Consider the following 54,448-nt stretch of genomic DNA (forward strand, 5'->3'; position numbering starts at 1 on the left):
GTGGGCGACGATGGCGTCGCTCGGGAAGCGGCCGGCGACGTCGCGCTCGGCGAGGGCGGCGAACGCGCCGAGCGTGCGCAGCCCGAGCCGTTTGAGCAGGTCGACGAGCTCACCGCGGTCGTCGCCGGGCTGGTTCAGCTCGGTGATCGAGAGCGGCGCGAGGAACTCCGCCGCCCGCCCCCGCGGGACGAGCGCCGACCGGCGGGCGGCGAGCGTGGCGGCGAACAGCCCGTCGGCCACCCCGACCTGGCATTCGACCCCGGCCCGCGCGGCGACCTCGTCGATGAGCAGCTCGGCGAGGGCGGCCTCCCCGCCGAAGTACCCGGCGGCACCGTCGACGGGCACGGCAACCAGCCCGGGCCGCACGACCTCGACCCCGACGGCCTGCGCTTCCACCGCGGCGGCCACGGGTTCGAACAGCCGGGCATCGCGATCGGGATCGTGCTGGTGCACGACGAGGGCCGGACACCGAGACTGGGCGTCCCGCCGCCGCATCCCCCGTCCGACGCCCTGCTGCCGCGCGGAGGCGGAGCAGGCAACGACGCGGTTCCCGGAGAAAACGGCGGCGGGCGAGCCGGGCGAAGTCCCGGCGGCGGCCCCGGCGGCGACGACGGGCCAGTCCGGGCACCACAGCACGAGCAACCGTGGCGCATCACTCATCCGGCGGACGGCTCCCGCCGCCGAGGCGAAAGCGACGCGGCCGCAACGCGCGGGGAGACGCCCACCGGCGCGACCCACCCCGGCCGACCCCCATCGCACTCATCCCCCACCCGACCGGCGAGCGCTCCGCCCCACTCGCGCCCCAGCCGATCGCCGCCCGCAGCGAGGGCTGCTTCGCGTGCGCCAACAGGCATCACCCGTGCGCCCTGGGGCATCACCCGTGTCCAGAGAGGCATCACGTGTGATTGCCGGGGCATCACCCCGATGCCCTCCCAGACACGCGTGTCGCCCCTCCAATCACACGTGATGCCCTCCCAAGCACGCGTGATTTTCCAGCGGCGGCCGAGCGTCCGGCCGAAATCCGCACTCATCCCCGGCCCCGGCCGGCCCGGAACCCCAGCCACGCCGCCGAACTCACCCGGCCACCCCGGCCAGCCGTCGTCCCTGCCCGCTGCTCCGGCCTCCCGCGACCGCCCCCTCCGGACCGGGCAGCTGCAACCCCACCGCCGACGGCCGCGCCGCCGCGCCGCGGCCTCGGCTCGTCGCCAGCACGTCGCGGGCCTGCAGGTGACCGTGGCCGTCCTGGGTCAGGCCGTGCCAGCGGCGGCGTGACACGCTCAGCTCCAGGTCCGCCCCCGGCCACGGGCCCGCCGTCAGCAGGACCGTTCCGCGGTTGCGGACCCGCCCCGCCAGCCTGCGGGCCGTCTGCGAGGGCACCGGCACCGGGCCGAGGACCACCAGGTCGAAGCCGTCCACCAGGGCCGACAGCACCGCCACCAGCTCCGCGCCCGGCTCCGGCACCAGCGCGACGCGCTCCAGGTCGACACCGAGTTCCGCCGCGGCCGCCAGGCCGAGCTCCGGCAGGCCGGTCACCGCGGCCCAGGACCCCTCACGGGTCGCCGCCGCCACAAGGGCCAGCACCAGCGACGTCGCTCCGCGCACCGCGATCGTGCTGCCGCGCCGCAACCCGCCGCCGGGGAGCAGGCCGGCCAGCTCGGGCAGCACCGTCAGCAGCTGCCCGTCTTCCGGCGCCCGCAGCTGCGCCGCCGTGCGGACCCCGGGGATGGCCGAAAGCGCCTCCGGCACCGCCACCGCCGCTCACCTCCAGCACCACGTACTCGTACCGGAGACGCCTACCAGGCGAACCCAGAACACTTATCGAACACTTGTTCGCATAGTGCGAGACGCGGCGGCCCGCTGTCAAGCCGGGCGCCACATCCGGGGGAGAACGCCACTGACGTACCGCACGTCGCCCGTGCGCAGGTCGTCGTCGCCCAGTGACGCGAGCCCGTGGGCGGCGAGCAGCTCGCGGACGGTGTTCCCGGTCAGCACCCAGCCCCGACCGGCCAGGTAGGGCTCCGCTTCGTGGCGTTCACCGAAATAGCGCAGCTTCGCCATGTCGGTGTCGAAGCTCTCCTCGCGCCAGCGCCCGGAGATCCGGTCCAGGCCCGCCTTCGTCCTCTCCTCGTCGCCCGGCCGCGGGGTGGGCCGGCTCTCGGTGGCCAGCCTGCTGCCCGGCGCGCTGAGCCCGGTGATCGTGTCGAGCAACCGGTCCTGCGCGTCCGGCGGCAGGTAGCCCAGCAGGCCCTCGGCGCTCCACGCGGTCGGCTGCCGCGGGTCGAAGCCGGCGCCGGCCAGCGCGGCGGGCCAGTCCTCCCGCAGGTCGGCCGCCACCACCCGCCGGTCGGCGGCCGGCTCGGCGCCCAGCCCGGCCAGGGTGCGGGTCTTGAACTCGAGCACCTCCGGCCGGTCGAGCTCGTACACGACGGCCCCGGCCGGCCACGGCAGCCGGTACGCTCGGGAGTCCAGTCCCGCGCCCAGGATCACGGCCTGCCGGAGCGCCGACTCGCGGAAGAACCCGTCGTAGAACCGGGTCCGCACCTTGGCCACGTCGATCCACACCTGCTCGACGAGCTCGCCGGGCGCCGCTTCGCCGCTCGCCAGCCGGGTGAGCAGGTCGACGCCGACGGCCCGGACGAGCGGCTCGGCGAAGCGGTCGTCGATGCGCGCGGGATCCGAGCGGCCCGCCATCGCCCGCGCCGCCGCGGCCATCGTCGCGGTCGCGCCAACACTGGACGCGAGGTCCCACGTGTCGCCGTCCTGCCGGGAAGTCATGCGTTCCCCCCTCGTTCCGAGCCGAGCAGCCGGCTCACGATCCACGCGTGCGTGCCGAGCTGCCGCCCGCGGGCGAACCCGAAGTCTTCGAACAGTTCCACGGTGCCGGTGAACAGGAACCGGCCCGGCGCGGCCCGGCCGTCGGTCACTTCGGAGACGGCTTCGACGAGCCCGCCGCCGGCCTGCGCGATCAGGTCGAGCGCGCCGGCGAGCGCCGCGCGGGCGACACCGTGGCCGCGGTGCTTCTTGTCGACGAAGACGCAGGTGATCCGCCAGTCCGGCCGCGGCGGCGAGTCCTTGTCGTAGGCCCGCCGGTGCTTGATGCCGGGCAGCTCTTCGGGGCTGCCGTACTGGCACCACCCCTGCACGAGGCCATCCCCGTCGAACACGAGCGCGGCGTGCGCCCCACCGGTCCGGACGCGCTCTTCCTTGATCGTGCGGCGCTCCGGCCCGCGCCGGCCGCGTTCCGGGTGGAAGCCCAGGCACCAGCAGCCGCCGAAGATGCCGTTGTTGCGCTCGACGAGTTCCGCGAACGCCGCCCACGTCGAAGCGTCGAGCGGCCGGACAGTGTGCGCCATTTCCGCGATTCTGCCCGACCGCGCTGCGGAACGCCTTCGTGGCGGCGGGCCGCACCGGCTCCGGTGCGGCCCGCCGGGCCGGGCGCGAGCCGGAGCGCCACGGCGCCCACTTCAACACCCTGGCGACGACGACGCCGCGCCCGACCTCGCCTCGCCGCCGGTTCCGGGCGCGCGCCGACCCCACGACCGCACTCCTACCGGCAGGGAACCGCCGGCCCGCAACATCATCGCGACGCTCGGCCCGTCCGCAGGTCTTTCAGCGAAGGCGGGCCGCACCGGCTCCGGCGCGGCCCGCCGCCAGGAATTCAGCCCGCGAACGGGCTGGCGTCGATCGTGCAGGTCTGGCCCGCCGCCGGGAAGGTCCCCGAGATCAGGTACTCCCGCTTGACCTTCTCCGTGCACGTGCTCGGCACGTACATCGACGAGTGCCCGTAGCCCTCGGTCACGAACACGCGCGCCCGCGCCAGTTCCGCCGCGCCGTCGCGGGCGCCGTGGAGCGGGGTCGACGGGTCGTAGCGGTTGTTCAGCACGAGGATCTCCGCCGACGTCGGGCGGTTCCACGGCCCGGTGTAGCGGTCGGTGTCCTTCGCCTGCCAGAACGCGCAGCTCATCATGTCCAGCACCGCGATCCGCCCGAAGTACGGCACGCGCTGGTCCTCCGACTCCGCGTACCGGCTGTAGACCGCCGGGTCGGTGGGCACGTCGCTGTCGGAGCACTGGATGGCGTTGAACGCTTCGGTCCGGTTCGAAACGTACTGCTCCCCCTTGACTGCCGCCGAACGCAGGGACGGCGTGGCCGGCGCGTCGTAAAGACGCTGCAGCAGCGTGGCGATGTCCGCCCAGCCGCGCGAGTCGGACAGGTCCGCCGCCGCGTTGATGATGCCCGAATACGTCCACGTTTCGCCGTCGCTGACGATCGGGGCCTGCTTCGCGCGGGCGGTCAGCGCGGCCCACTTCGCCTTCGGGTCACCCGAAGAGAACGCGCACTTCGGCCCCGCTTCCGTGCACAGCCGCAGGAACTGCTCGAAGGTCTGCGCGATCCCGGTCGCGACGTCCTGGCGGGTGTCCAGCGGGACGCTCTTGCCGTTGCCGTTCTGCCCGGTCGAGTTGCCTGCGAAGTCCATGGTGCCGTCGAACACCATCGCCCGGATCCGGTTCGGGAACAGGTTCGCGTAGGTCGCCCCGAGCTGTGTCCCGTAGGAAATGCCGTGGTAGTTCAGCTTCGGGTCGCCGACCGCGCGGCGCAGCAGTTCCAGGTCACGCGCGGTGTTGGCCGTCGAGACGTGCTCGAGGATCGGGCCCGCCTTCGCCGAGCAGCGGTCGGCGAGCTCCTTCGACTTGGCGTAGAAGGCCGCGTTGCCACTGGCATCGCCCGGCATCTCGGGGAACGACCCGAAGAACGCCTGCTGCTCGGCCAGGGTGTCGAAGCAGCGGACCGCCGTGCTGTTGGCGATCCCCCGCGGGTCCCACGAGACCAGGTCGAACCGCGCGCGCAGCTCGTCGGAGAACAGCCACGGCCACTTGCCGCGCTCGCGCAGCCGCTGCAGGCCGGACGCGCCGGGGCCGCCGAAGTTGACGAACAGCGAGCCGATCCGGTGCTTCGGGTCGGTCGCGGGCAGCTTGATGAGCGCGAGGTCGATCTTCGCACCCGACGGCCGGTCGTAGTCCAGCGGCACGGATGCCTTGGCGCACTGGAACCCGTCGGCGCAGTCGGCCCAGCTCAGCTGCGGCGTCGGAACGCTGTCCACCGAAGCCGACGCGACCGCCGGTCCCGCCACGACGGCCATCGAGACACCGAGCGCGACGACCACGCCGCGCACGACGGCTCCCCCAGAAAAACGACGCACGAAAAGTTCCTCTCGAAGAAGGGAAACGATCACCACCACAGACGGCCGAGTGGGTGGCGAGGTTGGCTCCGGCCGCCGAAAAAGATCACTGCGGCTTTTCGGGGGTTCCGGGTGGCGGAGCCCCCGGCCCGGGGCGGAGCCCCGGAATGACACTGGCGCTCGACGACCTCGCTTAGCTATAGTACTAGGCAACTAGTTAAATGGAGTTGCCGATGATCGAGTTCCACCTGGACACCAGGTCCGGCTTGTCGCCGTACCAGCAGCTGGTCCAGCAGGTGCGGCACGCGCTGCGCCTCGGCCTGCTGTCCGAGGGAGACCAGCTCCCGAAGGTCAAGGACGTGGTCGCGAGCCTCGCGATCAACCCGAACACCGTGTTGAAGGCCTACCGCGAGCTGGAGCACGACGGCCTGGTCTCGGCCCGTCCCGGCGTCGGCACGTTCGTGACGGCGACCTTGAACGGCGGCGCTTCGTTCGCCGCGATGGGGCCGTTGCGGCAGGACCTCCGCCGCTGGCTGGGCAAGGCCCGCAAGGCCGGTCTCGACGAGGAGAGCATCGAGGCCCTGCTGATGTCCACGTTTCGCGACTCCGCAAGAGAGGGAATAGCGTGACCGTCCTGAAAGCCCAGGGCCTGGGCAAGAAGTACAAGCGCAAGCAAGCGCTCTCCGGCTGCACGCTGGAGATCGAAGCCGGCCACGTCACCGGGCTGGTCGGCCCGAACGGGGCGGGCAAGTCGACGCTGCTGAACATCGCGGCCGGCATGCTGGAGCCGACCACCGGCACGATCGAGGTGTGCGGCGGGTCGCCGGGCAGCGGCCCGGAGCAGCTGGCCAAGGTCGGTTACGTCGCACAGAACACGCCGGTCTACAGTGGACTGTCCATCGAGGACCACCTGCGGCTCGGCGCCCACCTCAACCCGGGCTGGGACGCCTCGCTGGCCGAAAAGCGGATCGAACGGCTCGGGCTGGACCCGAAGCAGGCCGCGGGCAAGCTCTCCGGCGGCCAGCGCGCGCAGCTGGCGCTCACGATCGGCATCGCCAAGCGGCCCGAGCTGCTGCTGCTCGACGAGCCGGTCGCGGCGCTGGACCCGCTGGCCCGCCGGGAGTTCCTGCAGGACCTGATGGAAGCCGTCGCCGAGCACGGGCTGTCGGTCGTGATGTCCTCACACCTGGTCAACGACCTCGAGCGGGTCTGCGACCACCTCGTCGTCCTGGTGGCTTCGCAGGTCCGGGTGATCGGCGAGGTGGAGACGCTGCTCGCCACCCACCACCGGCTGTCCGGGCCGCGCCGCGACCTCGACACGCTCCCGGCGGACCAGCACGTCGTCTCGGCGACGCACACCGACCGCCAGACCACCGTGCTCGTCCGCACCGAAGCGCCGATCCTCGATCCCGCGTGGACGGTCGGGCGGATCGGGCTGGAGGACCTCGTCCTCGAGTACATGAGCAACCCCACCGCCGCCCGCCCCGCCCTGGAGGTCCTCCGATGACCTGGCTGACCTGGCGCCAGTTCCGCACCCCGGCGTTGTCGATGCTCGCCGGCCTGGCCGCGATCGCCGTCGTGCTCGCGATCACCGGGCCGGAACTGGTCGGGCGCACGGACTTCTCCGATCAGGACGCCCTCTTCGGCGGCACCATCCTGGTGCTGTACCTGCTGCCCGCGGTGATCGGCGTGTTCTGGGGCGTCCCGATGATCACCCGCGAGCTGGAGAGCGGCACGCACAGCCTGGTGTGGAACCAGACCGTCACGCGGAAGCGGTGGCTCACCACCAAGCTCGGGTTCGGCCTCCTCGCCGCGATGCTCGCCGCCGCGGTGCTGAGCACGGCGGTCTCCTGGTGGGCCAGCCCGATCGACGCGCTCTCCGCGGTCCAGACCGACCGTGGGATGCTCGCCCGCATCGCGCCGGTGGTGTTCGGCGCGCGTGGGATCGCCCCGATCGGCTACGCCGCTTTCGCGCTCGTCCTCGGCGTCGCGGTGGGCATGGTGCTGCGGCGGACGGTGGCCGCGATGGCCGTCACCGTCGTCGCGCTCGCCGCGGTGCTGCTCGCGGTCCCGCTGCTGGTGCGCCCGTACTTGGTGCCGCCGCAGACCGAGACCGTCGCGATCACGCCCGAGAACATCACGAACATCACCGGCAACGACAAGCAGGGGATCACCGAGATCGGCGTGCGGAAGCCGGCCGGGGCGTGGGAGCTGGCGAACGAAACCCTCGACCCGTCCGGGAACGTGGTCACCTCGATGCCGGACTTCCTGCAGGCCTGCTCGCCGCGGCCGGGGGCCGCTCCGCCGGAGCGCGGTGACATCCAGGCGTGCGTGGCCCGCCTGGGCGAACACGGCTACCACCAGCGCGTGACCTACCAGCCGGGCTCGCGGTTCTGGCCGCTGCAGTGGCTCGAACTCGCGCTCTACCTCGCGCTGACCGCCCTGCTCACCTGGTTCTGCTTCCGCCGTCTCCGCCACCTGTCCTGACGATTCCGACTGGGGGAATCATGCGCACGCTCGCGGTGGCCACCGCACTCACCGTTGCTCTGTCGGCGCCCGCTTCGGCGGCCACGACGCCGTACCTGCCCCGTCCGACCGGCCACTCGCCCGTCGGCGTCACCACACTGTCCCTTGTGGACAACTCGCGGCCCGATCCGTGGGTGACCACCGTGCCCTACCGGGAGCTGATGGTCTCCGTCTTCTACCCGGCGGCCTCGGGAGAAGGCCCGAAGAAGCAGTACATGACCCCGCTCGAGTCACAGCACAACCTCGAACGGCAGAACATCCCCGGCCTGCCGCTGGACGTTTTCAGCACGGTCCGGACGAACGCCGTCGTCGACGCGAAACCCGCCGGGCGGTGGCACAGCCTGCCGCTGGTCGTGCTGTCCCCGGGCTGGACCCAGCCGCGGGCCACGCTCACCGCGCTGGCCGAGGACCTCGCCAGCCGCGGGTACGCCGTGGCGGCGATCGACCACACCTATGAAAACCGCGCCACGACCTTCCCCGACGGCCACGTCACCGGCTGCGCCGCCTGCGAGGTCGACGACCAGCCCGGCTTCTGGGAGAAGTTCGCGCAGGTCCGCACCCGCGACACGTCGTTCGTGCTCGACTCCCTGCTGGCTTCGAAGTGGGGCGCGCTGATCGACCCGCAGCGGATCGGCATGACCGGCCACTCCGCGGGCGGCGCGATCACCACCCAGGCGATGCTGGCCGACCCGCGGATCCGTGCCGGGGCCGACCTCGACGGCAGCGTCCACGTCCCGCTCCCGGCGTCCGGGCTGTCCCGGCCGTTCATGTTCGTGGGCAGCATGGACAACTACACGCCGGGCGCGCCGGGGCCGTACGACGACTGGGAAACCGACTGGACGCACCTGACCGGCTGGAAGCGCTGGATCATGGTGTCGGGCACGGTCCACGCGTCGTTCACCGACCTCGGCGTGCTCGCCGCGCAGCTCGGCGTCGACATCGGCGACTCGATCGACCCCTACCGCGCGCTCACCGTCACGCGGAACTACGTAAGCGCTTTCTTCGACCGGCACCTGCGCTGCCGCCCGCAGCCGCTGCTGGCCGCGCCCTCGCCCGCTTACCCGGAAGTGACGTTCATCGGATGAGAATCACGAGCATCGTGCTCACCACTGCCCTCACGCTCGCGCTGACGTCACCGGCCGCGTCGGCGGCCCCGGCGCTCACGCTGGCCAGACCGACCGGCGACCGGCCGGTGGGTACGACGTCGCCACCGGACCTCCCGGTGTCCCTGTTCTACCCGACGGTTTCCGCGGACGGCCCGAAGTCGCGCTTCATGACCGAAGCCGAAGCGAAAACCGTCCTCGACTCCGGCGGCATCACCGGCGTGGCGCCGTCGGTGCTGGCCGGCATCCGCACGGATTCGGTGCTCGACGCCCCGCCGGCCGGGCACCACCTGCCGCTGGTCGTCCTCGACCCGGGGGCCCGGCGGCCGCGCGGCGAACTCACGTCGCTGGCGGAGGACCTGGCGAGCCACGGCACGCTCGTCGCCGTGGCCCCCGGGGCCGGCGAAGACAAGGCCGTGCTGGACAAGCTGCTCCGGTCGAAGTGGGCGGCGCTGGTCGATCCCGCCCGGATCGGCCTGGCCGGGGCCGCCGGGGTGCCGGCCGCGCTGGCGGCCGACCCGCGGCTCGAGGCCGGGACGACCATCGACGGCCCGGCGGACGACCCGCTGCCCGCCGCGCTCGACCGGCCGGTCCTGTTCCTGGGCCGGGCGACCGCCCCGGGCAACGACACCTGGAAGCAGCTCACGGGCTGGAAGCGCCAGTTCACCGTGGCCGGAACGGTGCACGCGTCGTTCACCGACATCGGCCTCGTGGGCGAGCAGCTGGGCCTCCGCTTCGGCGCGACCACCCCGGCCGTGCGCGGGCAGGCGATCACCGCCGCGTACGTCCGGGCGTTCTTCGACCAGCACCTGCGCGGACGGCCGCAGCCCCTGCTGGACCAGCCGTCCGCCCGGTACCCGGAGGTGGCCTTGACCCGCACGTCGACGCCGTACCTGCCCGCCCCGACCGGCGCCCGGCCGGTGGGCAGCACCGCGGTGTACCTGAAGGACACTTCGCGCCCGGATCCGTGGGTGCCGTCGGTCCCCTACCGGGAGCTGATGGTCACGCTCTTCTACCCGGCCGCGTCGGCGAAGGGGCCGAAGACGCAGTACCTGACGCCGGCGGAGTCGGCGGCGTTGCTGGAGGGCAGCGGCCTCGACGTGCCACCCGGCACGCTCGCCGAGACCGTGACCAACTCCGTCGACGGCGCCCGCCCGGCGGGCCGCGGCCTGCCGCTGATCGTGCTCTCGCCCGGCTACACCAAGCCCCGCGCCACGCTGAGCGCGCTGGCCGAGGACCTGGCGAGCCACGGGTACGCCGTCGCGCTGGTCGGCCACACCTACGAAAACACCGGCCAGAGCTTCCCGGACGGCCGCTTCGCCGGGTGCGCCTCCTGCGAAGTCCCGCACGACGACGCTTTCTGGGAGAAACTGGAACGGGGCCGGGCCACCGACGTGTCGTTCGTGCTGGACTCGCTGCCCCGGTCCCGGGCGGGCCTGATCGACCCGGAGCGGATCGGCATGGCCGGCCACTCCATCGGCGGCGCGAGCACCCTGCCGTCGATGGTCGCCGACCGCAGGCTCAAGGCCGGGATGAACATCGACGGCACGACCCACGTCCCGCTGACCGGGCTGGCCCGGCCGTTCATGTTCCTCGGCCACCAGCTCGGGGCCACCGCCTGCGTGCCGGGCGACCCGACGTGGGAGCGGGACTGGCCGCAGCTCACCGGCTGGAAGCGCTGGGCCGACGTGCGGGGCGCGCAGCACGCGTCCTTCACCGACGTGGGCCTGTTCGGCGACGAATTCGGCGTCGACTACGGCGCGAAGACGACCGCGCTGCGGACGCAGGAGATCACGCGGACGTACGTGAACGCGTTCTTCGACCGGCACCTGCGGGGTGAGCCGCGGCCGGTGCTCGACCGGCCGGGGTATCCGGAAGTCTCCTTCTGCCACTGAGCAACCGGGGAAGCGGCGCACTGGGGGTGCGCCGCTTCCCCGGTTTCCGAGGTCGGTGGTCGACCGCGGCCGGTCACCAGGTCGGGCGCGCCGTGACCCCACCGTCGACGACGAGGTCGTGACCGGTGATCCAGGACGCCAGCGGCGAAGCGAGGAAGACGCACGCGTTCCCGACGTCACCGGGCGTGCCCAGCCGCCCCAGGGGAGCCGCCCGCCGCCACCGCTCGACGCCGTCCGGCCACTCCCGCTCCAGCCCGGGCCGCGCGATCAGCCCCGGCGACACCGTGTTGACCCGGATGCCCCGTGGCCCGTACTCCAGCGCGGCACCCCGGGCGTGCATGACGAGCGCGGCCTTGGCGGAGCTGTAGTGCACGTGCCCGGCCGCCGGCTGCCGGGCCTCGATCGAGGCGATGTGCGTGACGCTCCCGCCGTCGCCCATCAGCCGCACCGCGGCCTGCGTACAGGAGAACGCGCTCGTCAGGGTGGCGTCGAGCATGGCCCGCCAGTCCCCCGCACCGAGCTCGTCGAGGGCGGCGACGGGCTGGATCCCGGCGTTGTTGACGAGCGCGTCGAGCCGCCCGCCCCAGTCCGCGACGGCGCCGAGCAGGGCGTGACAGGCCTGGTCGTCGGTGAGCTCGGCGGCAAAGGCCCGAGCCCGGCCACCGGCCCGTTCGATGGCGGCGACCACGTCGTCACCGGCACCGGGACGGCGGTGGTGCACCGCGACGGCCGCGCCGGCTTCGGCGAACCGGAGCGCGATCCCGCGGCCGAGCACCCCGGAGGCCCCGGTGACGCAGGCGGTCGTACCGGACAGGTCGGGCAGAGGAGTCACCACACCGAGCGTAGCTGGCGACCCCGGATCCGTCGTAAGTTGAGGCATGGCCAAAACCCGGAAGTTCGCCGAGCTGCTGCAGAACCAGATCCGCCACGAGTTCACGGCAGCCCAGCAGTACACAGCCCTGGCGGTCTGGTTCGACGCCCGCGACCTCCCCAGGCTGGCCAAGCGCTTCTACCGCCAGTCGATCGAGGAGCGCAACCACGCACTGGCGATGGTCCGCTACCTGCTCGACCGGAACGAGCCGGTGTCCATCCCCGGCACCGGCGAGGTGCGCAACGACTTCTCGAGCGCGCACGAAGCCATCGAGCTGGCCTTGGCCCAGGAACGAGCGGTGACGGCCGACATCGAGGCAATGGCCAAGGCCGCCCGCCTGGAGGAGGACTACCTGGGCGAGCAGTTCGTGCACTGGTTCCTGAAGGAACAGGTGGAGGAGGTGTCCCGGATGTCGACGCTCCTGACGGTGGTCGAGCGAGCGGGAGGCAACCTGTTCGAGGTGGAGAACCACCTGTTCCGAGAGCAAGGAACGGAAACAGAGGACGCCCCCGACATGCCCCCGGTAGCCGGAGGAAAACTCTGACGAGCAAACCCCGCTCGGCAGACCACCAAAGCTTGCTTGCCCGACAGCCTCCGGCAGACCACCAAAGCTTGCTGAACACCCGAGAAAAAGCCCGGGTGACAACGAAACCCGACCACAACGGAACCCAGACCCCCCGCAACCCCGATCCGAAGCCCCAACACGGCCGGCCGTAGTCACAATGCCGGCTTCGGGGTTGCAATCCAGGGCAAGACATCGTCAACCACCCCCGCTAGAATGAAACACGTTCTACTTCCAGACAGCGGGGGACGAGCATGCCCGAGTACCCGATCATCAACGGCATCCCACCAGCCCGAGCCCGTCTGGGAGCCCGAATCCGCGACCTGATCGAAGCCTCGATCTGCATCCAGGAAGACAAAGCGGACCTGACCAAAGCCGCCGACCAGATCGAAGCGATCACCAAAGCTCTCCAAGCAGCAGGCGGAGCAAGCCCCCTCCTCCTGGCCGCCCTGGAGGACGGCGGCCACCTGAGCATCAACAACCCGCTGGAAGGACCGGCAAACCCCCTCGCCCCACCCTTGTCCTGGAAGAACATAGGCCCGGAGAAGGTGGAAGCCGAAGTCCTCCTCGGCCCAGCCCACGAAGGCCCACCAGGCCGGGTGCACGGGGGCTGGGTGGCAGCAGTACTGGACCACGTACTGGGCCGGGCAACAGCGGCAGCAGGCTACCCGGGCATGACGGCCTCCCTGGCCGTCGACTACCACCGAGGAACCCCGTACGCGGTCCCGCTGACCGCGGAAGGCCGCCTGGTCACCCGAGACGGCCGCAAGCTCCACGCCACGGCCGAACTCAAGGCGGGCGAAACCGTCTGTGCGTCGGCGAAAGCGATCCTCATCCACTTCGCCCCGGACCGCTTCCCGAGCACGTCCACACCGGACTAGGACGACAGCAGCGCGGGCCGGCCCGTGTTCAGGTGAGGTGCAGCGGCAGGGCGGTGAGCCCGTTGATCGCGGGCGAGACGATGTGGGTCAGTTCTTCCGGTTCGACGGCGAGGCGCAGGTTCGGGTACCGGGTGAAGAGCCGTTCCAGCCCGATGGTGATCTCCTGCCGGGCCAGTGGCGCGCCGAGGCAGAAGTGCGAACCGGCGCCGAAGCCGATGTGGCCGCGGTCGTCGCTGCTGACGTCGAAGCGTGCGTCGGCGGTGTCGCTGTTGCGCTGGGCGCCCGCGATCATGGTGGCGATCGGTTCGCCCGCGGGGACGACCGTGCCGCAGATGTCGGTGTCGCGCAGGGCGTAGCGCATGTAGACGCATTTGAGCGGCACGTTCCAGCGCAACCCGGCATCCACTGTGGACGACCACGGTCGCCGGCCGTCGCGCAGGAGCGCGAGCTGGTCGGGGTGGGTGAGGAGGGCGACCACCGTGTTCATGATGGCGTTGACGGTGGTTTCGTGCCCCGCGGCGAGGATGATGTGCAGGGTGCCGAGCAGTTCCTCCTCGGTGAGCCGGTCGCCGTCCAGTTCGTGGATGTCGATGAGGGTACTGGTGAGGCGGTCGTCGGGGTGGCGGCGTTTGTCCTCGATGTGCCGGACGAGGGTGGCTTCGAGGGCGGTTGCGGCCCGGCTCCGTTCTTCGGGGGTGGCGACGGCGTCGAACATCGTGGCGTACTCGTCACGCAGCTCGTCCTGCTCGTCCGGGTCGGTGATCCCGAAGAATTCGCAGATCGTGCGCATCGGCAAGGGATAGGCGTAGGCGGTCTTCAGATCGACCGGACCGTCGCCGGAAAGGCCGTCGAGCAGTTCGTCGGCGATCGCGGTCAACCGCGGGACGACGGCGGTGATCCGTTTGTGGGTGAAGGCGTGGCTGACCAGCCTGCGCAGCCGCAGGTGGTCGGCACCGTCGGCGTTGAACATGCTCTTCTCGGTGATCAACGTGAGGAACGGCCAGGAACCGGGGATCTCGCCGCGCTGCAGAGCCGCCCAGTTCGCCGGGTCCTTGCCGATGTCCGGGTTCGCCTCCAAGATCGCCCTGCTCGCCTCGGCCGACGTGGTGATCCAGGTCCGGACACCGCCGAACAGAACCACGGGCACGACCTGGCCGTACCGCCGCAGTTCCGCAGCCTCGACGTACGTCTCCGACGCGGGATCGCATTCGTGGACGGGATTGTCGAGAGACAGCCTGCGTCCGGTGAGCGGCATGTGATCTCCAGAAGTGCCGTTTGCCCTCGAATGGCGACAAGGCTTCTCCCCTTGCCACCGGAAGGCAAGGAGAGAAGCGGATTTTCGGCCTTTTGGAAAGGTGGTGGCTGGCGTCTGCAGTAAGGCGGTGTGCGCGAAAGGCCGCGCGTTGTTTCACCCTTGTTTCGCACCCGTGACCGCCCGGCCCTGCACTGACGAAATCACCTGCCGGACAAAGGGATGTCTCGTAACCCCGACGGGCTGCTGACCGGGCCTGTGGTTGATCATGTTGGTGTGGTGCGGGTGATCACAGCGTCGCGCGGCGGCCAGGAGGCCGGCGGCGCCGCGGACGCCGGTGAGGTCGAGGCCGGTCAGGTGCAGGCCGGTGGCGGTGGCGTGGACGTGCGGGTCGACGAACGCGGGCGCGACGAAGGCGCCGTCGAGCCGGATCTCGCGGGCGCCGGGGTGCAGGGCGCGGGCCGGGGCGTCCTGCCCGACCCAGATGACGGTGCCGCCGGTGACCGCCATCGCGGTCGCGTCCGGCCCGGCCGGGGCGTGGATGCGCCCGCCGAGCAGGAGCGTGGTGCTGTCGTCCGTCACGAGGTCGAGTGCGACCTTTCCGGTGCGGGCGCCCGCAGGCGGTCGGCATGATCGGGACGTGACCGGGCTGGTGGTTCGCGCTAAGGTCCGGACATGAATGGGGGAAGATCTATTGCGTTGACGACTGTCGCGGCCGTGGCCGCGCTCGGGGTCGTGGTCAGCTGGCTGATGAAGTGGGACATGCCGCTGCCGCCGTTCGTGGCGAATGCGGGTCCGGCGGGCTGGAGCGGGCACACGCTGACGGCCGAGTTCGTGCCGCTGGCCGGAATTCTGATCGCGCTGTTCACGCTTCGCTGGTGGGCGTGGACGCTGCTGGCCGGAGTGGTGGTTTCGCTGCCGATGGCGGTGTTCGCGCTGGTGCCGTCCCTGTCCGTGCACGTCTCGGTGGAGATCGCCGCGCACGCCGGTCCGGCGATGGTGCTGATCGCCGTGCTGGGCGCGGCACAGGCGTTGTTCCGGCAGGGCGCGCGTGCCGCCGGGATCCTGGTGGCGGGCCTGGCCGTCGGCGTGCAGGTGTTCGCGGCGGCGCTGATCGGGAGTCCGTGGCTCGGCTCGTTCGAGAGCAAGACGTCCTGGCAGCTCGCGTTCACCGTCGTCGGGCTCGGCGGTGCTGTGCTCGCCGTCCTGACCGTCCGGCTGCGGAGCGACTGGACTCCGCCGGAGCGGATGCGGCCCAGGCTGGCTGTGGCGGCGGTCGGGGCCGTGCTGCTCCCGATGGCCGCTTACTCCGTCGACAACACGTTGATCGCGGACCTGCTGGGGGTGTCGCCCGGTTCGCTGGCCCGGCACCCCGACGTGCTGCCCGCGATCGTCGGCCTCGGCATCCTGGTGGGCGCCGTGCTCCTGGCCGCGCTCGCCGGGGCGCGGGTGTTCTTCGGCGTCGCGGTGATGGGGCTGGTCCAGCTCAGCGCGAACGCGCCGCTGATGCTGGCGCTCTACGCGGCCGCGTTCGACCCGGTGTCGCGGTGGATCGCGGCCGCGCTGGGGGTGGCGGCCGGGTGTGTGGCGGCGGTGTCGCGCCGGCGGACGCCGATCGCCGCCGGGCTCGGGGTGCTGGCGGGGCTGGTGCTGCTCATCACCGCGTTCGCCACCGGCGGGACCCCGGAGAAACTGATCGACCAGCGGCTTTCGGTGGTGGGTTCGGTGCTGCTGGCGCTGCTCGCGGCCACGATCACGCTGATGGTCGCGGCCGTGGCGCCGGTCCCGGCGGAGCGCGACGCGCTGGCGGTCGCGGCCGGGCCGCTCACGTCGGTGCTCGTGCTCGGCGGCAGCGGCGTCCTGGTCGTCACGGCCCCCTACGACCCCGCCAACCACGGGTACCTGGATCCGGCGCACCACCTCGGCGTGTCTGCGGGGTTGCTGCTCGTGGCGGCGGTGCTCATCGCCGGTGCGGCGGGCGTGCGGTTCCTGCGGACCCGCCCCCAGCCCGTTCTCGGCTGACACGTCGCGTCAAGGCCGTCCCGGGAAACTCCGGGGCGGCCCTTTTTCATGTCGTGACGCACCTCCGCAGACAGGAAGATTTGCGTTCAGCAGGCGATATGGCAGCGTATTTTACGCGTTCCCGACGACTGAGGGATGTCTCGTAGTCCGGTGTTGGGCTCGTCGTGCCGGTAATTGATCATATTGGCGTGGTGCAGGTGATCACATTGCTGTCCCTGGCACCGGTCCGCAAACGCCGGGTCGATGCGGTGGCGATCGTGGACGGCACCCTGGTACCCACGCGAGATCACCGGCTGGCGACCCCGTTTGAAGAACTACCGATACTCGACCAACCTGCAGGTCGCGATCGACGCCGAGACGAGACTGGTGATCGCCACCGGTGACCCGCAACCGGGTAGCCGCAACGACTGCACCGTCTACCGCGACTCCGGCATCGCCGAGACACTCACCAGTCGGCCGGTCATGGCCGATGGTGGCTACCAAGGCAATCCCGGGGTTGTCATGCCGTACCGCAAACCCCGCGACGGCGCCGAGTTGCCGGCCTGGAAGGAAGACCTCAACGCGACTCACCGCACGATCCGCGCTCGGGTCGAGCACGTCCTGTCCCGGACGAAGAACTTCAAGATTCTCCGCGACTACCGCCGGACGGCAAACACACTCGCTGACACGGTGTCCGGCATTGCGCACATGCACAACATTCTCCTCACCGGCTGACCGCAACACCAGCCCCACCAACCACACCGCGAGTTACGAGACAGGCCTTAGGAGACGACCGAAGTGTGCCGAGGCGCCTCCGAGCTCGACGTCGCCATCAGCACCGCGCAGATCGGCACCGCCATCGCCAGCGCGGCCAGCACGAACACCGGGAACAGGAACGAGAACACCTCGGTACCGGACGGGTCCGGCGCACCCGGGTCCAAGTGCAGGCGCACCGCCGCCATCCCCGTGTAGTGCATCCCGGTGACCGCCGCGCCCATCACCAGCCCCGCCGCCAGCCGCGGCAGCAGCTTGTCCAGCCCCACGGTGAACCACAGCGCCGCCGTGGCCGCGACGACGGCGATGACCACCGAGAGCACCACCGTCGTCGGGTCGTAGCCGATCGTGCCCTTGACCTGCACCGCCCACATCCCCGTGTAGTGCATGACGGCCACCGCGAGCCCGGTCAGCAGCCCGCCGAGCAGCAGCCGCTTCCACGCGAACCGGTTGCGGACGCCGAACACCAGCAGCCCGCAGAACACCGCGGCCACCGAGAGGATCGCCGACAGCGCCGTGCGCAGGATGTCGTAGCGCACCGGCAGCCCGGGGGTGGAAAACCCGAGCATCGCGATGAAGTGCATGACCCAGATGCCGACACCGCCGATGGACACCGCCGCGAGCACCAGCCAGGTCAGCCGGGCGCGCGGGCTGTCGGTGGACCGCGCCTGCAGCGTGCACGCGAGGCCGAGGGCGCAGCCCACCACCGAGGTGAGGTAGGCGAGCACGACGAGCCAGTTGCCCATCGCGAAGTCTTCGTGGTCCATGGGCATTTTTCCGGGCTCCTTCAGGCTTTCCTTGATCGGGGGGCGTGGTGCTCGGCGAGCGCGTGCTCGGCCGCGGCGATGAGCGTCCGCTTCGTCGACTCCGGCGACCGCGCGTCGCAGGTGACGACCTCCACCGCGGCCGGGATCTTGAGGGCCTCGCGCACCTGCTCCGGCCCGTGCTGGCGGGTGTCCTGGAACTGGTTGATGGCCACCAGGAACGGCAGGCCGCGCGACTCGAAGAAGTCGATCGAGGCGAAGGAGTCCGCCAGCCGGCGCGTGTCCACCAGGACGATCGCCGCCACCGCGCCGCAGACGAGGTCGTCCCACATGAACCAGAACCGGTGCTGGCCGGGCGTGCCGAACACGTAGAGGATGAGGTCCTCGGCGAGGGTGAGCCTGCCGAAGTCCATCGCCACCGTGGTGGCGAACTTCCCCGGTACCGCTTCGGTCTTGTCGACGCCGACCGCCGCCGACGTCATGAGGGCTTCGGTCCGCAGCGGGTCGATTTCCGAGACGGCACCGACGAACGTCGTCTTGCCGGCCCCGAACCCCCCGGCGACGACGATCTTCGCCGAGGTGATCCTTTTGTCAGAGCGCACGTAGTCCACTGAGGACCCTTTCGAGCAGGTCGTTCCGTTCGTCCCAGGAGGCGTCCGCGGTGAGCGTGTCGCGGATCGACACCTGGCCGGCGATGAGCAGGTCGCCGATGAGCACCCTCGCCACGCCGAGCGGCACGCCCAGGTGGGCGGCGACCTCGGCGACCGACCGCTGGTGCAGGCACAGCTGCGTCACCACGGCCAGGGGGTTGGTCGGGCTGAAGGGCGCGGTCCGGCCCTCCGCCGTCGTCTCCACGAGGGCTTCCACCGCGAGGTCGACCGTCGGCCGGGTGCGACCGGCGGTCCAGGCGTAGGGGCGGGCCAGCGACGCCGCGTGCCGCCCGCCCTCGCGTCGCCGGCCTTCGGTCACCGGGCCGCCCCCGGCGCGGCCGCGGGCCGAGCCGGTGTCTCGACCACCTTCCCGACCCGGTCCACCAGCAGCGTCATCTCGTAGCCGACGAGCCCGATGTCGCAGCCGGGGTTGGCCAGCACCACCAGGTTCGAGCCGTCGCCGACGTTCATCAGCAGCAGGAAGCCCTGCTCCATCTCGATCACCGACTGCACCACCCGCCCCGCGGTGAACAGGTCGGCCGTGCCGAGCGCGAGGCTGGAGAGGCCGGAGGCGATGGCGGAGAGCTGGTCGGCGCGGTCGCGCGGCAGGGTCTCGTTGGCCGCCACGAGCAGCCCGTCCGCCGAGACCAGTGCGGCGTGCGCGACGCCGGGCACCTCCTGGGTGAACGCCGACACCAGCCAGTTCCGGGACCGCTCGGCCACTTCCGCTCCGTCCTGCCGGGTGCTCATCGCTGCTCCGCATCGGGCTCGCCGGCGACCCGGTGCCGGGCCGCGCGCATGCCGCTGTAGTGCCGGGAAAGGTTGTTCCGCACCGCGGCCGGGTCGCGGAAGGAGTTGTCCGCCTGCTGCGGCGGGCGCGGGGCGACCGAGCCGGGCGCGAGCTGCGCGCCCGGCGTCCTGGCCGGCAGGCCCGAGTCGGTGAACTCGACGTCGTCGAGGGTGCCGACCGCGGCTTCCGCGGCCTGGCGGACCTGGTCGGCCGGCGTCGCCCACCCGGCCGGCCGCGGCGGGCTCACCGGCCCTGACGGCCCTGCCGAGGCCGCCGGGGGTGGCGGGTTCGCCGGGGCTTCGGCGAACCAGTGGGACAGCATCTGGTCGAAGATCGGCGTCGGCGGGTCCGGCACCGGCTCCTCGGCAGGCCACCGGGGTTCGAGCTCGTGGCGGGCCGCGCCGTTCGCCGAGCCGTTGGTGCTGCCGTTGGTGCCGTTGACCGACGGGGGCAGCGCGGGCGGGACGGCCCGGGCCGGCAGGTCGACCAGGATCAGCACGCCGGGAACGTGCACGCTGGCGGTGATGCCGGCGCTCGCCGTCCGCGTGGTCGTCGGCCGCAGCCGGACGGTGATCCCGTGCGACGCGGCCAGCCTGCTCACCACGAACAGGCCCATCCGGCGGGTGGTCTCCGGGCTGACCGCGGCCCCCGCGGCCAGCCGGGCGTTGGCCGCTTCGAGGTCTTCGCGGGTCATGCCGAGCCCGACGTCGACCACCTCGATCAGCAGGCCGCCGTCGAAGCCGCGGTCGGCGGTGAGCACCACCTGCTCCTCCGGCGGCGACGACCGGATGGCGTTCTCCAGCAGCTCGGCGAGGATGTGCACGACGTCCGCCGCGGCTTCGGACTGCACCGACCCGCGCGGCGCGTTGCCGAGCGAGACGCGCTGGTAGTCCTTGACCTCCGACGTCGCCGCGCGCAGCAGCTCGACCGTCGCGACCGGCCCGACGTCGCGGCGCACCGGCCGGCCACCCGCGAGGACCTGCAGGTTCTCGCCGTTGCGCCGCAGCCGGGTGGCGATGTGGTCGATCTGGAACAGCTCGGCCAGCCGCTGCGGGTCCTGCTCGTCGGCTTCGAGGTCCTCGATCACCGACAGCTGCAGCTCCACCAGCGACTGGCTGCGCCGCGACAGCGTCATGAACATCTCGCTGACCTGGATCCGCATCTCGGCCTGCTCGCCGACGGCCAGCCGCACCGCCTGCCGGTGCATGTCGTCGAAGGCCCGCGCGAGCTGCCCGATCTCCTCCTCGGAGTCGACCGGGATCGGCGCGACCGCCCGCCAGTCGATCTCTTCGCCCTCGCGGATGCGTTCGATGGTGCCGGGCAGGCGGCGCTGCGCGGTGTCGAGCGCGGCGGCGTGCAGGCGGCGGATCGGGGCGACCACCGACCGGGCCACGGCGAGGGCGATGGCGAGGGCGCCGAGGAGCGAGGCGATCACCAGCGCGGTGTCGCGCAACGCGCCGGACCGGGCGGTGTTGGTCTGGGCGCCGACGGCGTCCGAAAGCGTTTTCACCTGTTCGGCGAGGATGGTGCCGAGCATCGCGCGCTTCGCCTCGACACCCCCGGCACCGGTGCTGGTCGCCGCGGCGAACCGGGCGGCCGCGGCGCCGGCGGGCAGCGCGCGCCGGATCTGTCCGGTGAGTACGGTTTCCTCGGCCGCGGCGCGTTCGGCGGCGGCCACCGAAGTGCCTTCGAGCCGCCCGGCCAATGCCTGCTGGTCGGCCAAACCGGTCCTCAGCTGCACCAATGATTCGGCGACGGCGGCCAACGCGCCGAGATCACCATTCCCGGCCTGCTCGACGATCCCGGCGATCACTTCGCTCAGCGCCACCGTGAAGTCGTGGTAAGCCGCGGTTTTCACGGCCGCCGAACCGGTCTGCTGCCGCAGGTCGGCCAATTTACCGAGCTGATCTTCCAATGATCGCGACAGCTCCGGGTTGAGCTGGGAAAATGCGGCGTCGTGCCGGACGGTGGCGGCTTTTTCGTCGACCGCGGCGGTCTGGGCGGCGGCGCCGTCGTGGATCATCTCCTCGTCGGCGAGGCCGGCGAGTTCGGAAATCCCTTGCACGACCGGCATTTGGTCGCGCACGGCGCTGAGCCCGCCAGCCCTGGCCAGCTCGGCCTGCACCCGCCCGCCGGCCAGCAGCAGGGCGACGAGCACGGGGAGCAGTAGCACTACGGAGATCTTGGTTCGCAACCGCCAGCTGCCGGGATTCCAGGAGGTGACGGAACGACGCGACGAGGGTTCGTCTTCTTTCATCGGTGGCGTGGCTCGATTCGTACCGGTGGCCCGAGAACGATTTCCGGTTCCTTTTCCGCGGAATTCAGCCAACGACGTAACCCTGGTAGCCACAGGGTTGTCAAGGAATGCCGGTCGTTTCCCCCGTACGCACCAATCACACAGCGTGAACTGCCACTACGCGACGTTTTACCCTTGCGGAGAGTGAAGTCGGCTCGCCAGACCGTGCGGAATTCCGGTTCGGGTGCGTGAATTTCCGGCGACCGCGTGACCCCCGCCGGGGGTCCCGGCGGTGCCCGCTACCCTCGGCCGGGAAAGGGGCGGCCATCGATGTTGAAGATCCACTTCACGGAAGCGGACCTGGCGAAGGTGACCATCGCCGAGGACGCGGATCCGATGTGGGAGCTGCTGATGAGCAGCTACCGCATCCGGCGCCCGGAGGGCGAGCCTTTCTACGGCCGCTGGCGGCGCGGATCGCGCTCGGCGGTCCCCCAGTCCGGCCGGCTGCTGATGTCCGCGGTGCCGCCGTACGGGTACTGCCCGGACTTCCTCACCCCGGCGGGCGCCCGCACGATCGGCGACGGAATCGCGGCGGTGCTCGAGACGCCGGAGAGCACGCTGGCCACCGACGTCGGCGAGCTGGCGGCCCAGGGCACCCACGTCCCGGCGTGGCTGCGCCGGGTGGGCGACGGCGAGCACCGCGAGCTGCGCCGGCTGGGCGCGGCCCTGCACGACTACTACCGCCAGTGCGTGGCCCCGGACTGGGCGACGGTCCGCCGCGCGGTGGCCCGCGACCGCCACCGGCTCCAGGCCAACCTGGACCGCGGCGGGCCGCAGCTGCTGCTGTCGACGTTGCACCCGGAGGTGACGTGGGCCCCGCCGGTGCTGCGCGTGCGCTTCCCGATCGACCAGGAACTGCACCTCGACGGCCGCGGCCTGAGACTGATCCCGGCGTTCTTCGCCCACGGCATGCCGACGACGTACAAGGACCCGATCCTCCCGCCGGCGTTGGTGTATTCGATCAGCCACCCGAGGTTCGACAGCGACGCGGAGCCGGGCCCCTCACTGGCGGCCCTGCTCGGTCACACGAGGGCCCGGGTGCTGGTGACGATCGCGACGACCCGCTGCAACACAACGGAACTGGCGGACCTGACGGGCATCTCCCCGGCGACGGCCAGCCAGCACGCGTCGGTGCTGCGGGCGAGCGGGCTGATCAGCAGCAACCGGTCGGGGAAGTCGCAGATCCACGAGATCACACCGCTCGGGCTGGGGATAATCCGGGCGAGCTGACGGGCTGCGTTGCGGCGGCTGGTTGGCCGGAGTCACCGCCGAGCGGCCGGCGACCAGCCGCACTGCCCTACCAGGTCACTTGCCCGCTGCCCTCGGCCGCGCCGCGGTGGCTGCGGCGCAAGCTGGTGGGACTCGCAAGGCACCGACCCGACCGCACCGCCCCAGCCGCGCCCCCGCCTGCTCCTCGGCCCATCCCCCGCAGCCCCTGCCCACCCGGCCGGACTCGTGTTAGCCTGTCGCCGTGCTGCGCCCCCTGCCGTTCCTGCGGCTCGTAACCCGGCGCGCCGGCTGAACCCAGGTTGCCGGCGCGCTGCGTTGGTGACCGCTCTTTTCCGGGACCTGGCCCCGATCTCGTTCCTTCCACTGATGGAGATCCGCCATGTCCACGTCCTTCGCCGTTCCCGCGCCCCGCTCCGCCATGCTGCTGCGCCGGCGCATCGCCACCTACTTCGTCGGGGGTGCCGAGCAGGTCCCCGCGCTGGTCAGCGCGCTCGAAGGCCGGCTCGTCCACGAACTTTCCGTCGACATCAAAGACGGTGTCCGCGAAAGCAGCATGGTCTGCGCCGTCCTGCTCTCCGGTGATGAGACCGGCCCCCTCCTCGACAGCCTGCGTGCGCTGCCGTCGGTCGTCTCGGCCGAGCTCGCCTGAGGCGTTTGCCCGCACCGGGGCCGGGTAGCCCGGCCCCATGACGGACCTCGAAACCCGGCGGAGCACCGCCCGGGTCGCCGCCCTCCTCTTCGGGATCGCGTTCCTGGTCGTCGGTGTGGCCGGGTTCGTGCCCGGGATCACCGCGGACTACGACGCGCTGACCTTCGCCGGACACGAATCGGGTGCGCAGCTCTTCGGCGTCTTCACCGTTTCGGTGCTGCACAACCTGGTCCACCTGCTGTTCGGCGTGCTCGGCGTCCTGGCCGCCCGCGCCAACGGCAGTTCGCGGGCCTTCCTGATGATCGGCGGCGGGATCTACGTGCTGCTGTGGGTGCTCGGCCTCGCCGTGGACCACGACAGCCCGGCCAACATCCTCCCGATGGACAACGCCGACGACTGGCTGCACCTCGGCCTCGGCGTCGCCATGATCGCCGCCGGGATCGCGACGGCCGCGGCCGACCGGGCCCGCGGCCAGTACCCCGAGCCGGAGAAGCAGGGCCGCTAGGGCTTCCTGCCGACACCGGTGGCGAGTTCGTGCCGCCGGTGCCGGTCCGGCGCCAGCGGGGCCGTGTCCGCGCCGGCGCCCGTCCGGAGCCCCGCGAAGAACTCCTTCAACGTCGACGCCGCGTCCCGCTGCGGCCGCCAGTCCAATTCGGACTCCGCGCGGCTCGTGTCCATTGTGGGCAGCCGCATCACGGCGTCGAACAGGCCGGGGGTCGCCGGGATCGCGTGCAGCCGCCAGGCCGCGTCCACCGCCGCGCGGACCACGGCCACCGGGAGCGGGATCGGGCGGGCGCCCAGCAGGTCCGCCGCGAACCGCGGGTCCACCACCGGGCCGGTCGCGATGTTGAACGCCCCGCGCACCGGCCGCGTCACCGCGCGGCGGACGGCGTCGGCCAGGTCGTCCGTGTGCACGATCTGGAACCGCAGCCCCGGGATGTCCGGCAGCACCGGGAGCAACCCCGGCCGCACCAGCGAACCCGGCACGAACGGCCCGGCGAACAGCCGGCGCTGTTCGGTCGCGGCACTGCGCTGGAACACGAACCCCGGCCGCATCCGGACGACGGCGAGGTCCGGGTGCCGGGCCTCGAACGCGTCCAGGTACCGCTCCAGGTAAGCCTTTTCCCGCGTGTACGCCGCCTCGGGCCAGCCGTGCGTCGGCCAGTCCTCGGTCACCGGCTCCTCGTCCTCACGCGGCGAGTACGCCCCGATCGAAGACGTGTAGACGAGCTTGGGCACGCCCGCCGTGGCCGCCGCCTCGAACACCCGCATCGAACCGAGGACGTTCGCCCGCCAGGTCCGTTCGGGCCGCCGGGCCGGCTGGAACAGCCACGCCAGGTGCACCACGGCGTCGGCGCCCCGGAAGAGCGGCACGAGGTCGTCGCGTTCGACGTCGGCCGCGACGACGCCGTCCGCGGGCCGCCGCGCCAGCTGGACGATGGTCTCGACCTGGGGATCCGCGCCGAGCGCGCGGACCACCCCGGTCCCGATGTTGCCGGTCGCGCCGGTCACCACGATGCGCATCCGGGCCGGTTACCCGGGGGCCGGGCCGGCAACCCTGCTATCTTCGACGGAGAAGATCCACACGGAGGAGACCAGTCGTGGCAGGTGACGTCGACATCTCCGGGTAGCCCCGGAGTCCGCAGGCCCCCGGCCGTGCCGGTGCGGGCCGCCGTCGACGTCCCCTTTCCGCTCTTCCCTTTCCCGAGGTCTTCGCCATGCCCGAAATCGTGCTGTCCGGCCTGTCCTTCTCCTGGCCCGACGACACCCCCGTGTTCGACCACCTGTCCGCCACCTTCGCGAGCGGCCGCACCGGCCTCGTCGCCCCCAACGGCTCCGGCAAGACGACGCTGCTGAAGCTCGTCGCCGGCGCGCTGAAGCCCTCCGCCGGCAGTGTCACCGCCGACGGCGTGCTCGGCTACCTGCCGCAGGACCTGCCGCTGAGCGGGGAGCCGTCCGTCGCCGAAATCCTCGGGGTGGCCCCGGTGCTGCACGCGATCGCCGCCGTCGAGTCCGGGGACGCCGGCGAGGAGCACTTCACCACCATCGGCACCGACTGGGACATCGAGGAGCGCACCCGCGCCCAGCTCGACCGGCTCGGTCTCGACGGCATCGCGCTCGACCGCACGCTGAGCACCCTCAGCGGCGGCCAGATCGTTTCCCTCGGGCTCGCCGCGCAGCTGCTGAAACGCCCGGACGTGCTGCTGCTCGACGAACCCACCAACAACCTGGACGCCGAAGCGCGCCACAGGCTCCACGCCGTGCTCGACGACTGGTCCGGCTGTCTGCTGGTGGTCAGCCACGACCGCGCGCTGCTCGACCGGATGGACCGGATCGCCGAGCTCCACGGCGGGGAGATCCGCTTCCACGGCGGCAACTTCTCCGCCTACGAAGAAGCCGTCCGGGCCGCGCGCGAGGTCGCCGAGAAGAACGTCCGCAGTGCCGAACAGGAGGTCAAGCGCGAGAAGCGGGAGCTGCAGCAGGCCCGCGAGCGCGCCGCCCGCCGCGCGAGCACCGCGTCACGCAACCTCGGCAACGCGGGGCTGCCCAAGATCTTCGCCGGCACGATGAAGCGCAACGCGCAGGAGTCGGCGGCCAAAGCCGACAGCACCCACGCCGCCCGCGTCGGCGCCGCGAAGGCCAAGCTCGACCAGGCGGGACGCGAGCTGCGCACCGAGGAGAAGATCAGCCTGCAGCTGCCGCAGACGGAGGTGCCTGCCGGCCGGACCCTCTTCCTCGGCGAGGGCCTCCGGGTGCGCGGCCTCTTCGGCGACGGCGCCGACCTGGCCATCCGGGGGCCCGAGCGGATCGCGCTGACCGGCCCCAACGGCGCCGGGAAGTCGACGCTGCTGCGACTGGTGCAGGGCGACCTCGAGCCCGAGGCCGGCACGCTCACCCGCGCCGACGGCCGGATCGCCTTCCTGTCGCAACGCCTCGACCTGCTCGACGACGACCGCAGCGTCGCCGAGAACCTGGCGGCGGCCGCCCCGGCGCTGCCGGCCGCGCAGCGGATGAACCTGCTGGCCCGCTTCCTCTTCCGCGGGTCACGGGTGCACCGGCCGGTCGGTGTCCTGTCCGGCGGGGAACGGCTGCGCGCCACGCTCGCCTGCGTCCTGTTCGCCGAACCGGCGCCGCAGCTGCTGTTGCTGGACGAGCCGACGAACAACCTGGACCTGGTGAGCACCGGGCAGCTGGAGAGCGCGCTGACCGCGTTCCGCGGCGCGTTCGTGGTGGTGAGCCACGACGAGCGCTTCCTGGCCGAGATCGGGATCGACCGGTGGCTGCGGCTGGAGGACGGCCGGCTGCGCTGACGCTACATGCGGGAGGCGTCCACGACCGCCTTGGCGAACGGCCGGGGCGCCTCCTGCGGGACGTTGTGCCCGATGCCGTCGAACACGCGGTGTTCGTACTTGCCGGTGAACTTCGCGCGGTACGCCGCCCCGTCCTTCGCCGCGCCGTCGAAGTCGCTGCCGATCGTGATCGACGGGACGCCGATCGTCGCGCCCGCGGCCAGCTTCTGCTCGTAGGGCTCGTACTGCGGCTCGCCGGGGGCGAGGCTCAGGCGCCAGCGGTAGTTGTGGATCACGATCGCCACGTGGTCGGGGTTGTCGAACGCCGCCGCGCTGCGGTCGTAGGTGGCGTCGTCGAAGTTCCAGGCTGGGGACGCCGTCTTCCAGATCAGCTTGTTGAAGTCGTGGCGGTTGGCCGTGTAGCCGGCCCGGCCGCGCTCGGTCGCGAAGTAGTACTGGTACCACCAGCCGAGTTCGGCCGCCGGGGCCAGCGGTTTCCGGTTCGCCGCGAGGTTCGTGACGATGTACCCGCTCACCGCGACGATCGACGTGCAGCGTTCCGGCCACAGCGCGGCGATGACGTCGACGGTCCGGCCGCCCCAGTCGTAGCCGCCGAAGACGGCCTTGTCGATCTTGAGCGCGTCCAGCAGGGCGATCACGTCGAGCGCCACGGCCGTCTGCTGGCCGTTGCGGACCGTCGCGGCGGACTTGAACACCGTCGGGCCGTAGCCGCGCAGGTAGGGAACGATCACGCGGTGGCCGGCGGCGGCCAGGATCGGGGCGACGTCGACGTAGCTGTACGGGTCGTACGGCCAGCCGTGCAGCAGGACCACCGGCTGCCCGCCGGCCGGCCCGAACTCGTGGTAGGCCATGGTGAGCACCCCGGCGTCGGCCTGCTTCACCGGGCCGAGCGAGGTGTGCTCGCCGGACCCCGCCCGCAGGTCGGGCGCCGCGGCGGGCGTGGCGGTGCCCTGCGAACAGGCCGCCAGTGACGTCGCCGCCAGCCCGGCCGCGAACGCCTGCCCGAACCTTCTCCTGCTGATCATCTGCTGCTCCTGCGCGAAAAGACCGTGGGACTTTCACGACGTTAGGAGCGGTTCGGTGACCTTCGCGCCCGTCGGGTGACGCAGCCGGTGTACGTCACCCTTCGAGCGCCTTCAGCTTCCCGGCGAGGTCGGCTCGGGAACTGACGCCCAGCTTGGGGAAGATCCGATGCAGGTGGGTGCCGACGGTGCGGTGCGAGAGGTAGAGCCGCTGCCCGATCTCCCGGTTCGTGAGCCCTTCCGCGGCGAGCTGGGCGATGCTCAGCTCGTGCGGGGTCAGCTTGTCCCGGGCGTCCGGGTCGCGGTTCGGGCTCGACTCGCCCGCGCTGCGCAGCTCGCGCCGGGCGCGGTCGGCCCAGGCGGTGATGCCGAGCGCGTCGAACGTCTTGCGGGCGGTCCGCAGGTGCGTCCGCGACTCGACGACCCGCCGCTGCCGCCGCAGCCACTCGCCGAACGCCAGGTGGACGCGGCCGCGTTCGGCGGGCCAGCCCGCCAGGTCGGCGTCGAGCGCCTCGGCGAACCGCTCGTCGCCCGGGTCGAGCACGGCCCGCGCGTACCGGAGGCCGATGTGCAGGGCGGGTGACGGCGTGTCGAGGCGCTCGAGTCCGGCCACGACGTCGCGCAGCTCGCCGGTCCGCCCGGCCCGGACGGCGGCCTCGGTGAGTTCGGCGACGCAGTACGTGCGCAGGGCCAGCTGGTAGGCGGGGTCGCCAGGGTCGAGCAGCCGGCGCAGGTCGGCGAAGGCGTCTTCGAACCGGCCCTCGCCGAGGTGGATCAGCCCGCGCGTGAGCTGGACGGTGGCGAGCACGGGCCGGGCGCCGGCCGCGAGCCCGGCGCGTTCGGCCTCGTCGGCGAGGGTTTTCGCCTGCTTGTGCTCACCGCGCAGGGCGGCGATCTCGGCCTGGACGGCGGTGGCGAGCCCGGCCATGAACGGCTGGCCGGTCTCCCGCGCGAGCCGGGCGGCCTCCGCCGCGGCGGGGACGGCCCCGGCCAGGTCGCCGAGCCGGACGCGGCTCCACGCCTGCACGGCCAGCGCCCGCGGCAGCAGCCCGAGCCTGCCCTGCGCGCGCAGGCCGGGTGCCGCGGCGGCGGAGAACCGGGCGGCGAGGTCGAAGGCGCCGACCTGCAGCGCGGCGCTGCCCAGGTACCGGTCGACCTCGGGGTCGGCGCCGGTTCTGGCGACCAGCGTCCGCAGGTGGGTCAGGACGGCTTCGCCGCGTTCGAAGGGGGCGACGTACGCGGTGACGGCGACGATCCGCGGGTCGTCACCGGGAACGGGCAGCCGGTCGGCGACGTCCAGGAGGGCCCGTCTCGCTTCCGGGCCGGGTTCGCTCCAGAAGCAGCGCATGGCGGCGCTCCAGAGGATCCTCAGGGCGGCGTCGTGCTGCCCGTCGGCGGCGACGGAGGCGGCGGTCCTGGCGAGTTCGGCGACGCGGGCGGGGTCTTCGCGGACGCCGTCTTCGAACTCGCTGAGCACCCGCCCGGCCGTGGCCCGCCTCCGGGGATCGGCCGGATCGGCGGCGTGGACCAGGCGTTCGGCGGTCTCCCGCCGCCCGGACTCGACGGCCAGTTCGGCGGCCAGCAGCAGCCGGTCGGTCCGGTGGTCCGCGTGCGCACTGAGCCGGGCCGCCTGTTCGAGAGCGGCGATGGCGGCGGCGGCCCCACCCCGGAACCGCGCCCGCTCGGCGGCCCGTTCGAGCTCGGCGGCCACGGTCTCATCGGGCCCGGCGGTGGCGGCGGCCCGGTGCCAGGCACGCCGATCCGGCTGGCCGCCGAGGGCTTCGACGAGGGCGAGGTGCGCGTTCCGGCGGTCGAGCGGGGTGGCGGCGGCGGGGATGGCGGACCGCATGAGCGGGTGCCGGAAGGTGACGGCCCCGGCGGAGAGCTCGATCAGCCGGGCTTCGACGGCGGGGGCGAGGACGGCGGGGTCGGCGCACATCGGCGGGGGCGGTCGAAGCACCGCCTGTCCGGCTCCAGGCGAGGTCCGGCTGGGCTGTGCCGCCGCACCGGCCTCGGACCGGGAGCTCGGCTCGCCCGCCTCCACCGCGCCCGCGCCGAGCAGCGCCCCGGAACCAGCTCCCAGCAGCGAGCTCGGCTCGCCGGCGCCGAGCAGCGCCTCCGCACCACCCCCGGACAGCGAAGCCAGTCCGCCCCCGCCGAGCAGCTTGCCCGTCGCCGCCAGGGTCTCCGTCAACGATGTCGTCTCGTTCAGCGCCGCCACCAGCAACGCCGTCCGCGTCGCCTCCGGCAACCCCGCCACCCGGGCCGTGAACGTGCGCTCCAGCCTCTCCGTCAGCGGCAGCACCGGGTCCACCCCGTCGAACTCCGCCACCGCCGAGGGCAGCTCCGTCAACGCCAGCGGCAGCCCCGCCGCCTCGGCCAGCAGCCTCGTCCGGACCGCTGGTGCCAGCCGGGGTGCCACCGCGTCCAGCAGCTCCGCCGCCGTGTCGGGCGCGAGGCGGTCCAGGGGCATCGGTACCAGCCCCGCTTCGAGCAGCGGGCACTCGAAGCCGTCCCGCAGCGTCGCCACCAGCACGATCGGCTCGGTCTCGATCCGCCGGGCCACGAACGCCAGTGCGTCCGCGCTCGCCCGGTCCAGCCAGTGCACGTCCTCGGCCACCAGCACCAGCGGCTTCGCCGCCGCCTCCTCGGCCAGCAGCGTCAGGGCCGCCAGCCCGACCAGGTACGCGCTCGGCTCGGCCCCCGCGGCCAGCCCCAGCGCGGTGCGGAGGGCGTCGCGCTGCGGCTCGGGCAGCTGCGCCACCCCGGCGCGGACCGGGTACAGCAGCTGGTGCAACCCCGCCCAGGGCAGGTTCCGCTCGGCCTCCGCCCCGGTCGTCCGGAGCACCCGCAGCCCGGCGACCGACGCCGCCGCGGCCGCGGCCGTCACCAGCGCGGACTTCCCGATGCCCGCCTCGCCGCGGATGAGGACGCCGCTGCGGTCCTGCGGGCCGTCGACGAGCTCGCGCAGCTCCTTCAGCTCGGAGTCCCGCCCGCTCAGCGCCATGGAAACGACCTTACCCAACCGATGTTTCCGCAGCTCACGGCCGAGTGACGTACGCCGGCAGCGTCATCCGACGGGCGCCGCGTCCCGGGCTCCGCCCCTAGCGTTCCCCCGCAATGTCCAGCGACCGGAGAGACCGATGAAACGCCTCCTTCTCGCCGCCGCCGTGCCGCTCCTGCTGACCACCGTCACGCAGCCGGCCGCCTCGGCAGCAACCCCGGCCCCGTGCGCCGCCGTCGCGGTGCCCGCCCCGCCGGGCGCCAAGATCGAATCCGTGCAGGCCGCACCACGGACGTCGTACTGCGAGCTCACCGTCACGCTCACCCACACCGGCACCGACCACGTCAAGGTCGCCGTGGCCCTGCCGGACACCGGGTGGAACGGCAGGCTGCAGGCCCTCGGCGGCAGCGCCTACGCCGCCGGGAACTTCGACGGGCTCCCGCAGGCGGCCAAGGACGGCTACGCCGCCGTGACCACCGATGCGGGCGTCTCCCTGGACGGCCTCGACACGTCCTGGGCCGTCAAGGACGGTCAGGTCGACCAGACGCTCCTGACCAACTTCGCCACCCGATCGGTGCACGAAGCCGCCTTGGTCGGCAAGGCCGTCACGCAGCGGCACTACCAGCGGCCGATCTCGTACTCCTACTGGACCGGCTGCTCGACCGGCGGCCGCCAGGGCTACTCCGAAGCCCAGAAGTACCCGGAGGACTTCGACGGCATCCTGGCCAACGCGCCCGCCGTCGACTGGACGCGGTTCGCGGTCGCGACCCTCTGGCCGCAGATCGTCATGAACCAAAGTCACGACTTCCCCAGCTCCTGCGTGCTTTCGGCGTTCCGGACGGCCGCGGTCCAGGCGTGCGACGCGCAGGACGGCGTGACCGACGGCATCGTCGACCGGCCGGACGAGTGCGGCTACGACCCGCGCCGCCTGGTCGGGACGAAGGTGGTCTGCGACGGCCACGAGGTCACCGTCACGGCCGCGGACGCCGAGGTCGTGCGCAAGATCTGGGCCGGCCCGGCCGACGAGCACGGCCGCAGGCTCTGGGCCGGGCTGCCGAAGGGCGCCGACTTCACGTGGCTGGCCGGCACCCAGCCCGGCCCCGACGGGACGCTGACCGCGCCGGGCTTCCCGGTCGCCGTCAAGTGGGTGCAGTCGTTCCTGGAGAAGCAGCCGGGGTTCGACACCTCGAAGCTGACGTACGCCCAGTTCGCGGCCCTGTTCCGCCAGTCGGTGCGCGAGTACGACGACGTCATCGGCACGTCCGACCCGGACCTGTCGGCGTTCCGGCGCGCGGGCGGCAAGCTGATCACGTTCGTCGGCGCGAACGACCAGCTGATCCCGCCGAGCGGCACGCTGTCCTACCGCGATCGGGTGGAACGCACGATGGGTGGCGCGCAGCGGGTGAACGGCTTCTACCGGCTGTTCCTCGCGCCGGGCGTCGAGCACTGCTTCGGCGGTGGCGGCCCGGAGCCGACGAACGCGCTCGGCCAGCTGGTCGACTGGGTCGAGCACGGAAAGGCGCCGGCCACGCTGACGGCGGCGGCCGCGGACGGCCGGACCCGCGACCTGTGCCCGCTGCCGCGGGTTTCCCGCTACACCGGCGGTGACCCGGCCACGGCGTCGAGCTACCGCTGCCGCTGAGACCCCGGTCCGCGAGCGCCACCTCCCCCGGCGCTCGCGGACTGGACTTGCAGGTCCAAAATCGGCTCGGCACGCTCGGCTCATGGCACTCGATCAGTACTACCTCCTCGGCCGGTCCGGACTGCGCGTCAGCCGGATCGCCCTCGGCACCATGAACTTCGGCACCGGCGGTTTCCACGCCGCCTACGGCAGGACCGAAGCCGAAGTCCGCCCGATCTTCCGCGCGTACCTCGACGCGGGCGGCAACTTCGTCGACACCGCGGACTTCTACACCGCGGGCGAAAGCGAGACGATCCTCGGCAAGCTCATCGCCGAGGCCGGGGTCCGCGACCGGGTGGTGCTCACCACCAAGTTCACCAACAGCGTCGACCCGGCCGACCCCAACGCCGGCGGCAACGGGCGCAAGCACATGATCCGCGCGCTCGACGCCTCGCTGCGCCGGCTGGGCACCGACCACGTCGACGTCTTCCTGCTGCACACCTGGGACCGGATCACCCCGGTGGAGGAGGTCGTGCGCACGTTCGACGACCTCGTCCGCGCGGGCAAGATCCGCTACCCCGGCCTGTCGGACGTCCCGAGCTGGTACGCGGCGCGGGCGCAGACGCTCGCGGAGGCGCACGCGCTGGCGCCGATGGTGAACCTGCAGCTGCCGTATTCGCTGGTGCAGCGGGAAATCGAGACCGAGCACGTCCCGATGGGACAGACACTCGGCCTCGGCGTCACGGCGTGGAGCCCCCTGGCGGGCGGCTTCCTGACCGGCAAGTACCGCGACGGCGGCGCAGGCCGCCTCAGCGACGCCCCGACCTGGACCGAGCGCGACCGGCAGCTGCTCGAACCCCTCCAGGCGGTGGCCGACCAGCTGGGCGTGACGATGGCCCAGGTGGCGATCAACTGGGTCGCCACCCAGCCGGGCATCGCGGCGGCGATCGTCGGCGCGAGCAGCGCGGACCAGCTCGGCACGAGCATGGCCGCGCTCGACTTCGAGATCCCGGCCGAGCTGCGTGCGCAGCTCGACGAGGCGAGCGCGGTCCCGCCGACGTCGGTGTACCGGATGTTCACCCCGGCCTACCAGAACTGGATCGTCAGCCCGGAGCTGAAGATCGGCGACAAGCCGGCGGGGTACGCGCCACCCGTCCGGAACTGGTAGTCAGCCGGACACCACCGCGCCGCCCTGGATGACGTGGTGGAACTTCTCCGGCTCGGCCAGGACGCCGATGTCGGCCAGCGGATCGCCGGGCACCACCAGCAGGTCCGCGTGCGCGCCCACCGCCAGTGTCCCGATCTCGCCGGTGAGGTTCAGCAGCTCCGCCGCCGTCGAGGTGGCCGAGCGGAGGACTTCCAGCGGGGACTGGGCCTCGGCGCGCAGGCGGAACTCGTGGTTCTGGTGGCGGTGCATGCCGCCGAGCAGGTCCGTGCCGTAGACCAGCTTGACGCCGCCGCGGGCCGCCCGGTCCAGTGCCGCCAGGCCCGCGCCGAGGACGTCGTCCACCTTGCGCCAGCTCGATTCCGGGAGCCCGTGCTCGCGGCCTTCCTCCTTCAGGGCCCAGTACGTCACCAGCGTCGGGACCAGGAACGCGTCGTGCTCCAGGAAGAGCGAAACGCTGCGGTCGTCGAGGAGGTTGCCGTGCTCGATCGAGCGGACGCCGAGCTCCAGCGCGCGGTTCACCGCGCGGGCGGTGTAGGCGTGCGCGGCCACGTACCGGTTGGCCGCCTCGGCTTCCTCGACGATCGCGCGCAGTTCGCCGGCCGAGTACTGCGTCGAGTCGATGCGGTCGGTCGGGGACGCGACGCCACCCGAGGCCATCACCTTGATGTGGTGGGCACCCTTGCGCAGCTCGTCGCGGGCCGCGGCGCGGACCGCGTCCTCGCCGTCGGCCACCCGGCCGAGGCCCGCGCAGCACGGGTGGTCGTCCCGCACCTGGGTGCCGCGGGTGCGGCTGTCGCCGTGGCCGCCGGTCTGGCTCAGCGCGCGCCCGCAGAACAGCAGCCGCGGGCCGCGGAACAGCCCTTCCGCCTGGGCGTCGGCGAGTCCGAAGTCGGCGCCCGAGGCGTCGCGGACCGTGGTGAACCCGCGGTCGAGCATCCGGCTCATGGTGCGGGCGGCGTGCGCGGCCACGTAGGACGGCGACGTCGACGACAGCGAACCCAGGTCGGCGGTCGACGCCGTGACGTGCACGTGCGCGTCGACCAGCCCGGGCAGCACGACCGCGCCCCGCAGGTCCAGCGACCGCACGTCGGCCGCGGCCAGGCCGGGCCCCACCTCGGCGATCCGGCCGTCGGCGCACCGGAGGTCGCCCTCGGTGTATTCGCCGGTGAGCGGGTCGAGCAGGCGGGCGTTGCGCAGCAGCAGGTTCACTGTTCCTCCTTGAGCGCCGGCACGGCCAGCGGGGCGAGCGATTCGGCCACCTCGACGGAATCCTCGTCGTAGGCGCCCTCCGCGTCGAGGATGTTGAGGACGCCGAGCGTCCGGCCGCCGTCGACCACCGGCACGTTGATGATCGAGCCGCAGCCGAGGGATTCGATCAGCCGGTGGTCGGCGAAGATCTCCCGCACCGCCGCCCTGTCCGGCCCGAAGTACGGCTCCTGCGCGGTGATGCACTGCTCGAGCCAGCCGGCCGCGACCTCGACCGTCTTCTCCCCGCCGACCGGGTATTCGGCCGGGTGGCTGCTGTGCACGCGGCGCAGCGCCCGGCGTTCCGGGATCCAGGCGAGCACGGTGAACAGCCGCACGCCGAGCTCGGCGCGCACCTGTTCCTCCACAGTGGACAGACTCACTTCGTCATCTCCTTCGCGGCGGCCTTCGGCCCGCCGTGTTCGGTCAGTTCCTCCAGCGAGCGGCCCGCGGTCGACAGGCCGAAGACGAGCACGCAGAGCACCCCGGCGGCCAGCACCGCCGTCGTCAGCCCGAAGACGCCGGCGAAGCCGAGACTCGCCGCGGACAGGCCGATGATCGTCGGCGCGAGGATGCTGCCGACCCGGCCGAACGCGCTGGACAGGCCGGTGCCGCTGGCCCGGATCCAGGTCGGGAACACCTCGGGCGTGTACGAGTACACCCCGGCGTAGGTGCCGTTGAGGAAGAAGGACAGCACCGCCCCGGCGAGCGTGATCGACCACGGCGCGCTCGTCTGGCTCAGCCAGAACGCGCTCACCGCCGAGCCGGCCAGGTAGAGGGCGATGGTGTGCTTGCGGTCGAGCCGTTCGGACAGCCACGCGGCCGAGAAGTACCCGGGGACCTGGGCCAGGTAGATGATGATCGAGAACTCGAAGCTCTTCGTCACCGTGATGCCGCGCTCCACCAGCAGCGTCGGGATCCAGGAGAAGAAGCCGTAGTAGGAGAAGGTGATCACGAACCAGACGGTCCAGATCACCGCGGTCCGGCGGCGCATCGCGGGGCTCCACAGGAACTTCAGCGCGCTGAGGAGGTTCACCTTCGGCGTCTCGGTGGCGGGCTGGGCGCCGGACGGCGGGACCGGCGGCAGGGTGGTGCCGGTGGCCTTCTCGACGTCCCGCTCGATCTTGGCCACGACGTGCTCGGCCTCGGCGGCCCGCCCGTTGGCGAGCAGGAACCGCGGCGACTCGGGCAGCGACCGGCGCCACCACAGCAGCATCACGATCGGCAGCGCGGTGACCAGCTGCGCGACCCGCCAGCCCTGGTCGAACGACGGCACGACGAACCGCCCGATCAGCGCGGCCGCGACGAAGCCGAAGGAGAAGAACCCGGCGAGCGCACCGACGAACCAGCCCCGCCGCTTGGCCGGGACGAACTCGGAGAGGAAGGGCGCGATGATCGCGCTCTCGGCGCCCGCGCCCGCCCCGGCGAGCACGCGGGCGCCGAGGAAGACCTCGTAGTTCGGCGAGAAGGACGCGACGACGGAGAACAGCGCGTAGAAGGCCAGCGCGTACATCATGACCTTCTTGCGGCCGATGCGGTCGCCGAGCAGGCCGGCCGCGATGGCGCCGAAGAGGAAGCCGAACGGCGTCGCGGAGCCGATCAGGCCGAGCTGGCCGTTGTCGAGGTGCCACGCGGCCTTGGCGCTGGGCAGCAGGAAGGCGACGACCGCCGAGTCCATGCCGTCGAAGGTGTAGCCGAGCCCGCCGATGAGCAGCAGTTTGTAGTGGGGACGGCTCAGCGGGAGCCGGTCCAGTCGAGCCAGCAGCGTCATGGGGAACGCCTTCCGTCGGGGAGTGTCGACAACATAAACTGCAGTTCGTCAAAACTGCAATGTTCTTTGCAAAACTGGGTGCGTTACGGTGCACCCGACCCGAGGGGAGGCGCCGAGGTGGCGGAGACCGACGACGGTTTCGAGGCGTGGCTGCGCGACCGGCTGCCCGAGCGCGGGCTGCGCCCGAAGTCGGCCGCGGTGCTCGAGGTCCTGGTGTCCCAGCCGCGGCGGGCGTCGTTCGGGTCGACGGCCGAGCTGGCGCAGCTGGCCGGGGTCAACGTCGCCACGGTGACGCGCACGGCCCAGGCGCTGGGGTTCGCGGGCTGGCCGGCGCTGCAGCAGGAGCTGCGCGCCCGGTACATGTCGTCGCTGAGCGCACCGCAGGTGGCGGAGGAGCACCGCGGCGTCGACTCACCGGGGTCGGCGTCTCTCCGGCGCGACCTCGACAGCCTCGCGCTGCTCAACCGGCGCTTCGACGAGCCGGTGCTGCGGACGGTCGCCCAGGCGGTGGCGGCGGCCCGCCGCACGCTGGTGATCGCGGACGGGAGCTACGCGGCGGTGGGGATGGCGATGGCCCACAACGCCCGCCTGGCGGGCTACGACGTCCACGCGGTGACGGCGGGCGACGCGGAACTGGCCAACCAGACGGCCAAGCTCACGGCGGACGACGTCCTGGTGGCGATCAGTTTCTGGCGCCTGTACGAGAGCACGGTCCTGGCGGCGAACGAGGCCCGCACCCGCGGCGCGCGGGTCTTCGCGATCACGGACGCGGCCAGCCCGGCCCTGGCGGGAGCGGCGGAGGAAGTGCTGATGGTGCCGGCGGAGGGGGTGACGTTCTTCCCGTCGCTGACGGCGGGGATGGCGCTGGTCCAGGCGATCGTGGCCCAGCTGGCGGCGGTCGACCCGGGCCGCACGAGCGCCTCGATCGAGGCGGCGGAGGCGATGTGGTCCCGGTTCGACCTGCTGCACCGGCGGCCGAGCGCGAAATCCGGGTGACCGGACCGCGCCACGACCGGCTCCGGAGCACCGCCGACCTGGTCCCGCCCGGCCCCCTGCGCATACGGATGCGGGCGCGACCGACCCCGGCCGCGCCCGCATCCGCGCTGTTCAGTGCCGCGCCGGTCCGCCGTCCGCCGAGCTCATCCGCTTCGTGAACCGGGCCGCCACGTCCCGCAGCTTGATGTTCGTGTGCTGGGACTCCACGATCAGCCGCTGCATCGCCGCGTCCTCGTTGACGCGGTGGATCAGCATCAGCATGCCCTTGGCCTGTTCGATCACCGCCCGCGTCTCCATCGCGTTGCGCAGCTCGTCCGCCAGCCGCCTCGCCTCGCGGTAGCGGCGGGTCAGGCGCAGCACCGTCTCCACGCACAACGTGAACAGGCGCAGCACCTTCGTGTCGAACTCGTGGTAGCCGTGGCTCTCGAACCCGAACAGCGTGATCGCGCCCACCAGCGTGTCGTCCACCCGCAGCGGGACCGCCAGGTAGCTGCCCACGCCCAGTTCCTTGGCCGCCGCCACGAATTCGGGCCACTGGTCGCCCGTCTCGGGGACCGCCACGCGGACCACTTCGCCCGTCAGTGCCGCCAGCAGGCCCGGTCCGTCGCCTGCCGCGTACTGGACGTCGTCGATGCGCCGGGCTCGCTCGTCGGTGAACGCCGCGGTCTGGGTCACACCGTCGCGGACGACCATGATGCTGGCCAGGTCCGCGTCCGGGACCACCCGGACCGCCTCGCCGCAGACCGCGTCGAGCAGGCCGGGCGTGTCGGACATCGATTCGAGGACCCCGACGAGATCGGCCAGCACCGCGTTCAGCTCGTCGACCCGCGCCGCCATGCCGTCGCCAGTGGTCGGCAAGGCCCACCCCTCCCATGCGTCAAGCGGCGAGCACGGGTTCGGGCTCGCCAGCAGCGTCAACAGAGACCACCGCTGGCGTTTCAACGGGTCCGGAGGAATTCTACCGGCCGCGGGACCGCGGTTTGACGTAGGCCGCGCCGGGTAGCCGCCGGACATGGACAATCCGGCTGTTGACGACGAGCTGTGGGCGGAGTTCCACCGGGTGGTGAACATGACCTCCCGCGAGCTGGAGGACTGGCTGCGCACCCGCGACGCGGGCCCGGAGACCGAGCCGCTCCCCGACGAGGCAGGCCCCCTGACCGGTCACCAGGTACTGGGCGTCCTGCGCAAACGGCGGACCGACGTGGACGAACACGACGCGGACGTGATGCGCAAGGTGGTCGACCGGGTGCTCTCCGAGCGCCGGGACGACCTGGAACCCACCGCCGGCCAGGCCCACTGGCGGCACCGGCTGATGTCGATCGGCCACGACCCGCTGAAACCCGCCTGACGCCCGTGAAGGCCGCCACCGGCGAGCCGGTGGCGGCCTTCACGGGGTGCGCACTCAGCGGGCGACGGCCTGCCAGCGCTGGTTGGGCCCGTTGGTCGGCTTGTACAGCCCGATCGGGGCGCCGTCCGCACGCGACTCGCCGATGACGTCGAGCAGCTGCCCGGTGCCCGCGTTGACGAACGTCCAGGTGCCGTCGCCGGTGGTGGACAGCGTCCACTCCGCCGCCGGGTCGCCCGTGCCCGCGGCGGCCAGCGTCACCGCGCCGCCGGAGGTGCTGAGCACCTGGCCCGTGCCGGCGTTGGTGATGGTGAACCGGTCGCGGTTGCCGTGGCAGCCCGTGCGGTCGGTCAGCGTCCAGCGCTGCGCCGCCGCCGAGGCGTCCGTCGTGCGCTGCACCAGCGAGCCGTTCTCCGCCGACAGCGACTTGCCGCTCTGCACGCCGGTGAGGCTGACCGGCTTGCCCGAGCCGATGCCCGTGCCCGCCGCGGCCGAGGAGACGCCGTTGACGAGGAAGCTCGTCACCGAACGCGCCGGCACCCGCAGCGTCACGCGGGAAGACGTCACCTTCACCGGCTTACCCCGCTTCAGCGCCCCCGTGACATCGGTGACGACCGGCGTCACCGAGGCGCCCGGCCGGACGTTCCGGAAGCCCGACAGGTCCAGCGTGACGTCCTGGGCGTCCGTGCCCGCGTTGGTGTGCACCACCGTCGCGAGGTCCTCGCCGCGCATGGCCACCGTGGACGCGGTGTCGTCCACCCCGATCAGGCGATCACCCGGCCGGATGTAGTGGGTGAAGTTCCGCATCGTGTTGAACTTCGTGTTCGTCCTGATCCGGCACGTCTGCAGCGTGGCGTTCGCCGGGCAGTCGAACGGGACCTGGATCTCGCCCCAGTTCATCCCGGCCGCGGACTCGCCGCCCGGCTTCATGTTGTTGTAGTCCTCGATCGGCTGCCAGCTGACCCACGCACTCGGTTCCAGCAGGCGCAGGTCGTCGGTGATCTGCTTGGCCATGCCGAGGCCGGGGTCCATGTCGGTGAAGTCCTGCCGGTCCAGCCAGCTGCCGCCGACCTCGCTCATCCACAGCGGCTTGCCCGCGCCCTTGGCCAGGTCGCGCGGGACCGGGCGGTTGCCGGTGCCGTAGGTGTGCACGTTGAGCCGGCCCGCCGCGGCGCGGGCGTCGGCCGACCAGCCTGCCCAGTCCGCGGCGAAGATGTCCGGGTTGGTCTCGTCGGGGGCGGAGACGATCGCCCGCGAGCCGGCCGCCTTCAGCGCCGAGGCCATGGCCGGGATCAGCTGCGACTGGACCGCCGGGCCGATGTGCGCGCCTTCCTGACGGCCGCCGGTCGGGTTGCCGTCCGCGCCGAGCGTGGTCTTCCAGTAGTTCGTGTTGGGCTCGTTCAGCGGGTTCACCGACGCGAACTTGATGCCGTGCGCCTTTTCCAGGGTGCGCACCGCCTGCGTGAGGTACGCGGTGAAGTCGCCGATCTTGTCGGCGCGCAGCTGCTCGTCGGTGGCGTTGAAGCCGCCCGAGACGTACCCGGAGACGGTCTGGAAGTACGGCGGCGAGTTGCTGAACGCCTCCCACTTCGTGACCTGGTTCTTGATCTTGTCGACCCACCAGCGCTGGTCGGGGTCGGCCTTCGGGTCGAACTCGGCCGGGTCGCCCGGCGTCCACCAGTCCTTGTCGGCGCGGGTGGTGCCGGCCGGCGCCTTCCACCAGCCCGGCACCGCGGCCCCCGCACGCAGGTACGACGGGACGTCGGGGGCGTTGCCGCCGCCGACGTTGAACCGGGCGATGTTCAGGTTCAGCCCGTCCGGGCCGAAGACCAGGTCGGCCAGCTTGTTCCGGACGGCATCGGGGTAGCCGCCGGTCGCCTCGGCCATCCACGCCAGGCTGGCGCCCCAGCCGTCGAACGGCTGCTGCCGGTACGTCGGATCCGGCTTGACCGTCACGGCGGTGGCCGCTTCCGCCGGTGCGGCCACGACCGCGCCGCCCATCAGAGGTACACAAAGGACGGTGAGCAAACGCCGCAAGTTCATCGTCGAACTGCCCTTCGGGTGCGGTGGGGACTTTTCTCAGGCCTCGGTGTGGCCCAGCAGCGGCCGCGGCACGAAGCGGGCCGCGGGGTCGAGCATCGTGCCGAGTTCCAGCACGACCAGTTCGTTGGCGCCGGCCCGGACCACCGGGCGCGGCACGTACAGCGTCCGTTGCGGACCGCGCCGCCAGTACCGGCCGAGCGCGAACCCGTTGAACCAGGCCACGCCCTTGCCCCACTCGCCGGTGTCGAGGAACAGGTCGGCTGGCTCGTCGACATCGATGTCGGCGCGCAGCAGCACCGGCCCCGCCACGGCACCCGCCACGGACGACGGCGACGAAGGGCGCAGCGAAGGCAGCGCGGCCAGGTCGAACGGCAGCACGTCCCACCCGGCCAGCGGCTCGCCGTGCAGCGACGCCCCGCCGATGATGCCCTTCGCCTCGCCGATGCGCGGCCCGTAGTCGACGCGGCCCTGGTCTTCGACCAGCACCAGCAGCTCGCCGGTCGCGCGCGGCAACGGGATCGCGCGCTCGTGGTGGTCCCGGCTGAGCGTGCCCACGAGGTCGCCGTCGAAGAACACCGTGGCGCGGTCGCGGACCTCGCCGAAGGTCAGCACGCCGGGCCGGTCGCCCTCGATCCGCGTGCGCAGCAGCGCGAGCTGCGGCATCGGCATCAGGTCGTCGAACGCGGGCAGCTCCTCGTGGAACTCCCAGGTGCCCCAGCGTTCCGGGGCGTCGAGCAGCCGCACCGGGTCGCCCAGCGCGCCGGACGGCGTCGGCGCGGGCCGGGCCGGCGGCGGGACCGTGTCGGGCACCTTGTGGTAGCGGGCGATCACGTCGCGGAAGGCGTGGTACTTCGGCGTCGGGTCGCCGGCTTCGTCCAGCGGCGCGTCGTAGTCGTAGGAGGTGATCAGCGGCTGGTAGACGCCCTTGTCGTTGGCGCCGTTGGTAAGACCGAAGTTGGTGCCGCCGTGGAACATGTACAGGTTGACCGACGCGCCCGCGGCGAGCAGCGCGTCCAGCTCCGCCGCCGAGTCCGCGGCCGGGGTCGTGTGGTGGTGGGCGCCCCAGTGGTCGAACCAGCCGTTCCAGAACTCGCTGCACATCAGCGGTCCGGTCGGCTGGTGCTCCCGCAGGACCGCCAGCCGCGCCTCGGCGCCGGAACCGAAGGACGCGGTGCGGTGCAGTCCGTCGAGGCTGCCCGCGGCCAGCATCTCCGGCGTCGGCTGGTCCACTGTGGTCAGCGGGACGGTGACGCCGGCCGCGCGCGTGTGCTCGGCCAGCGCCTTCAGGTACCGCTTGTCGTCGCCGAACGCGCCGTACTCGTTCTCCACCTGGACCAGCAGCACCGGCCCGCCCCGGTCGATCTGGTGCGGGACGACGACCTCGTACACCTTGCTCAGGTAGTCGCGGACCGCGTCCAGGTACTTCGGCTCGTACCGGCGCACGCCGACCGACGGGTCCCGGAACAGCCAGGCCGGCAGCCCGCCGTTGTCCCACTCGGCGCAGATGTACGGGCCGGGCCGCACGATCGCGTACATCCCGGCGTCGGCGACGAGCCGCAGGAAGCGGTCGAGGTCGAGGCCGCCGGAGAGGTCGAACACGCCGGACTCGGGGGCGTGCGCGTTCCACGCCACGTACGTCTCGATCGTGTTGAGCCCCATCCGGCGGGCCTTGTCGATCCGGTCGGCCCACAGGTCCGGGTGCACCCGGAAGTAGTGCAGGGCACCGGAAAGGATCCGGAACGGACGGCCGTCGAGCAGGAAGTCGTGCTCCCCGATGGCGAACTCAGGCATCCGGGCCCGCCTGCGGGGTCAGCTGCAGCACGGTCCAGGACAGGGGTGGCAGTGTCACGGTGATGGTGGTCCCCCCGGGAACGGACGTCGCGACCGTGCCGGGTAGCGGCACCGGCCGGACCGGTTGCGAGTCGGCGGTGTTCACGGCGTGGCGGGTCTCGCCATCCGGAGTGGTCAGCGTTTCGGCGGCGTACACGCCGAACCGGGCGCCGCGCAGGCGGAGGCGCACCTCGGTCGGAGACGCCGTCGCGCGGTTGGTGAGGAACACCGCCCCGCGGCCGGAATCCTCGACCGTCGCGGCGACGTCGACGAGGTCGACTTCGCCGTGCTGCGCGGTGCGCAACCGGTCACCGTCGACGGACAGGCGCAGGCTCGCCCCACCGGCCAGCGAGGCCACCTGCCGGAACGGGTGGAACGTCGTCTGCCGCCACGCCGGGCCGCCGGGCTCGGAGCGGATCGGCGCGATGACGTTCACCAGCTGCGCCTGGTTGGCCATGGTGACCCGGTCGACGTTGCGCAGCAGCGAACTCAGCAAGGAGCCGACGACGACCGCGTCGGTCACCGTGTAGGTGTCCTCGATGATCCTCGGGTGCTGCCGCCAGCCGCCCTCGGCGAGCTTCGCCTGGTCGACCTCGTTCCAGCGGCGCAGGTCCCAGACGTTCCACTCGTCGACGCTGATCCCGATCTTCTTGTCCAGGCCCAGCTCGGCGAGGGTTTCGTCGATGACACCCGCGGTCGTGCGGATGTAGCGGTCCAGCGCCGCCCCGCTGGCCAGGTAGCTGTCGGTGTCGCCGTGCAGCTCCTGGTAGTAGGCGTGCAGCGAGATGTGGTCGACCAGCTCGGCGGTGTGGCGCAGCACCGTGCGCTCCCACTCGCCGAACGTCGGCATGTCGGCGTGCGAGCTGCCGGCGACGACCAGTTCGAGGCCGGGGTCGATCATCCGCATCAGCCGGGCGGTCTCGGCGGCCAGGCGGCCGTACTCCTCGGCCGTCTTGTGGCCGATCTGCCACGGGCCGTCCATCTCGTTGCCCAGGCACCACAGCCTGAAGCCGAACGGGCGCTCGGCGCCGTTGGCGCGCCGCCGCTCGCTCAGCCGGGTGCCGCCGTCGATGTTGCAGTACTCCAAGACGTCGGCGGCTTCCTGGATGCCGCGGGTGCCGAGGTTGACGGCGTACATCACCTCGGCACCCGCGGCTTCGGCCCACGCGACGAACTCGTGCAGGCCGAAGCGGTTGGACTCGACGCTGTGCCACGCCGGGTCCAGCCGGGCCGGCCGTGATTCGACCGGCCCGACGCCGTCTTCCCAGCGGTAGCTGGAAACGAAGTTGCCACCGGGGTAGCGGAGCACGGTCGGGCCGAGTTCCCGGACCAGCTCCAGCACGTCACCGCGGAAGCCGCGGTCGTCCGCCGTGGGGTGGCCGGGCTCGTACAGCCCGGTGTAGACGGACCGGCCCATGTGCTCGACGAACGAGCCGAAGAGGCGACGCGGGACCGGGCCGATGACCTGGCCCGCGTCACCTTCGATGTCGACGGTCATCCGGCGCTGACCGTGAAGCCCTGCTGGTTGCCGTAGTCGACCAGCGCTTGCTGCCAGCCCGCCAGCCCGGCGTCGAGGCCGGTGTTCGCGAGGTAGGCCTTGCCGACGGTGTCGCTGTAGATGCTGTTGGCGTAGGTCTGGAACGGCAGGTAGGTCCAGCCCGGCGCGACGTCCTTCGACGCCTGGGTCAGCACCTGGTTGACCTTCTGGCCCCCGAAGTACGGCAGCGCCTCGTCGACGAACGCGGGCGAGGACAGGTCGGCCGTGGTGGACGGGAAGCCGCCGCTCTTGATGAACGGCTGGACGCCGCCGCCGTGGTTGAGCCAGCGGACGAACGCCGCGGCCAGCGCCGGGTTCTTGCTCTGCTTCACCACGGACTGGGCGCTGCCGCCGTTCTCCGCGGTGACCGCCTTCTGGCCGTCGTAGGTCGGCATCGGCGCCACGGCCCACTTCCCGCTGCCCGCGGTCACCGAGGAGATGAAGTTGCCCGGCATCCAGGCGCCGGTCGGCAGGGTCGCGATGGTGCCGTCGCCGAGGGCGCGGAACCAGTCGTCGGACCAGCCCGCGATCGGCGAGAGCAGCTTGCCCTCGACCAGCTGGTTCCAGACCGACGTCCACTTCTTGGTGCCCTCGTCGCCGAAGTTGATCTTCACGTTCCGGCCGTCGACGGAGAACGGGTGCCCGCCCGCCTGCCAGATCATGCTCAGCGTGAACCCGGCGTCCCCGGTGTCGGCGGTGATGTACTTGGTGGGGTCGGCGGTGTGCAGCTTCTTGGCCGCGTCGACGTACTCGGCCCAGGTCTTCGGCACGGCGATGCCGTACTTGCCGAAGACCTCCTTGTTGTAGAACAGCGCCATCGGGCCGGAGTCCTGCGGCAGGCCGTAGACGCCGTTGCCGTTCTTGACCTGCGCCCAGGTGGAGGCGCTGTAGTCCTTCTCGAACGAGCCGAAGCCGTAGGAGTTGAGGTCGACCAGCGAGTCGGTCAGCGCGAACTGCGGGAGGGCGTAGTACTCGATCTGGGCGACGTCGGGGGCACCCGAGCCGGCCTTGATCGCGTTCTGCAGCTTGGTGTACTCGTCCTTGTTGGTGCCCGCGTTGACGTAGTTGACCTTGACGTTCGGGTATTCCTTCTGGAACGCGGCCACCTGGTCCTTCGCCGACGGCGTCCAGCTCCAGTAGGTGATCTCGCCGCCGGCCTTCAGCGCGGCGTCGACGGAGTCCTGGCTGCCGGTGGCGGCGGCGGGCGCGGACGACGAGCCGCCCCCGGACGAGCAGCCGACCGCCAGAGCGGCGGCCAGCACCAGGGCGGCGGCCGCCCTGGCGTGGTTGCGGATGCGTGACATCGAGTGTCCCTTCACGGCGGTGTGACGGCGGGTTACTGCTTAACGCTTCCGGCGCTCAGCCCGGACTGCCAGAACCGTTGCATGAGCAGGAAAGCGACGACGAGGGGGATGATGGTGAGCAACGACCCGGTGAGGACCAGGTTGAAGATCGGCTGGGCGCCGGCGCCGTTGGCCTGCGCGCTCCACTGGTTGAGCCCGACGGTCAGCGGGTACCACTTCGGCTCGCTGAGCATGATCAGCGGCAGGAAGTAGTTGTTCCACGTCTGCACCATGGTGAACAGCGTGACCGTGATGATCCCGGGGACCAGCTGGCGCAGGGTCACGGTGAGGAAGATCCGCAGCTCGCCCGCGCCGTCGATCCGCGCCGCCTCCAGGAGCTCGTCCGGGATCGCGTCGGCGGCGTAGACCCAGATCAGGTACAGGCCGAACGGGCTGATCAGCGACGGGATGATGACGGCCAGCGGCGTGTTGGTCAGCCCGAGCTTGCTGAACATCAGGAACGTCGGCACGGCCAGCGCGGTCGGCGGCACGGCCACGGCCCCGAGGACGACGGCGAACACGCCGCGGCGGCCCGGGAAGCGATACTTGGCCAGCCCGTAGCCGGCGGCCGTGGCGAGGATCGTCGCGCCACCGGCCCCGACCACGACGTACAGCAGGGTGTTGCCGAGCCAGCGGAAGAAGATGCCGTCGTTGTAGCCGAACGTCTTGCCGATGTTGTCGAACAGGGCGAACGAGTCGCCGAAGGACAGGCCCGACGTCGAGAACAGCGCGGGCTGGGTCTTGGTCGCGTTGATGATCAGCCACACCAGCGGGACCAGGGTGTAGAGCAGGTAGAGCGCCATGAAGCCGGTGAGGACACGCGACTTCCGGGGCTTCGTCACCGAGAACCGCGTCTTGGGAAGGACGGCCACGTCACATCTCCTTCCGGGAGCCGCGCAGCTGCACGACGTAGGCGATGACCGCGGTGATCACGCCCATCACGATGGCGACGGCGGCGGAGTAGTTGTACTGCTGCCCGTTGAAGGAAAGGTTGTAGGCGTACATGTTCGGCGTGTAGTTCGTGACGATCATGTTGGGCACGAGGTTGCGCATGATGTTGGGCTCGTTGAACAGCTGGAAGCTGCCGATGATCGAGAAGATCGTCGCGACCACGATGGCGCCGCGGATCGCGGGGAGCTTGACCGACAGGATCGTGCGGAACGTACCGGCGCCGTCGATCGCGGCCGCTTCGAACAGTTCCTTCGGGATCACCTTCAGCGCGGAGTAGAAGATGAGCATGTTGTAGCCCACGAACTCCCACGTGACGATGTTCCCGATCGACGTGAGCAGCCAGTTCTGCGACAGCGGCTTGACGGAGTCGGTGCCCAGCAGGTGGTTCAGGTCCGCGGCGAGTCCGAAGTGGTCACCGTAGATGAAGCCCCACATCAGCGCGGCGACGACGGCGGGGACCGCGTACGGCAGGAAGATCACGATCCGGAAGAAGCCGGCGGCGTGCAGCCGGGCGCTGTCGATCGCCAGCGCGGCGATCAGCGCGAGCACCAGCATGATCGGCACCTGCACGGCGAGGAACACCAGGACGCGGCGGAACGCTTCCCAGAACTTCGGGTCGCCGAAGACCTGGACGTAGTTGTCGGCGCCGACGAAAACCGTGCCGCCGAAGAAGGCCTGGTCCCGGAAGAGGCTCAGCACGAAGGCGTACACGACGGGCGCGATGAACGTCAGCGCGAACACCAGCATGAAGGGGGCGACGAAGAGCCAGCCCCGCCATTTCCGCCGCGGCCGGCGGGCCGCGGGCGCCCGGCGCGCGGGCACCGGGACGGGCGGAGCCGCTGTGGACGTCATCGTCTCTCCGAGTGATCGCGTGTGCCGGGTGCTGGACCCGGCGGGATGTTTACGTCAACATGGACGGCCGCAGAGTAACGTGTTGACGTAAACATGTCCAGGACACCGAGGAGTGACCGTGCCGCGCCAGACAGCGACGTCGTCCGCACCCGGCCCCGCGCGGCGCCGGGGCCCGTCGATGGCGGACGTGGCCCGCGAGGCGGGGGTGTCGGGCCAGACGGTGTCCCGCGTCGCGAACGGCAAGACCAATGTGGACGACGCGACACGCGAGCGGGTCCTGGCCGCGATGCGGCGCGTCGGCTACCGGCCCAACAGCGCGGCCCGCGCCCTGCGCAACGGCCAGTTCCGCAGCATCGGTGTGATCATTTCGGCCCTCCCGACGTTCGGCAACAGCCGCACCCTCGACGCCATCGCGGCGGCGGTCGTCGACGAGGGGTTCTCGATCATTCTGATGCCGGTGACCCGCCCGACCCAGGGCGAGGTGACGGGGGCGTTCAGCACGCTGAACGAGCAGGCCGTCGACGGCGTCATCATCCTCATCGAGCAACACCAGCTTGACCAAAGCGAAATCGAACTGCCGCACGGGCTTCCGGTGGTGGTGATCGACTCGAGCGCGCGGTACGACTACCCGGTGGTGGACAACGACCAGGCGGACGGCGCGGCCCGGGCGACCAGCCACCTGCTGTCACTGGGGCATTCGACGGTCTGGCACATCGCGGGGCCCCCGCAGTCGTATTCGGCGGAGCGGCGCCGGAAGTCGTGGCAGGCCACTTTGGAACGCGCGGGCCGTTCCGTTCCCCCGGTGGTGGCCGGCGACTGGTCGCCGGAGTCGGGTTACCGGGCGGGCTTGCGCTTGGCGGCGGACCCGGCGGTGACGGCGGTGTTCGCGGCGAACGACCAGATGGCGCTGGGGCTGCTGCGCGCGTTGCACGAGACGGGCCGGGAGGTGCCGGCGTCGGTGAGCGTGGTGGGGTTCGACGACATGGAGGAGTCGGCCCACTTCTGGCCCCCGCTGACGACGATCCGCCAGTCGTTCGAGGCGGTGGGCCGGCACGCGGTGCACGCCCTGCTGTCCGAAATCGAGACGGGCACGGAGGCCGGCGAACCGGTCCTGCTCCCGACGGAGCTGGTCATCCGGTCCAGCACCGCCCCACCCCCCGCGTGACTGCGGGGGTATAACGCGTGTCCCGAAAGGCATCACGCGTGATCAGGCGGGCATCAGCGCGATGCCCCGCCAATCACGCGTGATGCCCCTCCGATCACAGGTGATGCCCGCTCGAGCACGCGAACCGACCCTCCGGATACGCGAACCGACCGCCTGGGTACGCGAACCGACTCTCTGGGTACGCGAGGCGACGGGCCCGGCGGGGAATTGGTCGTTTCAGGCGGGCGGGGCGGGGGAATTACCGGCCACCAAGCCGGGAACCCCGGTACCCCCAACGTCCCAGTGGCGTAGACCATTCGGCGCCACCGCACGGAAACGAGGCTGTCATGCTCGCCATTCTCGCCGCCGTTCTCTTCGGGCTCGCCCTGCTCATGGAGCTCGCCGGGTTCGGACTGGGGCCGGTGATCACCACCGGGACCCTCACCACCGCCGGGCTGCTGTGCGTTGCCCTGCACCTGGCCGGCATCGCCACCGACCGGTCGCGGTTCACCCGGCGGCGGCGGCGCTGACCTGCCGCAGCACCTGGGCGAACACCTCCGTCGACTGGGCGCCCGCCACGCCGTAGCGCTGGTCGATCACGAAGAACGGGACGCCGGACGCGCCGAGGGCGCGGGCCTGCTCTCCGTCCGCCGCCACTTCCGCTTCGTACGCGTCGGACTCGAGCACCGCCCGCGCCTCGGCTGCGTCCAGACCCGCTTCCGCCGCCAAAGACACCAGCGAATCGCGGTCGAACAGCGACCGGCGCTCGGTGAAGTGCGCCGCGTAGAACCTGTCCACGACAGCATCGGCCAGACCGTGTGAAGCCGCGAGGTGGACCAGGCGGTGGCCGTCGACCGTGTTGCCCATGTGGACGCCGTCGAGGTGGTACTCGAGGCCGTCGGCCGCCGCTCGCTCCTCCATCTGGGCTTCCATCGCGTCCGCCTCCTCCAGGGTGCGGCCGTACTTCTCGGACAGCACCTCACGCGTCGGCCGGGACTTGCCACGCGGGAACGACGGGTCGAGCTGGAACGAGTGGTGCACCACCTCGACGTCGGCACCCACCTCGGCCACCGCCCGCTCGAAGCGGCGCTTGCCGAGGTAGCACCAGGGACAGACCAGATCGGACCAGATGTCTACGCGCACGCACCCAGCTAACCGAAGGGATGCCGCGCACTTCAAGGTAACCGGCCTCCACCAGCGGACTAGGGTTGGCGCGGTGACCGTCTCGACCGACGACATCGTCCGGCACGCCGCCCGCCTGCTGATGGCCGGGACGCGCCTCGACCTCGGCCGGATGGCCGCCGAGCTCGGGATCTCGCGCACCACCTTCTTCCGCCGCGTCGGCAACCGCGACGACCTGATGGGCGCCGCCCTGCGGCTGCTGTCCGACCGGACCTGGCAGCGCGCGCTCGACGGCTGGCGCGCCGAACACGGCGACGCGGTCCGCACCCCCTACGGCCGGCTGCGCTGCCTCTGGGTCATGGAGGCCTACCGCCGCGAGGTCGCCGGCAGCGAAGGCATGCGCAAGCTCATCGAAGCGGAGTCGAACGTCGCGCTCCGCGTGCTCACCGATCCGCGCGGTGCCGTCCAGCCCGGGCTGGTCGACGCGCACGTCGAGCTCTTCCACGCCGACGCCGAAGCGGCCGGGCTGGCCCCGCTGGTCGGGCTGCCGGACCTGGCCTTCGCGGTCGTCCGGCTCGGCGAGTCCTTCCTCTACTCCGACGTCCTGGCCGCCCGCTCGGTGGACCTGACCGTCGCGACGACGCTGATCGACACCCTGGTTCGCGGCGCCCTGGATCCGGTCCGGGTGCACTGAGCGACCGCCCAGTTCGTCAGACCACTCCCCCGTTCGGAGGATGTGGAACATTTCGCCAAGGTGTTTCATAGGCGACGGGAAAGCGGTTACCCCGCACCCCGCCCGCGGCATGTCTTCCCGTTGCCGTGCACCAGTTCTGCCGATCCGCCCGTCTGTGTCCGGGCGCGCTTTCGCCTGCCCGGGGAAAGAGAGCGATCCATGTCTGCACTCACCGGCCCGCCGACGACGTCCGGCTTGCGTGAGAAAATTTCCCGCCGCCGGCCGTGGCGCGCCAAGGCCACCGGCGTCGTGCTGGCCGCGCTGGCGCTGACCACCGCGGTCGCCGCGCCGGCGCCCGCCGCCGCGAACCCCTACGAGCGGGGCCCCGACCCGACCACGGCCAGCATCGAAGCCACCCGCGGCTCCTTCGCGACCAGCACCGACACGGTGTCGCGGCTGGCCGTCTCCGGCTTCGGCGGCGGCACCATCTACTACCCGACGACCACGACCGCCGGCACGTTCGGCGCGATCTCGATCGCGCCGGGCTTCACCGCCACCCAGTCGAGCATCGCCTGGCTGGGCCCGCGCCTGGCTTCGCAGGGCTTCGTCGTGTTCACCATCGACACCCTGACCACCTCCGACCAGCCCGACAGCCGCGGCAGGCAGCTGCTGGCCTCCTTGGACTACCTGACCCAGCAGAGCTCGGTGCGCTCGCGCATCGACAGCAGCCGGCTCGGCGTCGTCGGGCACTCCATGGGCGGCGGCGGCACGCTCGAAGCGTCGCGGTCACGCCCGTCGCTGCAGGCCGCGGTGCCGCTGACCGGCTGGAACCTGACGAAGAACTGGTCGACGCTGCAGGTGCCGACGCTGGTCGTCGGGGCGCAGTCGGACACCGTCGCGCCGGTGGCGACCCACTCGATCCCGTTCTACACGAGTCTTCCGTCCACTCTGGACCGCGCGTACCTCGAACTGCGCGGCGCCAGCCACTTCGCGCCCAACTCGCCGAACACGACGATCGCGAAGTACACGCTGTCGTGGCTCAAGCGGTTCATCGACAACGACACCCGCTACGAGCAGTTCCTCTGCCCGATCCCCCGCACCGACCTGTCCATTTCGGACTACCGGGGCAACTGCCCGCACAACGGCTAGCCGCCGAGGGTCACGACCACCTTGCCCTTGGCGTGCCCTGATTCCGAGTGAACGAACGCGGCGCGCAGGTCGTCGAACGGGTAGCTCCGGTCGACGACCGGCGTGACCGCGCCCCGCTCCACCAGGCCGGCCAGCTCGCGGAGGGCGGCCGCCTTGTCCTGGCACGCCACCGCATCCGCGAGCACCACCCGCCGCCGGGCGAACGGGCCGGACGCCAGTGCGGCGAAGACGTGCCCCGCGGGCTGCACCCACCGTCCGGCCGGGCCGCCCACGGCGACGAACGTGCCGGTCCGCGCGAGCACCCGGCGGCAGGCGAACACCGTCCGGCTGCCGGCGATGTCCAGCAGGACGTCGTAGCGGCGCTCGCTGCGCGTGAAGTCCTCGGCCCGGTAGTCGAAGACGTGCTCCGCGCCGAGTGCGTGCACCGCCGAAGCGTTGGCCGCGCCGCAGACGGCGTCGACGTGCGCCCCGAGCGCCCGAGCCAGCTGGACGGCGAAGGTGCCGACCCCGCCGGAAGCGCCGTTGACCAGCACCCGCTGCCCGGCTTCGACACCCCGCAGGGCCACCAGCGCGGTGACGGCCGCCATCGGCATCGCCGCCGCCTGCTCGTGCGTGAGGTTCGACGGCATCGGCGCCAGCAGGTCTTCGGGCACGCAGACGTACTCGGCGTGCGCACCGCACGGCAGCAGCGCGTAGACGTCGTCGCCGGGCCCGAACTCCTCGCCCGCCGACGCGACCCGGCCGGCCAGATCGCACCCGAGCACGCCCACCGGCGGGCGCCGCAGGCCGAACCCGCCGGTCATCAGCCGGGCCACGTACGGCTCGCCTCTGAGGAAGTGCCAGTCGTACGGGTTGACCGAAGTGGCGTGCACCCGCACCAGCACCTCGCCGGGACCGGGCACCGGCTCGGGCACGTCTTCCCAGGTCAAGCCGTCCGGCGGGCCATACGCGCGTTGCACCAGAGCCTTCATGACGTCTCCCTTACGTTGTAAGTCGTACGTCGTAAGTTAGCTCCGGGCCGAGCGGCGGGTCAAGGAGGACTTACGTTGTACGATCACTCCGTGACCACCGAAGCCCGGATCCCGCTGAGCCGGGAACGCGTGCTGCGGGCGGCCGTCGCGCTCGCCGACGAGCACGGCCTGGGCGCGGTGACGATGCGCCGGCTGGCCGAGGACCTCGGCGCCGAGGCGATGTCGCTCTACTACCACGTGGCCAAGAAGGAAGACGTGCTCGACGGGATCGTCGAGGTGGTCGCCGAGGAGGTCAACGACGCCGTGGCGGGGGTGGCACCCGGCCCGGACTGGAAGCAGACGGCCCGGCGGCGCATCCTCGCCGCCCGGCAGGTGTTCCTCCGCCACCGCTGGGCGCCCGGCCTGTTCGGCACGCGCTCGGCGACGAGCCTCGCGGTGCTGAAGTACTACGACGGCCTGGTCGGCCTGATGCGCGAAGGCGGATTTTCCCACGACCGGATCCACCACGCCCTGCACGCGCTGGGCAGCCGCGCGCTCGGGTTCAGCCAGGAGCTGTTCGACCCGAACGCCGGCGCGTCGGCCGACGTCCCCGCGGAACTGGCCGCCCAGCTGCCGAACCTGGTCGGGATGCTGGCCGAGATCGCCCACGACGACCCGGACTCGACCCTGGGCTGGTGCGACGACCAGGCGGAGTTCGAGTTCGGCCTGGACCTCGTCCTCGACGGTCTCGACCGGCTGCGCTAGTCCACCAGCTGGGACATCCGGCCGTCCGGGGGCAGAATCGACACCGTGTCACGACCACTGCGGAAGCTCGGCTTCCTGACCATCGGCCTGTTCGACCCGGCCGACCCGCGCCGCGGCCACGAGTCGACGCTGGAGATCATCGAACTGGGCGAGCGGCTCGGGTTCGACAGCGCCTGGGTGCGCCACCGGCACCTGCAGCACGGCATCTCCTCGCCGGTCGCCGTGCTGGCCGCCGCGTCGCAGCGGACCAGCCGGATCGAGCTCGGCACCGCGGTGATCCCGCTCGGCTGGGAGAACCCGCTGCGGCTGGCCGAGGACCTCGCCACCGTCGACCTGCTCTCCGGTGGGCGGCTCAACCCCGGGCTCAGCGTCGGCCCGCCGATGCGCTGGGACGACGTCAAGCACGCCCTCTACCCGGACACCGCGGACGCCGAGGACTTCTCCTACAACCGCGTGCAACGGCTGCTGGACTTCGTGCGCGGCGAGCCGGCCACCGGGTTCAGCGGCACCCAGGGCTTCGAGGTGTTCTCCGACCGCGTCCAGCCGCAGGCACCCGGCCTCGGCGACCGGCTCTGGTACGGCGGCGCGAGCCTGCGCTCGGCGGAGTGGGCGGGCAAGCACCGGATGAACTTCCTGACCAGCAGCGTGGTCAAGGCCGAAAGCGAAAGCACCGACTTCGCCGAAATCCAGCTTTCGCACATCCGGACCTTCCGCGAGCACCACCCCGCCGGGCGCATTTCGCAGGGGCTCGTCGTGATCCCGACCGACAGCGCGACACCGGAACAGCGCGCGAAATACGAGGCTTACGCCGAAAAACGGCTGCCGCGCACTGCGGAACCGCAGGGTCCCGCGCGGATGCTGTTTTCCCCCGATTTCGTCGGCACGTCCGCGGAAATCGCCGAGCGCCTGCACGCACACCAGGCGTTCCGCGAGATCGACGAGGTGGCTTTCGCCTTGCCGTTCACCTTCGAACACGAAGACTACGTGCAGATCCTCACCGACATCGCGGAACGCCTGGGTCCCCTGCTCGGACGTTAGATCACTTGTTGGTGCCCGGGGTCAGCACCTTGTCGATCACGAAGACGGTCGCGTTCTTGGTGGGGATGTTGCCGCACAGGATCTTCGCGCCGTTGATCGTCATGTTCTCGCCCGAGCCCTCGATCTTCACCGGGCCGCCGGCGGT

50 protein-coding genes and 2 pseudogenes (1 of these 52 cut by a window edge) are annotated in these 54,448 nt (G+C 71.8%); 23 read left to right on the forward strand and 29 right to left on the reverse strand.

Features of this window, described 5'->3' with window-relative positions; all coding sequences use genetic code 11:
• The 5 genes from ABZX11_RS25255 to ABZX11_RS25275 form a co-directional block, all read right to left on the reverse strand.
• Window positions 1–660 carry the 5' portion of a DNA polymerase Y family protein gene (locus tag ABZX11_RS25255; protein ID WP_354917044.1) on the reverse strand. It extends 921 nt beyond the left edge of the window, so only the first 660 of its 1,581 coding nucleotides appear in the window; it begins with the start codon at window positions 658–660; the stop codon falls past the left edge of the window.
• A gap of 414 nt (window positions 661–1,074) precedes the next feature.
• Window positions 1,075–1,752 (reverse strand): hypothetical protein, encoded by a 678-nt coding sequence (locus ABZX11_RS25260; RefSeq protein ID WP_354917047.1) that lies wholly within the window; start codon window positions 1,750–1,752, stop codon window positions 1,075–1,077.
• 108 nt (window positions 1,753–1,860) lie between these two features.
• The gene (locus tag ABZX11_RS25265) at window positions 1,861–2,775 is read right to left on the reverse strand and encodes a class I SAM-dependent methyltransferase (RefSeq protein WP_354917049.1); all 915 of its coding nucleotides are present in this window, start codon (window positions 2,773–2,775) and stop codon (window positions 1,861–1,863) included.
• Complete coding sequence (locus ABZX11_RS25270; protein ID WP_354917052.1) at window positions 2,772–3,353, reverse strand: GNAT family N-acetyltransferase; 582 nt, start codon at window positions 3,351–3,353, stop codon at window positions 2,772–2,774. Before ABZX11_RS25270 ends, ABZX11_RS25265 begins: the two co-directional genes overlap by 4 nt.
• A gap of 305 nt (window positions 3,354–3,658) precedes the next feature.
• A complete protein-coding gene (locus ABZX11_RS25275) occupies window positions 3,659–5,173 on the reverse strand; it encodes an alpha/beta hydrolase (protein ID WP_176178225.1) in 1,515 nt (504 codons plus the stop codon).
• A gap of 239 nt (window positions 5,174–5,412) precedes the next feature.
• Here ABZX11_RS25275 and ABZX11_RS25280 point away from each other — a divergent pair, with 239 nt between their 5' ends.
• Genes ABZX11_RS25280 through ABZX11_RS25300 form a run of 5 tightly spaced genes read left to right on the forward strand, consistent with a single transcriptional unit; the run spans window position 5,413 to window position 10,703 of the window.
• Window positions 5,413–5,808, forward strand: a complete 396-nt coding sequence (locus ABZX11_RS25280; RefSeq protein ID WP_217709672.1) for a GntR family transcriptional regulator — start codon at window positions 5,413–5,415, stop codon at window positions 5,806–5,808.
• Window positions 5,805–6,686, forward strand: a complete 882-nt coding sequence (locus ABZX11_RS25285; RefSeq protein WP_354917057.1) for an ABC transporter ATP-binding protein — start codon at window positions 5,805–5,807, stop codon at window positions 6,684–6,686. Before ABZX11_RS25280 ends, ABZX11_RS25285 begins: the two co-directional genes overlap by 4 nt.
• Complete coding sequence (locus ABZX11_RS25290; protein ID WP_176175474.1) at window positions 6,683–7,666, forward strand: transporter; 984 nt, start codon at window positions 6,683–6,685, stop codon at window positions 7,664–7,666. The genes ABZX11_RS25285 and ABZX11_RS25290 overlap by 4 nt, the downstream gene beginning before the upstream one ends.
• Window positions 7,667–7,686: 20 nt before the next feature.
• Window positions 7,687–8,790 carry an alpha/beta hydrolase gene (locus tag ABZX11_RS25295; protein WP_354917060.1) on the forward strand — a complete coding sequence of 368 codons (1,104 nt, stop codon included), beginning with the start codon at window positions 7,687–7,689 and terminating at the stop codon, window positions 8,788–8,790.
• Window positions 8,787–10,703, forward strand: a complete 1,917-nt coding sequence (locus ABZX11_RS25300; protein ID WP_354917063.1) for an esterase — start codon at window positions 8,787–8,789, stop codon at window positions 10,701–10,703. The genes ABZX11_RS25295 and ABZX11_RS25300 overlap by 4 nt, the downstream gene beginning before the upstream one ends.
• A gap of 73 nt (window positions 10,704–10,776) precedes the next feature.
• Here ABZX11_RS25300 and ABZX11_RS25305 read toward each other — a convergent pair whose 3' ends face one another.
• Complete coding sequence (locus ABZX11_RS25305) at window positions 10,777–11,526, reverse strand: SDR family NAD(P)-dependent oxidoreductase (protein ID WP_354917142.1); 750 nt, start codon at window positions 11,524–11,526, stop codon at window positions 10,777–10,779.
• Between the two features lie 55 nt (window positions 11,527–11,581).
• Here ABZX11_RS25305 and ABZX11_RS25310 point away from each other — a divergent pair, with 55 nt between their 5' ends.
• Together ABZX11_RS25310 and ABZX11_RS25315 are read left to right on the forward strand one after the other, a co-directional pair.
• Window positions 11,582–12,118 (forward strand): ferritin, encoded by a 537-nt coding sequence (locus ABZX11_RS25310; protein ID WP_354917066.1) that lies wholly within the window; start codon window positions 11,582–11,584, stop codon window positions 12,116–12,118.
• Between the two features lie 272 nt (window positions 12,119–12,390).
• On the forward strand, window positions 12,391–13,017 hold the full coding sequence (locus ABZX11_RS25315) for a PaaI family thioesterase (RefSeq protein WP_354917069.1): 627 nt from the start codon (window positions 12,391–12,393) through the stop codon (window positions 13,015–13,017).
• A 28-nt stretch (window positions 13,018–13,045) separates the two neighbouring features.
• Here ABZX11_RS25315 and ABZX11_RS25320 read toward each other — a convergent pair whose 3' ends face one another.
• A complete protein-coding gene (locus tag ABZX11_RS25320) occupies window positions 13,046–14,272 on the reverse strand; it encodes a cytochrome P450 (RefSeq protein WP_354917072.1) in 1,227 nt (408 codons plus the stop codon).
• A 294-nt stretch (window positions 14,273–14,566) separates the two neighbouring features.
• Window positions 14,567–14,851, reverse strand: a pseudogene (locus tag ABZX11_RS25325) (amidohydrolase family protein); the annotation flags it as partial.
• A gap of 117 nt (window positions 14,852–14,968) precedes the next feature.
• Here ABZX11_RS25325 and ABZX11_RS25330 point away from each other — a divergent pair.
• Entirely contained in the window at window positions 14,969–16,291 is a 1,323-nt protein-coding gene (locus ABZX11_RS25330; protein WP_176175467.1) for a hypothetical protein, read from the forward strand.
• A 206-nt stretch (window positions 16,292–16,497) separates the two neighbouring features.
• Window positions 16,498–17,005 (forward strand): annotated as a pseudogene (locus ABZX11_RS25335) (transposase); the annotation flags it as partial.
• Window positions 17,006–17,052: 47 nt separating this feature from the next.
• Here ABZX11_RS25335 and ABZX11_RS25340 read toward each other — a convergent pair.
• The 5 genes from ABZX11_RS25340 to ABZX11_RS25360 are packed head-to-tail and all read right to left on the reverse strand — an operon-like array spanning window position 17,053 to window position 21,421.
• Window positions 17,053–17,811 (reverse strand): MHYT domain-containing protein, encoded by a 759-nt coding sequence (locus tag ABZX11_RS25340; RefSeq protein WP_176178224.1) that lies wholly within the window; start codon window positions 17,809–17,811, stop codon window positions 17,053–17,055.
• A 20-nt stretch (window positions 17,812–17,831) separates the two neighbouring features.
• On the reverse strand, window positions 17,832–18,419 hold the full coding sequence (locus tag ABZX11_RS25345) for an ATP/GTP-binding protein (RefSeq protein ID WP_176175466.1): 588 nt from the start codon (window positions 18,417–18,419) through the stop codon (window positions 17,832–17,834).
• Window positions 18,400–18,777, reverse strand: a complete 378-nt coding sequence (locus tag ABZX11_RS25350) for a DUF742 domain-containing protein (RefSeq protein WP_013229224.1) — start codon at window positions 18,775–18,777, stop codon at window positions 18,400–18,402. The genes ABZX11_RS25345 and ABZX11_RS25350 overlap by 20 nt, the downstream gene beginning before the upstream one ends.
• On the reverse strand, window positions 18,774–19,208 hold the full coding sequence (locus ABZX11_RS25355) for a roadblock/LC7 domain-containing protein (RefSeq protein WP_176175465.1): 435 nt from the start codon (window positions 19,206–19,208) through the stop codon (window positions 18,774–18,776). The genes ABZX11_RS25350 and ABZX11_RS25355 overlap by 4 nt, the downstream gene beginning before the upstream one ends.
• Window positions 19,205–21,421: an ATP-binding protein gene (locus ABZX11_RS25360; RefSeq protein WP_354917077.1), complete on the reverse strand. Its 2,217-nt coding sequence runs from the start codon at window positions 21,419–21,421 to the stop codon at window positions 19,205–19,207. The genes ABZX11_RS25355 and ABZX11_RS25360 overlap by 4 nt, the downstream gene beginning before the upstream one ends.
• Before the next feature lie 393 nt (window positions 21,422–21,814).
• On the opposite strand from ABZX11_RS25360, the gene ABZX11_RS25365 reads away from it, so the two are divergent.
• The 3 genes from ABZX11_RS25365 to ABZX11_RS25375 all read left to right on the forward strand — a co-directional run bounded on the left by ABZX11_RS25365 (window position 21,815) and on the right by ABZX11_RS25375 (window position 23,928).
• A complete protein-coding gene (locus ABZX11_RS25365; protein WP_176175463.1) occupies window positions 21,815–22,774 on the forward strand; it encodes a winged helix-turn-helix domain-containing protein in 960 nt (319 codons plus the stop codon).
• Between the two features lie 379 nt (window positions 22,775–23,153).
• The gene (locus tag ABZX11_RS25370) at window positions 23,154–23,423 is read left to right on the forward strand and encodes a hypothetical protein (RefSeq protein WP_354917080.1); all 270 of its coding nucleotides are present in this window, start codon (window positions 23,154–23,156) and stop codon (window positions 23,421–23,423) included.
• 37 nt (window positions 23,424–23,460) lie between these two features.
• Entirely contained in the window at window positions 23,461–23,928 is a 468-nt protein-coding gene (locus ABZX11_RS25375; RefSeq protein ID WP_354917083.1) for a DUF4383 domain-containing protein, read from the forward strand.
• Here the strand turns inward: ABZX11_RS25375 and ABZX11_RS25380 are convergent.
• Window positions 23,925–24,947 carry an NAD-dependent epimerase/dehydratase family protein gene (locus ABZX11_RS25380; RefSeq protein ID WP_354917086.1) on the reverse strand — a complete coding sequence of 341 codons (1,023 nt, stop codon included), beginning with the start codon at window positions 24,945–24,947 and terminating at the stop codon, window positions 23,925–23,927. The genes ABZX11_RS25375 and ABZX11_RS25380 overlap by 4 nt on opposite strands.
• A gap of 194 nt (window positions 24,948–25,141) precedes the next feature.
• On the opposite strand from ABZX11_RS25380, the gene ABZX11_RS25385 reads away from it, so the two are divergent.
• Entirely contained in the window at window positions 25,142–26,734 is a 1,593-nt protein-coding gene (locus ABZX11_RS25385; RefSeq protein ID WP_354917089.1) for an ABC-F family ATP-binding cassette domain-containing protein, read from the forward strand.
• A 2-nt stretch (window positions 26,735–26,736) separates the two neighbouring features.
• Here ABZX11_RS25385 and ABZX11_RS25390 read toward each other — a convergent pair whose 3' ends face one another.
• Both ABZX11_RS25390 and ABZX11_RS25395 read right to left on the reverse strand, forming a co-directional pair.
• A complete protein-coding gene (locus ABZX11_RS25390) occupies window positions 26,737–27,759 on the reverse strand; it encodes an alpha/beta hydrolase (RefSeq protein WP_354917092.1) in 1,023 nt (340 codons plus the stop codon).
• Window positions 27,760–27,853: 94 nt separating this feature from the next.
• A complete protein-coding gene (locus ABZX11_RS25395; protein WP_354917095.1) occupies window positions 27,854–30,763 on the reverse strand; it encodes an AAA family ATPase in 2,910 nt (969 codons plus the stop codon).
• Window positions 30,764–30,899: 136 nt separating this feature from the next.
• On the opposite strand from ABZX11_RS25395, the gene ABZX11_RS25400 reads away from it, so the two are divergent.
• Window positions 30,900–32,402 (forward strand): tannase/feruloyl esterase family alpha/beta hydrolase, encoded by a 1,503-nt coding sequence (locus tag ABZX11_RS25400; protein ID WP_354917098.1) that lies wholly within the window; start codon window positions 30,900–30,902, stop codon window positions 32,400–32,402.
• 82 nt (window positions 32,403–32,484) lie between these two features.
• Window positions 32,485–33,549, forward strand: coding sequence for an aldo/keto reductase (locus ABZX11_RS25405; RefSeq protein ID WP_354917101.1), 1,065 nt, complete (start codon window positions 32,485–32,487; stop codon window positions 33,547–33,549).
• Here the strand turns inward: ABZX11_RS25405 and ABZX11_RS25410 are convergent, their stop codons facing one another.
• The 3 genes from ABZX11_RS25410 to ABZX11_RS25420 are packed head-to-tail and all read right to left on the reverse strand — an operon-like array spanning window position 33,550 to window position 36,565.
• Window positions 33,550–34,758, reverse strand: a complete 1,209-nt coding sequence (locus ABZX11_RS25410) for an amidohydrolase family protein (protein ID WP_354917104.1) — start codon at window positions 34,756–34,758, stop codon at window positions 33,550–33,552.
• Window positions 34,755–35,177, reverse strand: a complete 423-nt coding sequence (locus tag ABZX11_RS25415; protein ID WP_354917107.1) for a GAF domain-containing protein — start codon at window positions 35,175–35,177, stop codon at window positions 34,755–34,757. Before ABZX11_RS25415 ends, ABZX11_RS25410 begins: the two co-directional genes overlap by 4 nt.
• A complete protein-coding gene (locus ABZX11_RS25420) occupies window positions 35,174–36,565 on the reverse strand; it encodes an MFS transporter (protein WP_354917110.1) in 1,392 nt (463 codons plus the stop codon). Before ABZX11_RS25420 ends, ABZX11_RS25415 begins: the two co-directional genes overlap by 4 nt.
• A 117-nt stretch (window positions 36,566–36,682) precedes the next feature.
• Here ABZX11_RS25420 and ABZX11_RS25425 point away from each other — a divergent pair, with 117 nt between their 5' ends.
• A complete protein-coding gene (locus ABZX11_RS25425; RefSeq protein ID WP_176175451.1) occupies window positions 36,683–37,561 on the forward strand; it encodes a MurR/RpiR family transcriptional regulator in 879 nt (292 codons plus the stop codon).
• A gap of 111 nt (window positions 37,562–37,672) precedes the next feature.
• Here the strand turns inward: ABZX11_RS25425 and ABZX11_RS25430 are convergent, their stop codons facing one another.
• Complete coding sequence (locus tag ABZX11_RS25430) at window positions 37,673–38,398, reverse strand: GAF and ANTAR domain-containing protein (RefSeq protein ID WP_176178223.1); 726 nt, start codon at window positions 38,396–38,398, stop codon at window positions 37,673–37,675.
• A gap of 175 nt (window positions 38,399–38,573) precedes the next feature.
• On the opposite strand from ABZX11_RS25430, the gene ABZX11_RS25435 reads away from it, so the two are divergent.
• Window positions 38,574–38,909, forward strand: a complete 336-nt coding sequence (locus tag ABZX11_RS25435; protein ID WP_176175450.1) for a DUF3140 domain-containing protein — start codon at window positions 38,574–38,576, stop codon at window positions 38,907–38,909.
• 54 nt (window positions 38,910–38,963) lie between these two features.
• Here the strand turns inward: ABZX11_RS25435 and ABZX11_RS25440 are convergent, their stop codons facing one another.
• The 6 genes from ABZX11_RS25440 to ABZX11_RS25465 all read right to left on the reverse strand — a co-directional run bounded on the left by ABZX11_RS25440 (window position 38,964) and on the right by ABZX11_RS25465 (window position 47,462).
• Window positions 38,964–40,907: an RICIN domain-containing protein gene (locus ABZX11_RS25440; protein ID WP_354917113.1), complete on the reverse strand. Its 1,944-nt coding sequence runs from the start codon at window positions 40,905–40,907 to the stop codon at window positions 38,964–38,966.
• Window positions 40,908–40,985: 78 nt separating this feature from the next.
• Window positions 40,986–42,740 (reverse strand): beta-galactosidase family protein, encoded by a 1,755-nt coding sequence (locus ABZX11_RS25445; protein WP_354917116.1) that lies wholly within the window; start codon window positions 42,738–42,740, stop codon window positions 40,986–40,988.
• The gene (locus ABZX11_RS25450) at window positions 42,733–44,277 is read right to left on the reverse strand and encodes an alpha-L-arabinofuranosidase C-terminal domain-containing protein (protein WP_354917119.1); all 1,545 of its coding nucleotides are present in this window, start codon (window positions 44,275–44,277) and stop codon (window positions 42,733–42,735) included. The genes ABZX11_RS25445 and ABZX11_RS25450 overlap by 8 nt, the downstream gene beginning before the upstream one ends.
• Window positions 44,274–45,620, reverse strand: a complete 1,347-nt coding sequence (locus tag ABZX11_RS25455; RefSeq protein ID WP_354917122.1) for a sugar ABC transporter substrate-binding protein — start codon at window positions 45,618–45,620, stop codon at window positions 44,274–44,276. The genes ABZX11_RS25450 and ABZX11_RS25455 overlap by 4 nt, the downstream gene beginning before the upstream one ends.
• A gap of 32 nt (window positions 45,621–45,652) precedes the next feature.
• On the reverse strand, window positions 45,653–46,462 hold the full coding sequence (locus tag ABZX11_RS25460; protein WP_176178222.1) for a carbohydrate ABC transporter permease: 810 nt from the start codon (window positions 46,460–46,462) through the stop codon (window positions 45,653–45,655).
• A gap of 70 nt (window positions 46,463–46,532) precedes the next feature.
• Window positions 46,533–47,462, reverse strand: coding sequence for a sugar ABC transporter permease (locus tag ABZX11_RS25465; RefSeq protein ID WP_176175445.1), 930 nt, complete (start codon window positions 47,460–47,462; stop codon window positions 46,533–46,535).
• Between the two features lie 112 nt (window positions 47,463–47,574).
• Here ABZX11_RS25465 and ABZX11_RS25470 point away from each other — a divergent pair, with 112 nt between their 5' ends.
• Both ABZX11_RS25470 and ABZX11_RS25475 read left to right on the forward strand, forming a co-directional pair.
• Window positions 47,575–48,627, forward strand: coding sequence for a LacI family DNA-binding transcriptional regulator (locus tag ABZX11_RS25470; RefSeq protein ID WP_176175444.1), 1,053 nt, complete (start codon window positions 47,575–47,577; stop codon window positions 48,625–48,627).
• Window positions 48,628–48,953: 326 nt separating this feature from the next.
• On the forward strand, window positions 48,954–49,136 hold the full coding sequence (locus tag ABZX11_RS25475; RefSeq protein WP_176175443.1) for a hypothetical protein: 183 nt from the start codon (window positions 48,954–48,956) through the stop codon (window positions 49,134–49,136).
• Here ABZX11_RS25475 and ABZX11_RS25480 read toward each other — a convergent pair.
• The gene (locus ABZX11_RS25480) at window positions 49,114–49,737 is read right to left on the reverse strand and encodes a DsbA family oxidoreductase (protein WP_354917146.1); all 624 of its coding nucleotides are present in this window, start codon (window positions 49,735–49,737) and stop codon (window positions 49,114–49,116) included. The genes ABZX11_RS25475 and ABZX11_RS25480 overlap by 23 nt on opposite strands.
• Window positions 49,738–49,822: 85 nt before the next feature.
• Here ABZX11_RS25480 and ABZX11_RS25485 point away from each other — a divergent pair, with 85 nt between their 5' ends.
• Together ABZX11_RS25485 and ABZX11_RS25490 are read left to right on the forward strand one after the other, a co-directional pair.
• Window positions 49,823–50,422 (forward strand): QsdR family transcriptional regulator, encoded by a 600-nt coding sequence (locus ABZX11_RS25485; protein ID WP_354917127.1) that lies wholly within the window; start codon window positions 49,823–49,825, stop codon window positions 50,420–50,422.
• A gap of 198 nt (window positions 50,423–50,620) precedes the next feature.
• Entirely contained in the window at window positions 50,621–51,550 is a 930-nt protein-coding gene (locus tag ABZX11_RS25490) for an alpha/beta hydrolase (protein ID WP_354917130.1), read from the forward strand.
• Here the strand turns inward: ABZX11_RS25490 and ABZX11_RS25495 are convergent.
• The gene (locus tag ABZX11_RS25495; protein WP_354917133.1) at window positions 51,547–52,521 is read right to left on the reverse strand and encodes an NAD(P)-dependent alcohol dehydrogenase; all 975 of its coding nucleotides are present in this window, start codon (window positions 52,519–52,521) and stop codon (window positions 51,547–51,549) included. The two genes, ABZX11_RS25490 and ABZX11_RS25495, sit on opposite strands and share 4 nt — an antisense overlap.
• 90 nt (window positions 52,522–52,611) lie before the next feature.
• Here ABZX11_RS25495 and ABZX11_RS25500 point away from each other — a divergent pair, with 90 nt between their 5' ends.
• Both ABZX11_RS25500 and ABZX11_RS25505 read left to right on the forward strand, forming a co-directional pair.
• Complete coding sequence (locus tag ABZX11_RS25500; protein ID WP_354917136.1) at window positions 52,612–53,265, forward strand: TetR/AcrR family transcriptional regulator C-terminal domain-containing protein; 654 nt, start codon at window positions 52,612–52,614, stop codon at window positions 53,263–53,265.
• Window positions 53,266–53,310: 45 nt separating this feature from the next.
• A complete protein-coding gene (locus ABZX11_RS25505) occupies window positions 53,311–54,303 on the forward strand; it encodes an LLM class flavin-dependent oxidoreductase (RefSeq protein ID WP_176175437.1) in 993 nt (330 codons plus the stop codon).
• A 1-nt stretch (window position 54,304) separates the two neighbouring features.
• Here ABZX11_RS25505 and ABZX11_RS25510 read toward each other — a convergent pair.
• A partial coding sequence (locus tag ABZX11_RS25510) for a fasciclin domain-containing protein (protein ID WP_354917149.1) occupies window positions 54,305–54,448 on the reverse strand: 144 nt, incomplete at its 5' end.

The organism is Amycolatopsis sp. NPDC004169 (assembly GCF_040610315.1).
In the GTDB taxonomy this organism is placed as follows: Bacteria; Actinomycetota; Actinomycetes; order Mycobacteriales; family Pseudonocardiaceae; genus Amycolatopsis.

What these genes read in the sequence shown, in the direction of transcription:
- ABZX11_RS25300 (WP_354917063.1), top strand. Translation starts at nt 8,787, where the DNA reads ATGAGAATCACGAGCATCGTGCTCACCACTGCCCTCACGCTCGCGCTG.
- ABZX11_RS25270 (WP_354917052.1), bottom strand. Translation starts at nt 3,353, where the DNA reads ATGGCGCACACTGTCCGGCCGCTCGACGCTTCGACGTGGGCGGCGTTC.
- ABZX11_RS25390 (WP_354917092.1), bottom strand. Translation starts at nt 27,759, where the DNA reads ATGATCAGCAGGAGAAGGTTCGGGCAGGCGTTCGCGGCCGGGCTGGCG.
- ABZX11_RS25365 (WP_176175463.1), top strand. Translation starts at nt 21,815, where the DNA reads ATGTTGAAGATCCACTTCACGGAAGCGGACCTGGCGAAGGTGACCATC.
- ABZX11_RS25320 (WP_354917072.1), bottom strand. Translation starts at nt 14,272, where the DNA reads ATGCCGCTCACCGGACGCAGGCTGTCTCTCGACAATCCCGTCCACGAA.
- ABZX11_RS25290 (WP_176175474.1), top strand. Translation starts at nt 6,683, where the DNA reads ATGACCTGGCTGACCTGGCGCCAGTTCCGCACCCCGGCGTTGTCGATG.
- ABZX11_RS25455 (WP_354917122.1), bottom strand. Translation starts at nt 45,620, where the DNA reads ATGTCACGCATCCGCAACCACGCCAGGGCGGCCGCCGCCCTGGTGCTG.
- ABZX11_RS25280 (WP_217709672.1), top strand. Translation starts at nt 5,413, where the DNA reads ATGATCGAGTTCCACCTGGACACCAGGTCCGGCTTGTCGCCGTACCAG.
- ABZX11_RS25315 (WP_354917069.1), top strand. Translation starts at nt 12,391, where the DNA reads ATGCCCGAGTACCCGATCATCAACGGCATCCCACCAGCCCGAGCCCGT.
- ABZX11_RS25395 (WP_354917095.1), bottom strand. Translation starts at nt 30,763, where the DNA reads ATGGCGCTGAGCGGGCGGGACTCCGAGCTGAAGGAGCTGCGCGAGCTC.
- ABZX11_RS25495 (WP_354917133.1), bottom strand. Translation starts at nt 52,521, where the DNA reads ATGAAGGCTCTGGTGCAACGCGCGTATGGCCCGCCGGACGGCTTGACC.
- ABZX11_RS25310 (WP_354917066.1), top strand. Translation starts at nt 11,582, where the DNA reads ATGGCCAAAACCCGGAAGTTCGCCGAGCTGCTGCAGAACCAGATCCGC.
- ABZX11_RS25420 (WP_354917110.1), bottom strand. Translation starts at nt 36,565, where the DNA reads ATGACGCTGCTGGCTCGACTGGACCGGCTCCCGCTGAGCCGTCCCCAC.
- ABZX11_RS25400 (WP_354917098.1), top strand. Translation starts at nt 30,900, where the DNA reads ATGAAACGCCTCCTTCTCGCCGCCGCCGTGCCGCTCCTGCTGACCACC.
- ABZX11_RS25435 (WP_176175450.1), top strand. Translation starts at nt 38,574, where the DNA reads ATGGACAATCCGGCTGTTGACGACGAGCTGTGGGCGGAGTTCCACCGG.
- ABZX11_RS25430 (WP_176178223.1), bottom strand. Translation starts at nt 38,398, where the DNA reads ATGGCGGCGCGGGTCGACGAGCTGAACGCGGTGCTGGCCGATCTCGTC.
- ABZX11_RS25355 (WP_176175465.1), bottom strand. Translation starts at nt 19,208, where the DNA reads ATGAGCACCCGGCAGGACGGAGCGGAAGTGGCCGAGCGGTCCCGGAAC.
- ABZX11_RS25405 (WP_354917101.1), top strand. Translation starts at nt 32,485, where the DNA reads ATGGCACTCGATCAGTACTACCTCCTCGGCCGGTCCGGACTGCGCGTC.
- ABZX11_RS25490 (WP_354917130.1), top strand. Translation starts at nt 50,621, where the DNA reads ATGTCTGCACTCACCGGCCCGCCGACGACGTCCGGCTTGCGTGAGAAA.
- ABZX11_RS25370 (WP_354917080.1), top strand. Translation starts at nt 23,154, where the DNA reads ATGTCCACGTCCTTCGCCGTTCCCGCGCCCCGCTCCGCCATGCTGCTG.
- ABZX11_RS25265 (WP_354917049.1), bottom strand. Translation starts at nt 2,775, where the DNA reads ATGACTTCCCGGCAGGACGGCGACACGTGGGACCTCGCGTCCAGTGTT.
- ABZX11_RS25460 (WP_176178222.1), bottom strand. Translation starts at nt 46,462, where the DNA reads ATGGCGCTCTACCTGCTCTACACCCTGGTCCCGCTGGTGTGGCTGATC.
- ABZX11_RS25465 (WP_176175445.1), bottom strand. Translation starts at nt 47,462, where the DNA reads ATGACGTCCACAGCGGCTCCGCCCGTCCCGGTGCCCGCGCGCCGGGCG.
- ABZX11_RS25375 (WP_354917083.1), top strand. Translation starts at nt 23,461, where the DNA reads ATGACGGACCTCGAAACCCGGCGGAGCACCGCCCGGGTCGCCGCCCTC.
- ABZX11_RS25380 (WP_354917086.1), bottom strand. Translation starts at nt 24,947, where the DNA reads ATGCGCATCGTGGTGACCGGCGCGACCGGCAACATCGGGACCGGGGTG.
- ABZX11_RS25440 (WP_354917113.1), bottom strand. Translation starts at nt 40,907, where the DNA reads ATGGGCGGCGCGGTCGTGGCCGCACCGGCGGAAGCGGCCACCGCCGTG.
- ABZX11_RS25340 (WP_176178224.1), bottom strand. Translation starts at nt 17,811, where the DNA reads ATGGACCACGAAGACTTCGCGATGGGCAACTGGCTCGTCGTGCTCGCC.
- ABZX11_RS25295 (WP_354917060.1), top strand. Translation starts at nt 7,687, where the DNA reads ATGCGCACGCTCGCGGTGGCCACCGCACTCACCGTTGCTCTGTCGGCG.
- ABZX11_RS25450 (WP_354917119.1), bottom strand. Translation starts at nt 44,277, where the DNA reads ATGACCGTCGACATCGAAGGTGACGCGGGCCAGGTCATCGGCCCGGTC.
- ABZX11_RS25475 (WP_176175443.1), top strand. Translation starts at nt 48,954, where the DNA reads ATGCTCGCCATTCTCGCCGCCGTTCTCTTCGGGCTCGCCCTGCTCATG.
- ABZX11_RS25445 (WP_354917116.1), bottom strand. Translation starts at nt 42,740, where the DNA reads ATGCCTGAGTTCGCCATCGGGGAGCACGACTTCCTGCTCGACGGCCGT.
- ABZX11_RS25385 (WP_354917089.1), top strand. Translation starts at nt 25,142, where the DNA reads ATGCCCGAAATCGTGCTGTCCGGCCTGTCCTTCTCCTGGCCCGACGAC.